This is a genomic window from Vibrio genomosp. F10 str. ZF-129, from assembly GCF_000287055.2.
In the GTDB taxonomy this organism is placed as follows: domain Bacteria; phylum Pseudomonadota; class Gammaproteobacteria; order Enterobacterales; family Vibrionaceae; genus Vibrio.
Genome location: NZ_AJYQ02000038.1, coordinates 57,672 through 115,342, shown reverse-complemented (window position 1 = coordinate 115,342; position 57,671 = coordinate 57,672). Strand labels below are relative to the sequence as shown.

49 protein-coding genes, 1 pseudogene and 1 riboswitch (2 of these 51 cut by a window edge) are annotated in these 57,671 nt (G+C 43.8%); of the genes and pseudogenes, 24 read left to right on the top strand and 26 right to left on the bottom strand.

Annotated elements, in window-relative coordinates; translation table 11 throughout:
• The 6 genes from A1QO_RS05450 to A1QO_RS05425 all read right to left on the bottom strand — a co-directional run.
• On the bottom strand, positions 1-1,793 hold the 5' portion of the coding sequence (locus tag A1QO_RS05450; protein ID WP_017040548.1) for a chemotaxis protein CheA. 394 nt of this gene lie to the left of the window's left edge; only the first 1,793 of its 2,187 coding nucleotides appear in the window; the start codon lies at positions 1,791-1,793; its stop codon lies beyond the left edge, outside the window.
• Positions 1,783-2,091 carry an STAS domain-containing protein gene (locus A1QO_RS05445; RefSeq protein ID WP_017033800.1) on the bottom strand — a complete coding sequence of 103 codons (309 nt, stop codon included), beginning with the start codon at positions 2,089-2,091 and terminating at the stop codon, positions 1,783-1,785. The genes A1QO_RS05450 and A1QO_RS05445 overlap by 11 nt, the downstream gene beginning before the upstream one ends.
• Before the next feature lie 11 nt (positions 2,092-2,102).
• Positions 2,103-2,471: a response regulator gene (locus tag A1QO_RS05440; protein ID WP_017039003.1), complete on the bottom strand. Its 369-nt coding sequence runs from the start codon at positions 2,469-2,471 to the stop codon at positions 2,103-2,105.
• Between the two features lie 16 nt (positions 2,472-2,487).
• Entirely contained in the window at positions 2,488-3,120 is a 633-nt protein-coding gene (locus A1QO_RS05435; RefSeq protein ID WP_017040549.1) for a hypothetical protein, read from the bottom strand.
• A 161-nt stretch (positions 3,121-3,281) separates the two neighbouring features.
• Positions 3,282-4,376 (bottom strand): 3-phosphoserine/phosphohydroxythreonine transaminase, encoded by a 1,095-nt coding sequence (serC, locus tag A1QO_RS05430; protein WP_017040550.1) that lies wholly within the window; start codon positions 4,374-4,376, stop codon positions 3,282-3,284.
• Between the two features lie 135 nt (positions 4,377-4,511).
• Positions 4,512-5,774, bottom strand: coding sequence for a DUF945 family protein (locus A1QO_RS05425; RefSeq protein ID WP_017040551.1), 1,263 nt, complete (start codon positions 5,772-5,774; stop codon positions 4,512-4,514).
• Positions 5,775-5,950: 176 nt separating this feature from the next.
• Here A1QO_RS05425 and A1QO_RS05420 point away from each other — a divergent pair, with 176 nt between their 5' ends.
• The 3 genes from A1QO_RS05420 (at position 5,951) to A1QO_RS05410 (ending at position 9,125) form a co-directional block, all read left to right on the top strand.
• On the top strand, positions 5,951-7,915 hold the full coding sequence (locus tag A1QO_RS05420) for an ATP-binding protein (protein WP_026026772.1): 1,965 nt from the start codon (positions 5,951-5,953) through the stop codon (positions 7,913-7,915).
• A gap of 2 nt (positions 7,916-7,917) precedes the next feature.
• Entirely contained in the window at positions 7,918-8,415 is a 498-nt protein-coding gene (locus A1QO_RS05415) for a response regulator (RefSeq protein ID WP_017040552.1), read from the top strand.
• A 170-nt stretch (positions 8,416-8,585) separates the two neighbouring features.
• Entirely contained in the window at positions 8,586-9,125 is a 540-nt protein-coding gene (locus A1QO_RS05410) for a hypothetical protein (protein WP_017040553.1), read from the top strand.
• Between the two features lie 156 nt (positions 9,126-9,281).
• Here A1QO_RS05410 and A1QO_RS05405 read toward each other — a convergent pair whose 3' ends face one another.
• Positions 9,282-9,869 carry a TfoX/Sxy family DNA transformation protein gene (locus tag A1QO_RS05405; RefSeq protein WP_017033792.1) on the bottom strand — a complete coding sequence of 196 codons (588 nt, stop codon included), beginning with the start codon at positions 9,867-9,869 and terminating at the stop codon, positions 9,282-9,284.
• A gap of 346 nt (positions 9,870-10,215) precedes the next feature.
• On the opposite strand from A1QO_RS05405, the gene A1QO_RS05400 reads away from it, so the two are divergent.
• The 5 genes from A1QO_RS05400 (at position 10,216) to A1QO_RS05380 (ending at position 15,642) form a co-directional block, all read left to right on the top strand.
• On the top strand, positions 10,216-11,139 hold the full coding sequence (locus tag A1QO_RS05400; protein WP_017039010.1) for an HDOD domain-containing protein: 924 nt from the start codon (positions 10,216-10,218) through the stop codon (positions 11,137-11,139).
• 64 nt (positions 11,140-11,203) lie between these two features.
• Complete coding sequence (locus A1QO_RS05395) at positions 11,204-12,109, top strand: lysine exporter LysO family protein (protein ID WP_017033790.1); 906 nt, start codon at positions 11,204-11,206, stop codon at positions 12,107-12,109.
• A gap of 87 nt (positions 12,110-12,196) precedes the next feature.
• Positions 12,197-12,709: a hypothetical protein gene (locus A1QO_RS05390; protein ID WP_017040554.1), complete on the top strand. Its 513-nt coding sequence runs from the start codon at positions 12,197-12,199 to the stop codon at positions 12,707-12,709.
• Between the two features lie 131 nt (positions 12,710-12,840).
• Entirely contained in the window at positions 12,841-14,505 is a 1,665-nt protein-coding gene (gene panP / locus A1QO_RS05385; RefSeq protein ID WP_017040555.1) for a pyridoxal-dependent aspartate 1-decarboxylase PanP, read from the top strand.
• Positions 14,506-14,787: 282 nt separating this feature from the next.
• Positions 14,788-15,642: a MurR/RpiR family transcriptional regulator gene (locus tag A1QO_RS05380; RefSeq protein ID WP_017033787.1), complete on the top strand. Its 855-nt coding sequence runs from the start codon at positions 14,788-14,790 to the stop codon at positions 15,640-15,642.
• 98 nt (positions 15,643-15,740) lie between these two features.
• Here the strand turns inward: A1QO_RS05380 and A1QO_RS05375 are convergent, their stop codons facing one another.
• Entirely contained in the window at positions 15,741-16,973 is a 1,233-nt protein-coding gene (locus A1QO_RS05375) for an iron-containing alcohol dehydrogenase (protein ID WP_017040556.1), read from the bottom strand.
• A gap of 273 nt (positions 16,974-17,246) precedes the next feature.
• On the opposite strand from A1QO_RS05375, the gene A1QO_RS05370 reads away from it, so the two are divergent.
• Together A1QO_RS05370 and A1QO_RS05365 are read left to right on the top strand one after the other, a co-directional pair.
• Positions 17,247-17,510, top strand: coding sequence for a GrxA family glutaredoxin (locus A1QO_RS05370; RefSeq protein WP_017033784.1), 264 nt, complete (start codon positions 17,247-17,249; stop codon positions 17,508-17,510).
• A gap of 188 nt (positions 17,511-17,698) precedes the next feature.
• Complete coding sequence (locus A1QO_RS05365) at positions 17,699-19,381, top strand: aspartate:alanine antiporter (RefSeq protein WP_017039013.1); 1,683 nt, start codon at positions 17,699-17,701, stop codon at positions 19,379-19,381.
• A gap of 202 nt (positions 19,382-19,583) precedes the next feature.
• On the opposite strand, the gene fabV is transcribed toward A1QO_RS05365, so the two are convergent.
• From fabV to A1QO_RS05350, 3 genes are all read right to left on the bottom strand, one after another.
• The gene (gene fabV, locus A1QO_RS05360; RefSeq protein ID WP_017033782.1) at positions 19,584-20,786 is read right to left on the bottom strand and encodes an enoyl-ACP reductase FabV; all 1,203 of its coding nucleotides are present in this window, start codon (positions 20,784-20,786) and stop codon (positions 19,584-19,586) included.
• A 277-nt stretch (positions 20,787-21,063) separates the two neighbouring features.
• Positions 21,064-23,346, bottom strand: a complete 2,283-nt coding sequence (locus A1QO_RS05355; protein WP_017041154.1) for an acyl-CoA dehydrogenase — start codon at positions 23,344-23,346, stop codon at positions 21,064-21,066.
• Between the two features lie 98 nt (positions 23,347-23,444).
• Positions 23,445-24,071, bottom strand: a complete 627-nt coding sequence (locus A1QO_RS05350; RefSeq protein WP_017033780.1) for a TetR/AcrR family transcriptional regulator — start codon at positions 24,069-24,071, stop codon at positions 23,445-23,447.
• Positions 24,072-24,512: 441 nt separating this feature from the next.
• Here A1QO_RS05350 and A1QO_RS05345 point away from each other — a divergent pair, with 441 nt between their 5' ends.
• Both A1QO_RS05345 and A1QO_RS05340 read left to right on the top strand, forming a co-directional pair.
• Entirely contained in the window at positions 24,513-25,412 is a 900-nt protein-coding gene (locus A1QO_RS05345) for a 1-aminocyclopropane-1-carboxylate deaminase/D-cysteine desulfhydrase (RefSeq protein ID WP_017041153.1), read from the top strand.
• A gap of 24 nt (positions 25,413-25,436) precedes the next feature.
• Entirely contained in the window at positions 25,437-25,730 is a 294-nt protein-coding gene (locus A1QO_RS05340; RefSeq protein ID WP_017041152.1) for a DUF1496 domain-containing protein, read from the top strand.
• Positions 25,731-25,853: 123 nt separating this feature from the next.
• Here the strand turns inward: A1QO_RS05340 and fruA are convergent, their stop codons facing one another.
• From fruA to fruB, 4 genes and pseudogenes are all read right to left on the bottom strand, one after another.
• A complete protein-coding gene (gene fruA / locus A1QO_RS05335) occupies positions 25,854-27,356 on the bottom strand; it encodes a PTS fructose transporter subunit IIBC (RefSeq protein WP_426621162.1) in 1,503 nt (500 codons plus the stop codon).
• Positions 27,335-27,623 (bottom strand): annotated as a pseudogene (locus tag A1QO_RS20760) (PTS fructose transporter subunit IIB); the annotation flags it as partial. The gene fruA and the pseudogene A1QO_RS20760, both read right to left, overlap by 22 nt.
• A 39-nt stretch (positions 27,624-27,662) precedes the next feature.
• Positions 27,663-28,613, bottom strand: coding sequence for a 1-phosphofructokinase (gene pfkB / locus A1QO_RS05330; RefSeq protein WP_017033776.1), 951 nt, complete (start codon positions 28,611-28,613; stop codon positions 27,663-27,665).
• Between the two features lie 14 nt (positions 28,614-28,627).
• Positions 28,628-29,815 carry a fused PTS fructose transporter subunit IIA/HPr protein gene (gene fruB, locus A1QO_RS05325; protein ID WP_017041151.1) on the bottom strand — a complete coding sequence of 396 codons (1,188 nt, stop codon included), beginning with the start codon at positions 29,813-29,815 and terminating at the stop codon, positions 28,628-28,630.
• A gap of 248 nt (positions 29,816-30,063) precedes the next feature.
• Between fruB and cra the strand changes: the two genes are divergently transcribed.
• Positions 30,064-31,044: a catabolite repressor/activator gene (gene cra / locus A1QO_RS05320; protein WP_017033774.1), complete on the top strand. Its 981-nt coding sequence runs from the start codon at positions 30,064-30,066 to the stop codon at positions 31,042-31,044.
• Between the two features lie 251 nt (positions 31,045-31,295).
• Here cra and ruvB read toward each other — a convergent pair whose 3' ends face one another.
• The 4 genes from ruvB to aspS form a co-directional block, all read right to left on the bottom strand.
• Entirely contained in the window at positions 31,296-32,300 is a 1,005-nt protein-coding gene (gene ruvB, locus A1QO_RS05315; RefSeq protein WP_017033773.1) for a Holliday junction branch migration DNA helicase RuvB, read from the bottom strand.
• A gap of 26 nt (positions 32,301-32,326) precedes the next feature.
• A complete protein-coding gene (gene ruvA / locus A1QO_RS05310; RefSeq protein ID WP_017039020.1) occupies positions 32,327-32,944 on the bottom strand; it encodes a Holliday junction branch migration protein RuvA in 618 nt (205 codons plus the stop codon).
• A gap of 84 nt (positions 32,945-33,028) precedes the next feature.
• Positions 33,029-33,550: a crossover junction endodeoxyribonuclease RuvC gene (gene ruvC / locus A1QO_RS05305; RefSeq protein ID WP_017033771.1), complete on the bottom strand. Its 522-nt coding sequence runs from the start codon at positions 33,548-33,550 to the stop codon at positions 33,029-33,031.
• A 76-nt stretch (positions 33,551-33,626) separates the two neighbouring features.
• Positions 33,627-35,402: an aspartate--tRNA ligase gene (gene aspS, locus A1QO_RS05300; RefSeq protein WP_017039022.1), complete on the bottom strand. Its 1,776-nt coding sequence runs from the start codon at positions 35,400-35,402 to the stop codon at positions 33,627-33,629.
• A 287-nt stretch (positions 35,403-35,689) separates the two neighbouring features.
• Here aspS and A1QO_RS05295 point away from each other — a divergent pair, with 287 nt between their 5' ends.
• The 6 genes from A1QO_RS05295 to A1QO_RS05270 all read left to right on the top strand — a co-directional run bounded on the left by A1QO_RS05295 (position 35,690) and on the right by A1QO_RS05270 (position 42,018).
• Positions 35,690-36,556: a DUF72 domain-containing protein gene (locus A1QO_RS05295; RefSeq protein ID WP_017041150.1), complete on the top strand. Its 867-nt coding sequence runs from the start codon at positions 35,690-35,692 to the stop codon at positions 36,554-36,556.
• A 165-nt stretch (positions 36,557-36,721) separates the two neighbouring features.
• The gene (cmoA, locus tag A1QO_RS05290; RefSeq protein WP_017033768.1) at positions 36,722-37,462 is read left to right on the top strand and encodes a carboxy-S-adenosyl-L-methionine synthase CmoA; all 741 of its coding nucleotides are present in this window, start codon (positions 36,722-36,724) and stop codon (positions 37,460-37,462) included.
• 206 nt (positions 37,463-37,668) lie between these two features.
• On the top strand, positions 37,669-38,640 hold the full coding sequence (gene cmoB / locus A1QO_RS05285; RefSeq protein ID WP_017041149.1) for a tRNA 5-methoxyuridine(34)/uridine 5-oxyacetic acid(34) synthase CmoB: 972 nt from the start codon (positions 37,669-37,671) through the stop codon (positions 38,638-38,640).
• Positions 38,641-38,772: 132 nt separating this feature from the next.
• The gene (locus A1QO_RS05280) at positions 38,773-39,522 is read left to right on the top strand and encodes an ATP-dependent zinc protease family protein (RefSeq protein WP_017033766.1); all 750 of its coding nucleotides are present in this window, start codon (positions 38,773-38,775) and stop codon (positions 39,520-39,522) included.
• A gap of 10 nt (positions 39,523-39,532) precedes the next feature.
• Positions 39,533-41,038, top strand: a complete 1,506-nt coding sequence (locus A1QO_RS05275) for an inactive transglutaminase family protein (protein WP_017033765.1) — start codon at positions 39,533-39,535, stop codon at positions 41,036-41,038.
• Positions 41,039-41,040: 2 nt separating this feature from the next.
• Positions 41,041-42,018: an alpha-L-glutamate ligase-like protein gene (locus A1QO_RS05270; RefSeq protein WP_017033764.1), complete on the top strand. Its 978-nt coding sequence runs from the start codon at positions 41,041-41,043 to the stop codon at positions 42,016-42,018.
• 206 nt (positions 42,019-42,224) lie between these two features.
• Here the strand turns inward: A1QO_RS05270 and mukB are convergent, their stop codons facing one another.
• Genes mukB through mukF form a run of 3 tightly spaced genes read right to left on the bottom strand, consistent with a single transcriptional unit; the run spans position 42,225 to position 48,815 of the window.
• Positions 42,225-46,754, bottom strand: coding sequence for a chromosome partition protein MukB (gene mukB / locus A1QO_RS05265; RefSeq protein ID WP_017040184.1), 4,530 nt, complete (start codon positions 46,752-46,754; stop codon positions 42,225-42,227).
• Positions 46,751-47,497, bottom strand: a complete 747-nt coding sequence (gene mukE, locus A1QO_RS05260; RefSeq protein ID WP_017040185.1) for a chromosome partition protein MukE — start codon at positions 47,495-47,497, stop codon at positions 46,751-46,753. The genes mukB and mukE overlap by 4 nt, the downstream gene beginning before the upstream one ends.
• Positions 47,478-48,815: a chromosome partition protein MukF gene (gene mukF, locus A1QO_RS05255; RefSeq protein WP_017040186.1), complete on the bottom strand. Its 1,338-nt coding sequence runs from the start codon at positions 48,813-48,815 to the stop codon at positions 47,478-47,480. Before mukF ends, mukE begins: the two co-directional genes overlap by 20 nt.
• Positions 48,816-49,312: 497 nt before the next feature.
• On the opposite strand from mukF, the gene elyC reads away from it, so the two are divergent.
• Positions 49,313-50,116, top strand: coding sequence for an envelope biogenesis factor ElyC (elyC, locus tag A1QO_RS05250; protein ID WP_017033759.1), 804 nt, complete (start codon positions 49,313-49,315; stop codon positions 50,114-50,116).
• A 149-nt stretch (positions 50,117-50,265) separates the two neighbouring features.
• Here elyC and torR read toward each other — a convergent pair whose 3' ends face one another.
• The gene (torR, locus tag A1QO_RS05245) at positions 50,266-50,979 is read right to left on the bottom strand and encodes a two-component system response regulator TorR (RefSeq protein WP_017040187.1); all 714 of its coding nucleotides are present in this window, start codon (positions 50,977-50,979) and stop codon (positions 50,266-50,268) included.
• Between the two features lie 242 nt (positions 50,980-51,221).
• Here torR and torD point away from each other — a divergent pair, with 242 nt between their 5' ends.
• The 4 genes from torD to A1QO_RS05225 all read left to right on the top strand — a co-directional run bounded on the left by torD (position 51,222) and on the right by A1QO_RS05225 (position 54,913).
• Positions 51,222-51,869 carry a molecular chaperone TorD gene (gene torD / locus A1QO_RS05240; protein WP_017040188.1) on the top strand — a complete coding sequence of 216 codons (648 nt, stop codon included), beginning with the start codon at positions 51,222-51,224 and terminating at the stop codon, positions 51,867-51,869.
• A 248-nt stretch (positions 51,870-52,117) separates the two neighbouring features.
• A complete protein-coding gene (gene purR, locus A1QO_RS05235; RefSeq protein WP_017033756.1) occupies positions 52,118-53,125 on the top strand; it encodes an HTH-type transcriptional repressor PurR in 1,008 nt (335 codons plus the stop codon).
• 142 nt (positions 53,126-53,267) lie between these two features.
• A riboswitch (cyclic di-GMP riboswitch) is annotated at positions 53,268-53,370 on the top strand.
• A 113-nt stretch (positions 53,371-53,483) separates the two neighbouring features.
• A complete protein-coding gene (locus A1QO_RS05230; protein ID WP_017033755.1) occupies positions 53,484-54,074 on the top strand; it encodes a TfoX/Sxy family DNA transformation protein in 591 nt (196 codons plus the stop codon).
• 146 nt (positions 54,075-54,220) lie between these two features.
• Positions 54,221-54,913, top strand: coding sequence for a TVP38/TMEM64 family protein (locus A1QO_RS05225; protein WP_017033754.1), 693 nt, complete (start codon positions 54,221-54,223; stop codon positions 54,911-54,913).
• A gap of 100 nt (positions 54,914-55,013) precedes the next feature.
• On the opposite strand, the gene A1QO_RS05220 is transcribed toward A1QO_RS05225, so the two are convergent.
• From A1QO_RS05220 to glgC, 3 genes are all read right to left on the bottom strand, one after another.
• Entirely contained in the window at positions 55,014-55,811 is a 798-nt protein-coding gene (locus tag A1QO_RS05220) for an alpha/beta fold hydrolase (RefSeq protein WP_017033753.1), read from the bottom strand.
• Between the two features lie 229 nt (positions 55,812-56,040).
• Positions 56,041-57,495, bottom strand: a complete 1,455-nt coding sequence (gene glgA / locus A1QO_RS05215; protein WP_017040189.1) for a glycogen synthase GlgA — start codon at positions 57,493-57,495, stop codon at positions 56,041-56,043.
• On the bottom strand, positions 57,485-57,671 hold the end of the coding sequence (gene glgC / locus A1QO_RS05210; RefSeq protein WP_017033751.1) for a glucose-1-phosphate adenylyltransferase. It continues 1,031 nt past the right edge of the window; the window shows 187 of its 1,218 coding nt (coding positions 1,032-1,218); the start codon falls outside the window, past its right edge; its stop codon occupies positions 57,485-57,487. Before glgC ends, glgA begins: the two co-directional genes overlap by 11 nt.

Sequence of the window (57,671 nt, the reverse complement as noted above, 5' to 3'; positions counted from 1 at the left end):
AGTGGAATAACATAATTACCGCCCGACACCTGAAACATAAACCCGTCTATGATTGACAGCGTTAAAGGAAGCCTAATGATGAATCGAGTACCAACACCTGCTTCGCTTTCTAACTCGATGGTGCCTCGTAGTGATTCAATGTTCTGCTTAACGACATCCATACCGACACCACGACCAGAAAGGTCACTGACTTCACTTTTCGTAGAGAAGCCAGGTTCAAAAATAAGCCTTTGTAGTTCTTGAACATTCAGTTCGTGAATCGAATCAATAAGACCTTTTTGAAGTGCAATAGACGCGATGTTTTTATCGTTCAACCCTTGCCCATCATCTGACACCTCGATCACTATTGAGCCGGAATCATGGAAGGCATTTAATCGAATCACTCCTTTGCGAGACTTACCTAGAGCTTCTCTCTCATCAGAGGATTCAATACCATGGTCAATCGCATTTCGAATAAGATGAGTCAGAGGGTCACTGAGCTTCTCGACGAAGGTTTTATCGAGTTCCGTTTCCGCGCCAGTAATGATGAGTTCAACGTCTTTTCCAAGATCCGAAGCGCTGTCGCGAATAATTCGCTTGTATTTTTTGAACGTATCACCGATTTGCACCATTCTCAGCTGTAACGAACTGTCTCGAATATTTTCAACCAATCGCTCGAGTTGAGCCATTGCTTCAATCAGCATTTCATTGCCCGTTTCATGAGCGAGTAGATTCGTTCTTGCCCCGGTTATTACCATTTCTCCCACTAAGTCAATAAGCTGATCCAGTTTAGCGGCCTCTACTCTTAAGGTTTTTGCTACGCTGATATTGGGCCGCTGCTTCTTGACTGCCGCCATGATGACTTCTGAAGGGACATTTTGGCGTTGAGTCAAGATGCTACCGAGTAACGGAGCCGGTTGATGAGAAGTTTTGTGGTTATGCTGGATGTTAAGGCTATCGTTGAGTTGTTCTTGGGTTAAAGCGTCGACTTCCACTAAAATTTCACCCAACTTCTTAGATGACTCAGGCAATTTATTGATCAAGTCAATATACGAATCAACTTGACTGTCTGGTGGAATAATAATTAAGTCAGCATCATTAAGGATAAATTCAAATGCATCTAGAATAGCGCGACGCGTTGTTGAGGCTTGAAACCGAATTTCAAAACCTAAATAACACTTGCTAGGCTGATACTCTTTGCCTGTATCCAAATCCTCGTCAATGAGATGGACAGACACCAGTTCACCTTGAGTCGATAAGTAGCGAATAAAAGAGATGGGATCTAAGCCATCTTGAAAAACATTAGGTTGCGGGCGAAACGAAATGTGCCAAATGCCATTCATTTCAGAATTATCTGCAGAATCGCTATCCGTTATATCGGCTTTTTCTGATACTGGACGCTGCTCGGAGATGAATGACTTAGGTAGATAATCGGCTATTTTTTTAGCGAGACGGTTTGATTTCACGGCAAGTTCATCAGATTGGCCGACACCTATACTTGCAATATGGATTTTTATCACATCGGTTGATTCGATCACCAATGCCATGATTTGAGCATCGATATCAAGGGATTGACTTCTTAATCGTTCAAGCAATGATTCGAGCAGGTGGCTAAAGTTGACCAATTCATCAAGACCAAACAACCCCGCACTGCCTTTAATCGTATGCACACCACGAAATACTTCGTGCAACCAATCAATATTGCGCCATTGCGTTGCATTTTCGTTATCTAATAAGAGCTGTTCAATATCGTTGATGAGCTCTTCAGCTTCTGCAATGAAGGTAATAAGTGCCTTGTTAACATCAATACTCATAGGCACTACTTACGCTTTCTTGCCCGATGAGCAACCTTTGGTTTTGAACATTAAGCGTTCTAACATACTCTAAAACAACGTGACCTGAACGGCATAGAGGAGGTATCGAATTGACCTCTTGTGAGTACTTAGAGAACCAAATTAACAACTGAAAACCAGCGGTATCTAACTCTTCAACTTGTGAGGCATCCAGTTGTATGAGTTCATTAGTTTCAATGAGATCAAGCAGGTCTTGGTGAACCTCATTCACCTCATAAATCGTTAACTCTTGGGGTAGTAAATAAACTTTTATGTCCATCCATCACCTCTTTACACTGACAATAATTTCGAGACGGCTTGTAACATTTGGTCCGGCTTAAAGGGTTTCACCATCCAAGCCTTTGCACCTGCTTTTCGACTTTCCTCTTTGAGATATTCTTGGTTTTCGGTGGTTAGCATGATAATTGGAGTGAATTTATACTTATCCAACGTTTTAACTTGCTTAACGAAGTCTATTCCATTCATGTTTGGCATATTGACATCGCTAATAATCAGATGTACCCGCACGCCATCAAGCTTATTCAGCCCATCCACTCCGTCTTTCGCTTCCAAAACATCAAAGCCAGCGCCCTCTAATGCAATACTCACGACTTGTCGAAGCGATTCGGAATCATCAACAATCAGTATTTTTTTCTTCATCCTTTGATGTCTCCTTTCAAAAATAGGTCACGCCTTCATCAGATTCATTACGACTTATCTCTTTCGCAATAGCTAATTCGGTCCGATCGATGATTCTATTGAGTTGATTGTTCAGTAAGGTTTCATCCCATCCCTGTCCTTCATCATCAATGGCTTGTAATTCCTCTACGAGTAGAGCCAACAACTCCATGACACCTGCTTGCCTCTGCAGGTTCCTGTCTCCGTGCTGAAGAAGTTCCATGAGTTCACTGTAGGCTACGTTCATCTCTTTTTCTAATTGCTGCTTCTCGTGTCCTGCTGTCTCGTCACTACTTTGAGCAGCCAAACACAAGTCAATCTCGTTCCTTTTTTTCACCAATTGGCTTAATGTAACGAATCGTAACGTTATTTGATTTATCGATTGATGAGCATCTTTGTAAGAGATTTCCAGCTGCTTATTGAGCTTGGGGAGAAAATGACTATGCATTGAGTGGACAATGGTTTGGTGAGGTGTATGAGATGATGATTGGGGCTGTCGTTGATTAAACCAGGCTGTAAAAAAACTGATAATCAAAGTAGCAATTAACGTTTTCCAGCTCAGATCAAATATCAACGCGAGCGTAAAGAATACGCCTAACACCACTTTAATGTTAATCCGAACATTGCCCACTCAATCCGTCCCTTTTATTTACAATCTAGTAAATAGCCTAGTTCAGTTTTGACGGTTTGCAGTGAAATGGTGAGATAAAATTGGAAAAAGGCTTAATCATTCGTTTTGATTAAGCCTTTTTGTTTTAGGTCATAAGGTTAGTTGTTGCTTCAAAGAGAGGTTTACGCAAATTCCGCTTCAAATTCTTTCATCAGCTCTACTAGCGCTTGAACACCTTCGATAGGCATGGCGTTATAAAGAGACGCCCTCATACCACCCACCGCTCTGTGACCTTTAAGAGCGACTAAACCACGCTTTTCAGCACGTTCTAGAAATACTTCATCCAATTCAGGTTTGCTTAACTGAAAAGGTACATTCATTAATGACCGATTCTCAGGATGTACGTTGTTTTTATAAAAACTTGATTCATCAATACAGCGGTACAACAACGCCGCCTTTTCGCGGTTAACACTCTCAAGTGCTTTAACCCCACCTTGTTGTTTTAACCACTTGAAGACGAGCCCTGATAAATACCATGCAAAAGTTGGCGGTGTGTTAAACATCGACTCTTTTTCTGCCAGTACTTTATAGTTCAAAATGCTAGGCAATACATCGGTTGCCAAGTCTAAGAGGTCATTGCGAACAATCACGATACATAGGCCAGCTGGGCCAATGTTTTTTTGAGCACCGGCGTAAATCACACCATATTTTGAAACATCAATCTCACGCGACAGTATCGTTGATGACATATCTGCGACGATGGGTTTATCCGTTACGGGTAAATCATTGATTTCTATGCCATCAATAGTTTCGTTAGGGCAGAAGTGAACATACGCTGCATCAGCATGGATCTGCCACTCTGTCGCATCCACAACCGCGACTTTATCGTCTCGCACCGTTTTCGCAACAAAGACATCAGGTTCGCAATATTTTTTCGCTTCCGCAATGGCACTTTCTGCCCAGTATCCGGCATCAATATAAGTGGCGGTTGATTGGCTGCCCAGTAAGTTCATAGGGATTGCAGCAAACTGAGCACGCGCTCCACCTTGGCAAAACAGAACTTTATAATTAGACGGTATGGATAAAAGATCTCGCAAATCTTGCTCGGCATCTTCAGCCACTTTAATAAAGGGTTTGCTGCGATGGCTGATTTCCATCACTGACGTGCCTAAGTTATTCCAATTGATGAACTCAGCTTGAGCTTGAGCCATCACGGCTTTAGGTAAAGCGGCTGGGCCAGCACTAAAATTAAAAATGTTATCCGTGTTGGGCTGCATGAGTGTCCTTGCTCCTAATTTCAAAATGCTTTGTAGATACTAACTGTGATTAATAGCACGTTTTTTTAAGGATAAAAAGTGACAAAAGAGCTCTTTCAAGCTCTTTTGTTATTCTAGTACTCGTTATCGACTCATTTATTGCATTAGCATTGGCAGTAATAGCGACATTAAAGGAATTTCCTGCCCACTTTCAAAGACCACATTGGCCTCTTTAAGTTCTGCTGTAATCCGGTAACCCTGTTCGGTTTGTTGAATAATTTCCATCACGACGGCTTCATCGATCCCTTGCTTAATGAATGGAAAATCCATAACCAGTTGGTTAGAAAAATAGGTGCTGATATTCCCCGTTAGAGCGGGTAATATTTTACTCGGATCCTGTGAAACTTGGTCTGTACCCTGTGGCACCGAGAGCTTCCACATAGACTCAAATTCACCTTCGCCTACTTTCAAGGACATCTTATTCATTGCTAAATAAAAACCTTGGGAGAAAAGAGATTCAACATAAGGAATCGCCTCTGCTATGTCTTCTTCTGTCATTATTGGATTACTTTGATACAGAGACATTAATCGTTCAAAAGCGACGCTATCAATGTCACCCATCGAAAAGTCGAGGCTAAAATCATCGACTGAACCATCTGGTGTAAATAGGCTGCCCATCGTCACCTTATGATTACTGGTCAATCGATTTTGTTCATTATTAAGCTCAGACGTAAACTGATACTGACCTTTCTCTATTTCAAAGGATGTCTGCATGGCAGTGGAATCGGAAATCGTAAACTTCTCAATCGACATCGATTGATTGCCTAACCAAAATCCACTTTCATTTTTGCCCTCGCCTTGACCTACGACATCCGTCAATATCAACTTTTCACCCGTTGAAAAGTCCAGCTCGATTGAAGGCATATTCAGTTGGTAAGCAAGTTGTCCCAGCACTGTAATGTTACCGGTGATGGTAGAAGGAGATACCGAGATGGCCAATTCATCTACACCTTGAGTTCGGTAATACCAGTTTGCCAAATTCACCGTATAATCAGTATTCCCGTTTAACTGAGTAACGGTATTCACCGTCAACGGAAATTCGCTCCCTTCGAGTGACGAATGCGCATCTAAACTGAGTAAGCCATGTTTGACCACACTATTAACAACCACCTCTGTCGGCAGACCATCGGCTTCAAACTGAGCGATCATGTCAACATCATTCAGCGCATATCGAGTTTGAACGGTTGAATTTAAATAGCCACGATCATAATCGATGATTTCTGCGCTAACCAAGTCATTACTTAAATGCGTAACCCCATCAGTAATAACCCTTTGGCCTATTTGACCAACAGCAAGTGGCCAGCACAATGCAACTAGCACAGCACCACTAATCGCGCCGATTTTTTTTAATTGTTTCATAGATTGTTGGGGTTCCATTAGTTATTTGGGCCGTTTTTTATACATTAGAAATGTTTGAGTTAAATCAGAGTATTGCTTTTATTTTTGTTAAGAGCAAATTTCTAAAACCTAGCTCTCAAACCGATAGATTGATAATTGATACAGTTTTCATAGTTCCGTTTACCTGTGAGAAATTCGTGAATTCATTTGCGCTCTTGTATCTTGATAACAACCCTATAAGCGTAGAACAACTACGTACTGAGCTTAGCCACTTTGCGACACGATTCGATATCCATGCAGTAGATAGCATTGAAGACGCTCACTGCACCTTAGAGTTTTGTAAGCAGCAAGAGCAAACGGTCGCGCTTGTCATCGCTAGCCACCATTCTGAATTTAATGGCGCTGAATTTTTAATTCAACTGGATAAATCTGCCCATACCAAAAGCGCACGAAAAATTCTCTTAAGTTGCGGGCAAGACATTCAGGCGATTTTGTCTGCGGTTAATGAAGGTCGTTTGGATCACTGTTTAACCAAACCGCTGCAAGACAACTTAGTCTATAAAACCGTCAAAAAAGAACTCACGACTTTTGTCATCGAACAAGATACCGATAACCTCCTTTCCTATAGCCTTATTTTAGATCAGCAACACTTACTTCGCGCGCATATCGACGCGAAGATGAAAAGCTACCAAGAAGGTTTTATTTCAGATCACCACAGGCTATCCGATGCCGAACTGGCAGAACAGGTGATCTCAGCTTTAGAACTGTTCTTTCTTCAAGAAGACGATAGTCATGCCTGTCGGACCTATTCCGCGGATCACCTCTTAACCAAAGAAGGAGAGGAAAATCGCTTCTTATGGTTTATCACTGAAGGGAAAGTTGCACTGTATAAAAAAGATGAGCTCGGCCAACAGCGAGAAGTGGTTCGTCATGATAAGGGGAATATTGTTGGGGGTATGTCATTTGTCACGGGTGAGTTGTCCTTTTCCACCGCAATTACCCTCACCAGAACAAAGGTTATCAAGTTGGATCGCGATATTTTCACCAAGGTGATGCATTCCAACACACATCTATTACCACTGTTTACCAACTTATTACTTCGCCACTTCAACCGCCGCTTACAACGAAGTATTAACACAAAACTTGAACTGCAAAAAACCTTAGAATCACTCGAAACTGCGCACCAGCAACTGATCGAAAAAGAGAAAATGGCCATGTTAGGTCAACTCGTTGCTGGGGTGGCCCATGAACTCAATAACCCTATTGCAGCGATTTTGCGAGGGACAGAAACACTGACGAGTAAGCTTGATCAATTACTGGAACTTGGTTCAAAAAATCTGTCTAATGAGCTAACGACGCCGAACGAGAAAGGCAAGACTATTTTGGACCAAGCGTTGATATCAACACCCACCTCGACGTCTGAAGATCGTGCCAAATCTAAGCTTTTAGATAATGAGATCAAGCACCGCTTACTGGCAAAAAAATTGGTTAAGCTCCGTTTAGAAAATGATCAGGAACTCGTCTCTCTCGCCAAACATAACCCTGAGCATGCGCTTGAGCTGGTGAATCAATACGACCTTTACCACTTAACCGGCACGACACTTCGCTCTATTGGAGTTTGTGCACATAGAATTGCAGACATGGTCAAAAGTCTTAAAGGATACGCCCGACCTGATGATGAATGTTTCCATTCGGCGAACATCTATGAAGGGATTGAAGATACGTTGGTGATCTTTGAAAATAAGCTAAAACACCATACGGTTGTCAAAGAGTATTGCGAGCTCCCGAAACTTTATTGTCAGCCGATTGCTTTACAGCAAGTCTGGACAAATCTCATATCCAATGCCATTGACGCTCTCCCAATACCTGGAGAACTCAAAATTCACACATCAATCGAATCAATCGAAGATCAACACTGGGTTGTTATTTGTTTTGAAGATAACGGGACGGGTATTACCCCTGAGCTACAAGAACAAATTTTTACTTTAAATTTTACCACCAAGAAAGAAGGCAATTTTGGACTGGGTATTGGATTATCTGTTTGCCACCAGATAATCAATCAACACAATGGCAGAATTGAGGTTGAATCCGTTCCAAATGAATTTACTCGAATGGCGGTCTGGCTTCCTATTCACTGCACCCTACACAGAGACAAGGAGTAACCATGAATAAATATCTCATTCTATGTGTTGATGATGAACGCGATGTTTTAGACAGCGTCATTCAAGATTTAGACTGTTTTGAGGAGCACTTTATCGTTGAAGCGGCAGAGTCCGTCGCGGAAGCGAAGCACATTCTGTCAGACTGTGCTTCGGAGCAGACGACACTCGCGCTGATACTTTGCGACCACATTATGCCAGAACAAACCGGCATTAGTTTTTTGATTGAACTGAACGGTGATGATCAAACCAGTGCCAGTAAAAAAGTGTTGCTGACAGGCCAGGCAGGGCTCGATGACACGGTGGAAGCCGTTAATCACTCTAGCCTTGATTACTTTGTTGCGAAACCTTGGAGTGGAGACGAACTGAGAAAAGTGCTTATCGCTCAACTCACTGCATTTATGATAGAGAATGAACCCGAACTAATGCCATGGGCCTCGGTTTTAGATACAGAGAAAATCTTCAATGCTATCGCTAAGAATCGTATTAGCTTTGGAGAATAGTGCGTTTTTAGGCACTCAAATTGCTTAGTTTTTGGTTAAACGACAAAAGAATGACATTTTTTGTTAGTGCCATTAAGCAAGGATGCATTATCATGTCGTGATATATCATAGTCATAGCGGTTACACTGCTTAGGACAACGGAAATAACTAGAAATAGGTTCATCGTAACTATGCATAAAAAAATCATTGCAACAGCTTTATTGCTCGCATCAGGTCAGGCCTTTTCAGAAACTGACCCTAATAGCCCTTCAGTAATGAGTAACTTCAGTTACGATTATTTTGAAGCTCGTATTGGCGCAAGCCCCGTGACTTTCGGCGCTGCCGTCAGCAAAACCATTCATCCAAACGCCCACTTTATTGGACGTATCGACTCTGAATTTGAAGGCGACTATGACGCTGCTGCTGGTTTTGGATTTCACGCACCAGTCAATAACTGGGCTGACTTTACCGGTGAGATGTTGTTCCGCATGCAAGATTTGGGTAGCACAGATACTGGAATCGAAGTCAACCTGGGTATTCGCCAATGGTTAGGTCCTCAACTTGAGGTCGGTGGTAAAGCAGGTTACGTTTCAATCGACAAAAAAGAAGACTGGCTAGGCTCTGCTCACATTCGTTTCCATTCAACAGAGCTTTTTTCTGTCGGAGCAGAGATCCGTATCAATGATGCATACGGCGATCAAGCGATTTTGACCGCTAGATTCAAGTATTAAACCCAATAATATAGTGTCGAACCGCTTATTCTGAGCACTATTTAATAGTGCTCGGTGTTCACTTAGATTACATCGACATTTTCTTCAATATTATCCCCAATAAAAAAGCCGCCCTGGAATACCATGGCGGCTTTCTTTTTAATCGATAGAAAATAACTACTGGCAGCTTTCCAACAATTGACGTTTACGAGGCTCTTGAATTAATTTCCAATGGATACCTTCCACTGCACCTGCAAACTTCCACAACAATTTAACATCAACGTCAGTTCCGTACGCGGTTCTCACTTTAGAAAACACCGCCGAAGCACCTAATTTCATAAATGTCTCTACGTCTTCGATGCCAGCCTTTTTGACCATGCGTTCTAGTGTCAATTGCATGTTAGGCAAGTCTCTCAGGCGTCGACTCGCAGACGATTTTTGGAACTTACGCTGATCAACAGACAATTTAATCGACTCACTTACGATCTCGTATATAGCGTCACCTTTGTCGGCGAAAATTTGAGTTATATCGTAGTAGTTTACTGTTGCTGTCGTTTGCTTTTTCACATGACGGTATTTCTCACAACCAAGTTCATTAAGCCTTGAATCGAGTTGATCTCCACCACGAATGAAAATTCTACCGCTACTGAGTAGAGCAAACATCGCCTCATTTTTAAATAAGCCTATGCCACCAAACATTGAACGTTTCTGAAAAGAACCGAAATCGCCCACATAATCCATAAATAGTTGTTCTGTCATATCCATTGATCCTTCTAATCATGTGTTACCCCGATTATGTGTGATCACCAGATAGCAGCGTTTTAGCGAAATTTTTTTGCTCTAAGGCTGATATTATAATTAAATTTGAGTTCGCCTTAGTTAGTAAGGAAATGATAGTTAACGACGAAAAATAAGTCTGTTCAAACTTCACATCATTTCAATAAAAAAGTCGATTTTGTGAGAAGGAAATCACACTTACAGTCTTTTATATTCAACATGACACACATTGTTCATACTAACGCTAATGCAGACAGACTCTAATTATGTAAGTTGTTGCTAATCTACTCAGCATTTAGTTACACTGTAAGCCGTATTTCTTTGGTGACTGGCTATGAATCATTTATCTTTTTATTGGCTTCCCGACAATAAGGAGGCTCTCGTTAAAAGTATAGAGAGCGAATTTTCCGAACTTATTGCTCATTCAGTAAGCACTGGCAAAATAACTTTACCCCCTATTCCAGAAGTCGTTTTACGCATTCAGTCCCTTTGTACTCAAGAAACAACGGAGATTATTGATATTGCAGACTGTCTCCTCGAAGACCCTGGGCTTGCTGCCGTAGTGATTCGTGTTGCAAATTCGGTTATTTTTAACCGACGAAACATTACCTGTACCGATCTTTTTACTGCGGTATCTCGTTTGGGTATCTTGCGTGTGCGAGACATCGTCACAGCGCAAGCGATTGAGCAATTAAAGCATACCGTCAGCTTAAGTACGCAATGTAATAAAATTCTAGTGAAGAGCGCAGCAACTTCTAGGGAACTCGCGGCGACCATGGTTATGGTTGCTAAAGCATTTAAAGAAGCTCAGCCCAAAATTTATAATTATGTTGAGGTAGAAAAAGCACTTTTGTCCGGTTTACTTGCTGATATCGGTCTTTTTTGTATGGTTAATGAGTACCATCAGTATCTAGAGAATGGCAACTACCTCGATATAGATATCGCACTGCAAATCTTTGACTCACAATGTGCGGCTTCAAGTCAACTGGTACTATCAAGCTGGGGGTTTGACCAAGATTTCATCAGCGTTTCTAGTAACCTAGATCACACCCCTAATGTAGAAAGTCCACTGAGCTATCTAGACATCGCCCGAATTGCTCACCATACTCTCCTGTTCCGTAGAAAAGATGACGAACTGGATGAGCATTTTGTTGAAATTGATACAACAGGCGCCGATGTGTTGTACAAATTAACCAACCTAAGCGATTTTGACTTTAACAATCAGATAAGCGAAGTCATTGTAGCAAGTGGTCTGTAGCCTTAACACCGCATAGCATTTAACGATACATTCGCTATACAACCGAGTCACAACAGGATTTTTAATGTTCTCAGGGATGATCTTTATCTTTGCCCCACTGGTGGTGGGGTATCTAATTTCGATATCGAAAGAAAACACCTTACACCTATTAAATAAAATGACTTCGTATCTTATCTACGTCATTTTATTCTTAATGGGGCTGAGCTTAGCTGCTCTTGATAATCTAGGCGAAAACCTACAGCTCATCATCAAGTTCACCGCGACGTTTTTTCTATGCATTGGTTTTTGTAATCTAGCCACATTACCCATTATCGACCGGCTATTTCCAATTAATGCCAGTAACACTTCGTCAAATCTACCGCTGGCTCTTATGGCTCTCGAATCAGCCAAGTTGATCCTGGTGGTTGGCGGTGGACTCATTATAGGTTTGTTGGGTGCAATGAGTCTTGATTGGGTTGATACCGCAAGTGAATGGATACTATTTTTATTACTCTTTTTTATTGGTATTCAGCTTAGAAACAGCGGTCTAACCCTGAGACAAATCCTCATCAATAAACAAGGGATGCTCATCGCACTCATCATTGTGATCAGCTCGCTCATTGGCGGTGTGTTATCAGCGTTTATTTTGGATATCGATGTTTACAAAGGATTAGCCATGGCTTCAGGATTTGGTTGGTACTCTTTGGCCGGCATTCTCATGGGCGACGCATTCGGCCCCGTCTACGGTGGTGCATCGTTTATGCTAGAACTATTAAGAGAGCTGGTTGCATTGATAATGATCCCAGTATTAATCAGAGTAAAACCTTGTACTGCCATTGGTTATGCTGGTGCAACGGCGATGGATTTTACGTTACCTGTTATTCAAGCCACGGGTGGTGTAAAGTGTGTGCCTATCGCCATCGTTAGCGGATTTATTCTTAGCTTACTGGTTCCAATACTCATGCTGTTCTTTGTGTCATTAGCTGCGTAAAATCAAACTGATAACTCATCATGCCAACTAACGGCAACGATAAAGAAAGCCCAATAAGAACAAAAAGTGTGTAAAAAAGGACGTATTATGAAACACATAGTGATTGCTGCATTATTAACTCTTTCATCAAGCTCTGTCTTTGCTAACAACACCCAGTGTTTAAGCGACAAGTATGATGCCTATATCGATGCCTCTCTAGCTTGGTACCAAGACCTTTCAGATCTCACTTCTGAACGCTACCCTGAACTAGAGGAAGCAAGTAAATGGTTCTTAGAAGGGCGAAAAAACCATTTTGAGCTTAACCGAGCTGCTGTACATTATTATTTAGACAATGATGCGGCTAAACTTTCAACGGCACAGTCTATCGAAAGCTGGCTTCAGCTTGATCAAGCTGACATTAAAGCACTTACACAGCGAGATGATGCATTAGGCGAAGCCGCTCAGCTTACATTTGCCGACCGTCAGAGTGAACCTCATGAGAAAAACTATCAACTTCGTTCCGCTTTCGCTGACCTATTAAGTCATCCAAAGCAAATTGATAATGTTTTACAGAAATACAATCGTTCTATAGCAAAACTTGAAGAAATGGATTGTAAATAGCCTTACTTAGACATCATTCCAGCCATTTTTGATGGAAAAACACGCACTCTAAATTAAGACGGGACATTGGTTTCGTTTTGGTTTAGATTGTGCCGTTCGCAATGTAAACTAGATTAAATAAACGAAGTTGTATGGGATCAGAACAGAAAACTGTTGATGTAAACTTTGATAGTTTACTTCGTATTTTTACTGTGCCAGAAGGGCCAGATTCAACGTTAACGAAAATTGAAGAGGGCCTTTCCAGGAACCTCAACCAATTTTTGCGAGAGCATATCGTTGCCGAAGAGAAACCTTTAAGAGACATCGAAAAGGACTTTTCTAATCCTGCTATTCCTGAACAACCAGAATTCGTTTCCGATCATACTCAGCACTTGCTCGATACGTTAGTCGCGCAATCGGTTCATACTTCTGCACCCAGCTTCATCGGACACATGACATCAGCGCTTCCCTACTTTCTGATGCCTCTGTCGAAAATCATGATCGCGCTTAATCAAAACCTAGTTAAAATTGAAACCTCTAAAGCATTTACCCCTCTTGAGCGTCAAGTGTTGGGTATGCTGCATCGCCTCATATACAACCAAGATGACACTTTTTACTCTCGTTGGATGCACAGTGCGGGGCACTCTCTTGGTGCATTTTGCTCTGGAGGGACTATAGCCAATATTACTGCACTTTGGGTGGCTCGAAATAATGCCTTAAAAGCGCAAGGCGACTTTGAAGGAGTAGAAAAAGAAGGCTTGTTTAACGCAATGAAACACTATGGCTACGAAGGGCTCGCAATACTCGTCTCTGACCGTGGTCATTACTCTCTAAAAAAAGCAGCCGACACACTGGGTGTAGGGCGCCAAAGTATCGTTTCAGTAAAAACAGACGAGAATAATCGCTTGTGCACCCGCGATTTAAAAGACAAGTTTGCTCAACTTAAACAACAGAATATTAAGCCTTTCGCGGTCGTCGGTGTTGCAGGCACGACAGAAACAGGCAATGTCGACCCTCTCAAAGCGATTGCCAAAATTTGTCAGCAAGAGCAGTGCCATTTTCACGTTGATGCGGCATGGGGTGGCGCGACGTTAATGTCGAATAATTACCGCCAATTGCTCGACGGGATTGAACTCGCCGATTCAGTGACCATTGATGCTCACAAGCAGCTGTATATCCCTATGGGCGCAGGTATGGTTCTGTTTAAAAATCCAGATGCGATGCGATCGATTGAACATCACGCGCAGTACATTCTACGAAAAGGCTCGAAAGATTTAGGTACACACACACTTGAGGGATCTCGCTCAGGTATGGCTATGCTGGTTTATGCCAGTATGCATATCATCAGCAGACCAGGGTACGAACTGCTTATCGACCAAAGTATCGAAAAAGCCAAGTATTTTGCCGACCTTATTGATGCTCAGCCTGATTTTCAACTTATTTCAAAACCAGAGCTGTGTCTTCTTACCTATCGCTATGTACCTGAGTTCGTAAAACAGGCATTAGAAATTGCAAATCAAGAACCGGCTAATCATGAGCAGGTAGAGCAGCTTAATTCGCTGCTGAATGAGTTAACTAAGTTCATTCAGAAAAGGCAGCGGGAAACCGGTAAGTCGTTCGTATCTCGAACTCAGTTAAACCCAAAAGAGCTAAATAACCTAGACACTATTGTTTTTCGTGTTGTGTTGGCTAATCCATTAACTACGTATGACATTTTGAACGCCATTCTCTTTGAGCAAAGAGAAATCGCGAAGAAAGCGCCTTTTTTAATGAATGAAATCAAACTATTGGCCAAGCAAATATGTCAAACTGCCTAGTAGCTTGTTTGAAAAGTGAAAATTTCTTTCTACTTAATGTAATTACAGTATCAAAATGAATTGTGTTAAAGCACAAAATTTCAATTTTCGCTCAAATTTCCTTTAAGAATTGAAATTTAGTTTGAGGTTTGTCATATTCTCACCAATTGTCCGCAGGTAAACCTTTTGCTTAGGTTTATACTCGCCCTATGGCGCTGATCTATTATTTTGGTTGTGAACGTTACAATTCGACCTTTAATAGCAAGATGATCAGCGAGTTGTTCTCTAGCCCTCGTGAACACTATGAACACATTAGAAAAAATTCAAAAAAACTTAGAAAATTTTAGCAAATCTGAGCGTAAAGTGGCCGAAGTGATCATGGCTTCCCCGCAAATAGCGATCCACTCTAGTATTGCTACGCTTGCAAAAATGGCGGATGTTAGTGAACCAACCGTTAACCGCTTTTGTCGTCGACTAGACACGAAAGGTTTTCCTGACTTTAAGCTGCATTTAGCTCAAAGCCTCGCTAACGGTACACCTTACGTCAATCGTAACGTCGAAGAAGATGATGGGCCAGACGCTTATACCCATAAGATTTTCGAGTCTACGATGGCTTGCCTTGACGTTGCGAAGAACAGCCTTGATGCGATGCAAATTAATCGCGCGGTTGACCTTTTAACTCAAGCTAAACGCATCTCTTTCTTTGGTTTAGGTGCTTCCTCAGCCGTTGCAAAAGACGCGCAAAACAAGTTTATTCGTTTTAATATCCCGATTACGTGTTTTGAAGATATCGTTATGCAACGTATGAGTTGCATCAATAGCTCAGACAATGACGTGATTGTCCTTATTTCACATACTGGACGTACTAAAAGTCAGGTTGAAATTGCTCACTTAGCCCGTGAGAACGGTGCAACCGTCATCTCAATTACGGCGAAAGACTCCCCTCTTGATAAAGCTAGCTCTCTATCAATTACACTGGATGTACCTGAAGACACTGATGTGTATATGCCAATGGCAAGCCGAGTCGTACAAATGACGGTGATTGATGTACTCGCAACCGGATTCACGCTTCGTCGTGGGACAGGGTTTAGAGAAAACCTCAAGCGCGTAAAAGACGCGTTAAAAGATTCTCGTTTTGATAAGATGAATCAGTACTAAAATAAACGGAGCTTTCTTTAAGCTCCGTTTTTTCTTTTCTGTGCCCCTCACATTTCAAGAGTAATAAGAAGGTCAGCTAAATTGAGGATTCGATTCAATTAGGTCAGCTTTTCTTCCACAGAATTCGTTAAGATTTCTACCTTACTGGTTCGCTCTGTTTGTTCACCGTGACAATCACCAGAGCAATGGCACACCTGATCCAGTATATAGACCAGGCGTTCTTTCGTTAATGGCAATGGATTTCCTTTAATTGCAACCGACATCAGAGCATCCTCAGCAACCTTATCGAATGAGGTTGAACAAACGCCATAATCACTCAACACAGGCAACTCCAACTTATCAAGCATCATCTGAACCCACAGCACGCCATCTTCTACATGTACGTTGGTTCTCCCGGTGACCAATTGCGCTAGCCTGATATAGCGTTTCAAAACATCTTTTCGACCCGCGCCTTTCGCCGCTTCAATATTCTCTTTCATAACATAAGGAGCAAGACGACTGGTGATCACACTGTGTGGCGCATTCAGTTTGCCCCCCAAAGCCGCAGCAAGCCCATGAGCAGCCCCCAGTTTCGCGTTAGTCATTGCCATGCCACCTAACATCGCAGCAAACGACAGGTCAGCTCTGGCCGAATAATCATCCCTTCGGCACGCCGCGATAACCGAATGAGACAACTTGCGTAACCCTTCCTCACACACCATATCCGTTAACGGATTTGGGTCGCCACAGACATAAGCTTCCATTAAGTGAGTGAACGCATCCATGGCGCCTCGAGCAGAGGTATGGACATCGGTGCCATAGGTAAGGGTCGGGTCAACAATGGCCACATCAGCGAGCATATCGGGGCTGCGTAAACTGACTTTGACTTTATCTTGTCCTGAGCGAAGCACCGCGTTACGGGTGACTTCCGAACCACTGCTCGCCGTAGTAGGGATGGCAATAAAAGGAATAGGCTTGGTTTTCAAAGGGACACTCCGACCGACGACTTCAACGTAATCGTACACATCCCCTTGATTAGGGATGATAGCGGCTAGAGCTTTGCCCATGTCAATGACACTCCCTCCGCCCATGCTGACGACCATATCCGGTTTGAACTTTCGCCCGACCACTGACGTTTCTTCAACCATAGTGATATTAGGCTCCCCCGATATACTCACATGCTGATAGCGCATGTTTTGTGCCTTTAGATACGAGATCAGAATATCTGAACGAGACTGATCTTTTCCTGTCACCAGTAGAACGCTATAGCCGTATTGATTCAGTACTGATAGTGAGGATTGTAGAGCGCCTTCTCCGAAGATAATTCGAGTCGATGTCATGAACTGAAACATACTGCATCCCTCTCTCAAGATTAAATTTATCTCTTTTTAGCTTGCACTCATCAACGAATAATTTGTTTGACCGAGTGCAACTTGCTGGATAATGCCTCAACCAAAAGTAGGTATTTTTGCGACACATCACGCTGAATGCTCACCGACGTCATTTCTTTCATCTCCTAAACGAGATCAATAGGTAATCCCTATCGTAGCAAGAGGTAATTGCTTCTTTATTTCCAGAATAGATTGGGGCATAGTTGCACCTATCAGAATAAAGGAGAAAAAGTTATGTTCGTTGTTATTTTTGGCCGCCCAGCATGCCCATATTGTGTTCGTGCTAAAGAACACGCAGAGACGCTTAAAGCGAATCGCGATGACTTTAATTATCGCTATGTTGATATTCATGCTGAAGGTATCAGCAAAGCGGATCTAGAAAAGACTGTCGGTAAGCCAGTTGAAACGGTTCCACAAATCTTTGTAGACCAAGACCACATCGGTGGTTGTGATGACTTCGAAGCATACGCAAAAGAGCATTTAGGCCTATTTAGCTAAACCGCTTAACCCTTTGTAAAACGGCTTGCCCCCTTGCAAATGATAAACCTGCCCACAGTGGCAGGTTTTGTTTTACTTGCCCTATGTGAAGTAATTGCAAATTATAAAAAAACTCACTTATCTTTTGGGCGTAATCCGCTACAATCCCCCCACTTAAACAACCCCAGTTCTTGCAACAAGAGCCAATCGTGAATATTGACGTTATACAATTACTAGAGCAAAACCCCATCCTACTTATTTTCGTCGCCTTAGCATCGGGCTTGGCGTTCGGAAAAATCCGTTTCGGCAGTTTTCAGCTTGGCAATTCAATCGGTGTACTCATTACGTCATTGATTATGGGCCACTTAGGCTTTTCATTTAGCCCAGAAGCCCTCGCAATCGGTTTTATGCTCTTTATCTACTGTGTTGGTATTGAAGCCGGACCGAATTTTTTTGGTATTTTCTTCCGCGATGGAAAGCATTATTTCATCCTGAGTTTAGTGGTACTGTCTACCGCTCTGTCAATTACTCACTTTGCCTCTCGTTTGTTTGGGCTCGATTATGGCATGGCCGCAGGAATGATGGCTGGAGCCCTAACGGCAACCCCCGTTCTCGTTGGTGCGCAAGATGCCATAACCACGGGGTTAGCAACGATGCCAAGAAACATGGATCTTACTCTGGTCATGGAAAACCTATCCGTGGGTTATGCGATGGCCTACCTGGTGGGTTTGATCAGCATGATCACTTTTGCCAAGCTATTGCCCAAATTACAGAAGCAAAACCTATCTGACTCCGCGCAGCAAATCGCACAAGAACGAGGCATTGGAAGCTCTAGTCAGCGCAAGGTCTATTTACCGATCATTCGTGCTTACCGAGCCGGCTCTGAGCTCATTGCATGGACAGACGGCAAGAACCTACGTGAACTGGGTATCTATCGTCAGACAGGCTGTTATATCGAACGTATTCGTCGCAATGGCATTCTCGCCCACCCAGATGGTGACGCGATATTACAAGAAGGTGATGAAATCGCTCTGGTTGGTTTTCCAGACAGTCATGCGCGTCTGGACCCTAGCTTTCGCAACGGCAAAGAGGTATTCGACCGAGACTTACTTGACCTAAGAATTGTTGAGGAAGAGATTGTTGTAAAGAGTGACAGTATGGTTGGGAAAAGACTCTCAGAACTCAATCTTTCTGAATTTGGCTGTTTCCTAAACCGAGTGGTGCGTGCTCAAATTGAAATGCCTATGGACTTAGACATCGTTCTTGCTAAAGGTGATGTATTACAGGTCAGTGGTGAAAAAAGCCGAGTTCTAGGTCTTGCTGAACAAATCGGTTTTATCTCTATTCATAGCCAAATCGCCGATTTGCTGGCGTTCTGTAGCTTCTTCATTCTTGGTTTAATGTTTGGCTTAATCACCATGACATTTGGCCAGGTTTCGTTTGGGCTAGGAAACGCGGTAGGGCTGCTTCTTTCAGGGATTACCCTTGGATTTCTGCGTGCCAACCACCCTACTTTTGGTTATGTTCCACAAGGCGCATTAAATATGGTCAAAGACTTAGGGCTTATGATTTTCATGGTGGGTATTGGGTTAAGTGCAGGGGGCAAGATTTTCGAACACCTATCTCAAGTAGGCCCGCAGATAATAGGCTTGGCATTTCTTGTCAGTGTTGTCCCTGTGGTTATCGCCTACTTAGTCGGTGCTTATATCCTTAAGATGAACAGAGCTCTGCTATTCGGCGCCATCATAGGCGCACGGACGTGTGCTCCCGCAATGGATATTGTAAACGACTATGCTAAATCAACCATCCCGGCTCTCGGGTATGCAGGGACCTATGCCATCGCCAATATTCTTATGACGCTTGCCGGAACCGTTCTGATTATTATTAGTTGATGGTCGCTTCTTAAAAAAAGAAAGATGAAAGTGAAGCGCTGTAAAAAAGCTAGAAAGCAAAATACCGAACAGAAATATAGAGAACAGCGAAGTCATTGCAACAAGACAAAAAAAGGCGCTCAGTGAGCGCCTTTTTAGTCTCTAAATAAACTCGATCAATCCTATTTGGGTGGATTGACGGTCACTTAGCTTTAGCTAGATATTAGATAGCAATAATATCAGATTCAACCGCAGGGTTAACATCAGCGTCGTAATCAACACCTTCAACGCCAAAGCCAAACAGTTTCAAGAATTCTTCTTTGTACTCTACGTAGTCAGTAAGATCTTTAAGATTTTCAGACGTCACCTGTGGCCATAATTCACGGCAATGCTTTTGAATGTCTTCACGCAGTTCCCAGTCGTCAAGACGTAGACGGTTCGCTTCATCTACTTCTGGGGCGCTGCCATCTTCTTTATATAAACGCTGGCTAAACATGCGATAGATTTGTTCCATACAACCTTCATGGACACCTTCTTCACGCATTTTCTTAAACACCATCGCGATATAAAGAGGCATAACTGGAATCGCAGAACTTGCTTGTGTGACTACAGATTTAAGAACGGCAACGTTCGCACTACCACCGGTCACAGAAAGCTTCTCGTTCAGCTCTGTGGCTGCACGGTCTAGGTCCATTTTCGCTTTGCCTAGTGCGCCTTCCCAGTAGATCGGCCAAGTAAGCTCAGTACCAATGTAGCTGTACGCTACGGTTTTACAGCCTTCTGCTAATACACCTGCATCAGACAGCGCATTGATCCACAGTTCCCAGTCTTCGCCACCCATTACAGTAACGGTGTCTTTGATCTCTTCTTCTGTTGCCGGCTCTACTGACGCTTCAATAATCAAATCTTTGTTGGTATCAACAGCCGTTGCTGTATATGTTTCACCAATAGGCTTCAGCGATGAACGGATCAGCTCACCGGTTTCAGGCAATTTACGTACTGGTGATGCTAGCGAGTAAACCACCATGTCAATCTGACCTAGGTCTTCTTTGATAAGGTCAATCGCTTTTTGCTTCGCTTCGTTTGAGAACGCATCGCCGTTCAAGCTTTTAGAATACAAGCCTTCTTCACGAGCAAGCTTGTCAAATGCCGCCGCATTGTAAAAACCAGCGGTACCAGTTTTACGCTCAGTCCCTTCTTTTTCAAAGAAAACACCGATAGTAGAAGCACCGCCGCCAAATGCAGCCGCAATGCGAGAAGATAGACCGTAGCCACTAGAAGAACCAACCACCAATACACGTTTTGGTGCATTTTGAATTGGACCTTGCGCTTTAGTGTAGGCAATTTGTTCTTTTACGTTTGCTTCACAGCCCACAGGGTGTGTTGTGGTACAGATAAATCCACGAATTCGAGGTTTGATGATCATATTCAACTTCCTTAAAAAATCATCGCTAGAATAAAAGGTTCACGACCAAATCGCATCAAGTTTCTGCAAAAACAGGGTAAATAGACAAGTGGTTGGATCACTCAAGCGAGACTCTGATTCAATTTGTGCTCTTATCATCACTTTAACGATTAGATTTAGCTGTTCGATCTGGCTATTCGATTTCACTAACTGATACGAATGATTCCAACAATGAAAAAGGACCTCTGATTCAGAGGCCCCTTACGATTTACTGGTCGTTCATGATAACAACCAAAAACTAGGCAACACTGTTGAGCTTAGGTTGACTGTTTTTGTGTGTTCTCACTTCACTGTAATCATGGCTAAAGTCATCGACTTGAATCGCTTTGTAGCGAAGTCTATCCGCCGCGACAATCGTATCGACTTCTTCCTGCGTAAGCACTTCAACCGCCAACGCTTGTGCTAATTTTTCCGTTAATGGCGCTTTGCGAACCACTTTACCAGCCTTAACGGCCTTATTGAGCTTTCTCTCTAGGCTCTTAATGTCGTACATGGCTAGGAACGCTTTTTCCATTAGGCCGACGCTGTCATCTTCACTGTCACCGACATAACATAAGTGAGTCAATCGATCTCGGCATGCGCCTGGAGTCATCACACTTTCAGCAAGCTTGACCGCTAACTCGTCACTGGGTTTGCCGAAGTGATTCCCCAATGGGAATACAAGCAGCTTGAGTAAACGCCCGACCATTTTTTGTGGGAAATTTCGATACGCTTCTTGCAACGCCTCAGCACCTTTATGGAAACAGTGTTGAATGGCGTAATGCACATAGTCTAAATCTTGCTGCTGACGGCCTTCGTCTTCGTACTTTTTCAATACAGCCGACGCCATGTAGAGATAGCTCAGCCCATCGCCCAAGCGGGCTGAAATCATCTCTTTACGTTTCAAATCGCCACCGAGTGTCAACATGGCAAAATCTGCACTGACCGCGAGTGCACGACTAAGGCGAGTCAAATCTTTGTAATAAACCTGAGTTGGTCCACTCATTTCAGCTTTAATAAAGCGCGATCCGGTTAAACCGGCACCAAAAGCGCCGAGGGTATTTTTGGTCGCATGCCCAATATGTTTAAACAGCAACTTATCAAACGCTTTTGCCCCTTCTTTTTCATCAGGGTTCGCCGCCGCTTCCATTTCTTTAAGTACGTAAGGGTGACAACGTGTCGCACCTTGACCAAAGATCATCAAGTTACGCGTAAGAATGTTCGCGCCCTCTACCGTAATCGCAACTGGCACACCAAGATAAGCTGACGTCAGATAGTTCATCGGTCCTTCTTGAATTGCACGACCAGAATGAATATCCATGGAGTCATTCATAATGGTTCTTGCGATTTCTGTCATATGGTATTTAGCAATCGCGGTAACAATGCCAGGCTTTTCTTTCATGTCTAAAGACGTGGTTGTTAACGTTCGTGTCGCCTCTAGAAGGTAAGTCATCCCGCCGATACGCCCTAGCGATTCTGCCACACCTTCAAACTTACCAATCGACATACCAAATTGTTTACGCACATACGCATAAGCCCCCGTAGTACGAGAGGTGAGGTGGCCAAGTGCCGTGCCCAAAGCTGGTAACGAAATACCACGCCCCGCTGACAGACATTCCACCAACATTCTCCAGCCCTTACCTGCGTATTCAGAGCCGCCAATAAGCCACTCAATGGGAATGAACACATCTTTGCCACGAGTTGGGCCATTCATGAACGCCAACCCAATAGGGTCATGGCGTTCACCCACCTCTACCCCCTCATGAGAAGTCGGAATAAGTGCACAAGTGATGCCTAGCTCTTCTTTGTCGCCCAGTAAATGGTCTGGATCGTTCAGTTTAAAAGCCAAACCAAGTACGGTAGAAACAGGCGCTAACGTAATGTAACGCTTGTTCCAGTTCAAGCGAATACCAAGCACTTCTTTACCTTCATGAGTGCCGTAGCATACGGTGCCTTGATCTGGAATGCTCCCGGCATCCGAACCGGCTTCCGGGCCCGTTAATGCAAAACATGGGATATCGGTACCGTCGGCTAAGCGTGGCAACCAGTAGTCTTTTTGTTCTTGCGTACCGTAATGAGAAAGTAACTCACCAGGCCCAAGAGAGTTCGGCACCATAACGGTGACCGCGGCGCTGATGCTGCGAGTTGCAATACGAGAAACAATGGTTGAATTGGCAAGCGCTGAAAATTCACGACCACCATATTGCTTAGAAATGATGAGGGAAAAGAACCGTTCTTTGCGTAAGTAATCCCAGACATCTTTAGGAAGATCGCGGTCCTTTTTGACAATTTGATAGTCATCAAGCATCGCCAACAGAGTTTCTAGCTCATTATCCATGAAAGCTTGCTCTTCATCAGTCAAGCTTGGCGCTGGATACTGATGAAGCTTCGAAAAATCAGGGTTACCAGAGAACAGCTCCCCATCCCACCAGACACTTCCGGCTTCCATCGCTTCTTTTTCCGTATTGGATAATGGTGGTAGAACTTTCTTAAAAAATTTAAAAGCGGGATCACTGACCCATTTTCTTCGTAGAGAGCACATATTCATATCCTTTTGTTCACGTGTTGGTGTGTTTTTATATTTATTAGGTTTTTTAGTTTTATTAGTTTTGTGTTTCAGTTGAGTTAACTGGCGTTTAATTAATTGGCTGCAACCCCTGCTGACAAGTAAGGAATGAGCCGATCAACCACCGCTTTAGAATCTACTTTGGTACCAAAATCGTTCTCGGCTATCTCAGCCAGCGCCTGGCTAGATGCCATGGTAAATACGCAAGTGCCAAGCGTGAAATGAAGACGCCAGAACAGAGTTTCTTGAGTTAAATTAGGGTTCGCCTTAAGCACAGATTGAGTGAACAGAGACAGAACGCCTTGATAACGCGTGGTGATGAACCAGCGCAAATGCCCCTGAACGTCGGTGTATCCACGACCAATAAGCAGCATAAATCGACTTGTTCCGTCTGGTCTCACACTGTTTAGTGCCCTTAACGGCTGACGTAACGATTCGAATACATCAGCCACTTCAAAATCATTGCGTTCATTAAGCGACTCCAACGACTGCTCAAGTGCTGGCATAAACGCTTCTAAGTATCGATCGATGACGGCTCTGACTAAGGTTTTCTTATCGCCAAAGTGATAGTTAACCGACGCCAAATTCACGCCTGCTTTGCTCGTGATCGTTCTTAATGACGTGTCATTAAACCCTTGCTCCGAGAACAACACTTCCGCCACATCTAGAATTTTATTTTTGGTATCGTTTTTGGCTGCCATTTCAATCGCTCGTATTAAACATCTGTTTGAAATATACAGATCGAAAACATGATTAACAAGCCATTAACATCACATTTATGATCTTTGGTCCGACCAGAATAGTACGTAACGTTTTAATTTATTGAAAATAAAAGAGTTAAAAAAACTTCGATTTTTATTAAAAAAAGATGGAACTGTATTGGAAAAGGCGGGTCATATTAGGTGTAGTGAGCAGAGTTTTAAGAGTTTCACTGGCCGTCAGACTTGTTTTTATACTGCCACTACCGTTTAAACTGCTTTTTCATATTAACTCCTATGTTTGTATCTGCCCAGAACCTGATTGTTCTGGGCTTTTTTTATTCTGTTTTTTATTCTGATGTAGCGGTTTGTGGTCACGGTGTAATAGGTAAAATGGCGTCAGGATTGATATACTTCCCCCAAACCACATTCTTGAGCCTTTCCATGATCTTAAATAATTCTCCCGTCACTCAACATCGCTTTCAAGATATTGAGTTTTTCCTCAAGAGAGACGATAAGCTTCACAGCCAGTTTAGCGGTAATAAAGCTCGAAAATTCAGATGGCTACTCAATAACAATGACGAAACGATAACCACAATTATTGGCTATGGTTCTGCTCAAGCTAACTCGCTGTATTCCCTCGCTGCCCTTGCAAGCATTAAAGGGTGGCAACTTGAATTTTATGTTGATCATATTCCCCATTGGCTCAAAAAAACGCCTATCGGTAATTATCGAGGTGCACTGGATTTAGGGGCTAAAGTCATTGTGGTAAAAGAGGCGATTTCGACGCCTCTTCACCCTGCGGATTTTATTGCACAGGTTCGTCAGCCAGACGAGTGCTGCATTGTTGTCCCAGAAGGTGGGCGTTCAACTTCAGCCGCATTAGGCGTTACCGAGCTTGCTGAGGAACTTTTACAATGGGCGAGATACGATAGCAGCCAACGTTGTGTTGTGGCTCTACCATCAGGAACAGGCACCACATCACTCTATCTAAGCCAGTATTTAAAGCCACATGGGATTGAGGTATTGACCTGCCCTTGTGTCGGTGGGCGCGATTATTTAATACAACAGTTTCATCAGTTAGAGCCTCACAACCACCCTGAAATCCTGACATTAGACAGCAAACATCATTTTGGACAGCTCGATCATGAAGACTACTTAATTTGGCAGCAGTTACTCGAAGATACTTATGTCGAATTTGATTTGCTCTATGATCCGATGATGTGGCGCTGTTTACTCAAACATAGACAATACTTAGAAGACAAAACGCTGATCTATGTTCATCAAGGTGGGATCTTAGGCAACGAGAGTATGCTACCTCGATATCAAAGGCAGTGGGATTAAATGACACCAGTAAGGAAGATTTGAATGATAAAATATCAACTGATAACGCTCACTTCTATCGTTTCAATGACTTCTATCGTTGCAATGATAGCGCTCCCATTGAATGCGAAAGTGATTTCAACACCGGGGAAAAGTATTATTGCCGTTGATGGTTCAAGCGCAGCAAAACGGGTTTGCTATTACCAAGACCAAGCCTACTCATTAGGGGCAATTCTTCAGGTTGGCGAGCATTACATGATCTGTAAGGAAGCGAATGACTTTGAAACCAATGGTGCCTTAAAATGGGTTCAACTGAAATCTTCATCACAAGATAACTAAAAAAGCGCTACCAAAGTAGCGCTGTGATGCTTGATTCTAGTGGGGGAAAGCATCGAAATTAAACGGTGCAGTTGAATCTGAGATCTTTCATGTTACTGAAATATCTTATGCTCCTGCCATCTCTTACGCGACGGCTGCCTCTTTGCTCGATTCTCTTTGCTTTAAGAACGCATAACCAAACCCGGTCACTGCAGTACCTGCCGCTATTGCCACTAAATACATCAGTATTGGTGAAATTGCACCAGGGATAAGCAACACAAATAAACCACCGTGCGGTGCCATCAGTTGAGCGCCAAACAGCATCGAAAGTGCACCCGTTAATGCTCCGCCTGCCATACACGCTGGAATAACACGCATCGGATCTTTTGCTGCAAATGGAATCGCACCTTCAGAAATGAAGCACAGTCCAAGAACAAATGAGGCTTTACCCGCTTCTCGTTCACTCGCCTCAAACTTATCTTTCGCTAACCAAGTCGCAAGGCCCATGCCTAGAGCAGGAACCATACCCGCAGCCATAATCGCAGCCATTGGCGCGTACGTTTGTGATGCCAATAGACCCACACCAAATGTATAAGCCGCCTTATTGATTGGGCCACCTAAGTCAAAGCACATCATTGAACCAAGAATAACACCGAGAAGTACCGCGTTCGCTGACCCCATGTTATTTAGGAACTCGGTCATGGCTGACATAATGCCAGACACCGGACCGCCTACGATGTAGATCATCACAAGACCGGTAAACAAACTCGCCACAAATGGGATAATCAGTATCGGTTTCAACGCTTCCATGGATTGAGGAAGCGAGACTTTGTCAGCGATGAGTTTCGCGGAATAACCAGCAATAAAACCCGCAGCAATACCACCAAGAAAACCGGCACCGGTTGAACTGGCCAACATACCGCCAATCAAACCAGGAGCAAGACCCGGACGATCAGCAATTGAAAAAGCAATGAACCCAGCGAGTACTGGAATCATCAAAGCAAAGGCAGAGCCACCACCAATAGTCATCAATGCCGCGGCTAATGTCCCCTCTTCTTTAAAGGCTTCAATACCAAAAACAAACGAAAGCGCGATGATCAAACCACCCGCCACCACGACAGGTAGCATGTGAGATACCCCAGTCATAAGATGCTTATAAGCGCCTTTTTTCTCTTCACCGGCGGTTGACGGATTAGCACCACCACTGTGTTGGTATGGTGTGGCATCTGAAAACGCTTTGTTGATCTCTTGCTCAGTTTTTTTAAGGGCAAGACTTGTGCTGGTTTTATACAGGGCCTTACCATTGAATCGATCTAGTGGTACTTCAATATCGGCCGCAATGATAACCAAATCGGCTTGTTCAATATCTTGAGCTGTTAACTGATTCTTTGCACCGACAGAGCCGCGAGTTTCCACTTTAATACTGTGGCCTAGTCGAGCACTCTCTTTTTCCAGCGCTTCGGCCGCCATGAAAGTGTGCGCCACTCCGGTTGGACAAGCGGTTATCGCGACAATGTTTTTCGCTACTTTTTCCGCTACTGGGGTTGCTACTGCGACACCTGATTCAGGCTCTAAACGATTAACTTGACTAGATTGATTCGATCGAAGTTCGCTCGCATCAGAAATGGCAGAGGTTAAGAACGCCACCGTATCGGCAGTACAATCTGAAATCGTCGCTTGGTAAACGCGCTTTCCAATGAAGCGTGCCGTATCAACCGGCGTGTTGGCAGCGATAACGACAATATCAGCATCCGCGATTTGTTGCGATGTTAATGGCGCATTATCGATAACGCTTGAGTGACATTCCGTCACGGTATCATGGCCTAATGTTTCTGCTGCCTTTTGCAATAAACCAGCGGCAATAACACTGTTGGCAACACCACTTGGGCAAGCGGTAATGATGGCAATTTTCATAATGTTGACCCTTTTCCTTGTTGGCCTAATAGCCGTTAGCTATTGGCTTATGATGTCTATCTGAGTTTGCGTCTGTAGAGTGTGTAGTTGTTCTTTTGAGGGTATTCCAACGCCAATCTGTGTGACTGCTAAGGCAGACAAAGCGGTGGAAAATTGAAGTAATTCGGTTTTTTTCATCTGTTGCATGTGGCCCCAACAGAGGCCCGCTACCAGCGTATCTCCGGCACCGACTGTGCTCACCACCTTCATTTTGGGTGGTTTTGCATGGAGCCACTCGCCTTGATTTAGCCACATAACGCCATCCGCTCCCATTGAGATAACAATGTTCTCTATGTGCTTTTCGGCCAGCGTTTCTGCGGCAGTTCGACATTCGTCAGGATTCGATGAAGAAAGTCCCATAACCTGTGACAGTTCTTCTTCATTAGGCTTTATCAACCACGGGCTCGCATCAATGCCTTGAGCTAGTGCATTTCGGCTGCTATCAAAAATGACTTTTTTTCCCAATGAACGCAGTTTTTTGATCCAACTTGCGCAAAGCTCAGGGGAAATACCAGGTGGCAAGCTTCCCGCTATCACGAAATAGTCATGATCTTCAGCTAAATCCAACAATGTTTTTTCAAACTCAAGTACAGCTTGAGGAGTCACTTCTACGCCCGGGAAATTGATGTCACTGACACTGCCCGATTGCTCAACCAGCTTGACGTTAATACGAGTTGAACCAGGAACCCGAACGAACTTGTCGGTTGCGCCAAGCTGTTCAAACAGCTGACAAAACATCTCTTGGTTATCAGTCCCTAAGAATCCGGTGACCGTGACCTCAGCCCCAAGCTCTGATAGCACCTTGGCCACATTAACGCCTTTACCGGCCGGGTGAAGTGAACCTTCATCGACCAGGCTTACCCCACCGGTATGGATAAACGGTAAGTGCCCGGTAAGATCAAGCGCAGGATTCAAAGTGACCGTTACGACTTTGCTCGTTTTCGTTTTCATTGTCATCACTCTCTCTACCCTTCACCCAGACCAGATTGAATCGCTTTACCGATCGCTTCAATGGCTTGTTTTGAATCTTCCCCATCGGCGGTAAATTTGAGCGTGCAACCATGCTTAACCCCCAGTGAAATGACCTTCATGAGACTCTTCGCATTGACTTCCTCTTTGTCACCATTAAGGTTGGCGACTTTGATCGTCGACTCAAATTTTTTCGCTTCAGCGACGAGCATAGCGCCTGGTCTCGCGTGTAGACCGTGGGCATTTCGAATCGTAAATTCACCACTATTAACGAGTTCGCTATTCATTGGGTTCGACTCTAAGACCGCGTCACCTGACATATCTTCAGTTCGATTATCATCACGTACGAACAGCGCCACCAGCTGATCTTCTGACAGGGCAAACAGTGATTTTTGCTGCTTTGAAAAAACAAGTTCTGTTAATTGTTCAAGAACGGGTTGATGGAGATGATTACAAGATGAAATAACCAGTAGGGCTTTCACTGGCTGATTGTTCATTTCAAATGGCTGTGCCGCTGAAACAAAAGCCATTCCTGTTTGATTCACCGAACAATCACTACTGACTAACCACAAACCATCGCCCAGAGAGGTTGGCGCTTTATTAATAACATCGGAAATAAATTCAGCGTCGACGCAGCCTTGATTACGCAGTAACCCACTGGCAACAGCACTCATCTGAATCATATCGGTCGCGGGAAACTCACGTTGAACAAGAGAAGCAGAAAATGAAAAACGGCTTTGGGCTTTGTCGCTTTGCACATCGCCATTCAAAATAGCGATCAATTGATCTTTGGTACTGGCTTGCTTGAGCAACAACTCAACATTTTCATTCGATAAAACATGGGTCAGCTGCTTCAATATGCCAAGGTGCTCATCAGATTGAGCAGCAATACCAATAGCAACATAAACGATATTTCCATCACCCCAGCTAATTCCCTGAGGAAAATGATGCAGTGACACCCCTGTTTGTTGTACCAAACCACGTGTTTGAGTCGTGCCATGAGGGATCGCGATTCCATTCCCCAGGTAAGTGGAATGTTGAGCTTCGCGCTCCAGCATTCCTTCAACATAGCCATCTTCAACATAGCCCTTGCTAGATAAATCTGACGCTATGGCTTGGATAGCCTCAATCTTGTCATTAAAAGACTGGTTTAAAATGATGTCATCTATTGTCAATTCGAGCATGGTGGCTGCCTCAGGGTTATTCTATTTCGCTAGAAGCTGAATCGATTCAGCAATAATCTAAAAAAAACTAACAAAGAAATTCACATTATTTTCAATGTTAGCAAGAAACAGCACAGCTCTAAAAATGTAAGATTTGCAACTCTGCTGAATCCTTTCAGCTTTCATACTGAATCGATTCAGCGTATAATGCAACTCTTGCTTAACGTAAGGTCGTATTTTTATGATCAATGGCACAAAAAGGATCCATAATGACGTTAGATGAAATCGCAAAATTAGCAGGGGTATCCAAGACGACGGCGAGTTATGTCATTAATGGTAAGGCCCAGAAATACCGAATTTCTCAAAAAACTCAGCAAAAAGTCATTGCCGTTGTTCAAGAGCATAACTACCGCCCTGACCACGCTGCATCATCGCTACGCGCAGGAAACAGCCGTTCATTTGGCCTAATTATCCCTGACTTGGAAAACACAAGTTACGCGCGCATTGCTAAAATCTTAGAGCAAAACTCTCGCAAAGCTGGCTACCAGATATTAATTGGTTGTTCTGATGACGATCCTGACACTGAAAAAAATGTCACCGAGGCACTCATATCAAGGCGCATCGATGCGCTTTTTGTCGCCAGCGCCCTTCCTGACGCCAATGATTTCTACTTAGCCATTCAACAAGCTGGTACTCCAGTCATAGCAATTGACCGACCATTAGATGACGAACACTTCGCTTGTATTGTCAGTGAAGACTATGATGCAGCGTTTGAATTAACCCAGTCGGTTATTGATTCCAACACAAAAAAGGTCGGACTTATTGGGGCGTTACCCGCTCTTAACATATCGAAAGAGCGCCAACTAGGGTTTGAATCCGCAGCGAAAGAAAGGAATGTCCAGACACTGTTTGGGTATGGTGAACACTTCAACCGACAAGACGGCTATGCTCAACTGAAACAATGGATTAAATCGGCTCAAATGCCCGATGCCATTGTAACGACTTCTTATACGTTGCTAGAGGGTGTGCTTGACGTGTTTTCAGAAAAGCCGGAGTTAATGACAAGAATAAAGTTAGCCACCTTTGGTGATAATCGTTTACTCGACTTTTTGCCTTTCAAGATAAACTCTTTGCCCCAGCAGTTTGATTTGATCTGTGACAGTGCATTAGAACAAGCACTCAACGCCTCACAAAAACGGTATAACCCCGGCGTTGAGCTTATTCCAAGAAAGATTGTAGTTCGTCGTTGATTGAGTAGTGAAGGCGCGTTTCACCTCATGAGTCAGTAACCCGTCGCTCAATATTACAACAAACACGAGAAAGACAAAGATCATACCGATGGCATAAACCGAGATGAAATTCATCACGTTCAGGGCTTGAGAAACATCCATAAAAAATCCAAATGCATAAAAACATTTGGATTTTTACATCCATAGAGGATCGTTCAACCGATCACTTTAACGCAAGGGCGTGTTGATCGGTATTAAGCCCTAAGCTCTGTTTATTTATCGATTCCGAAATGCAGGTAAGCTCTGTCAGTTGCAATACGCCCTCTTGGAGTACGTTGCAAATAACCTTGTTGGATAAGGTAAGGTTCCAATACATCTTCAATGGTGTCTTTCTCTTCACCGATAGCCGCGGCCATGTTATCTAACCCTACCGGACCGCCACCAAATTTTTCCATAATGGCTAACAGAAGCTTTCTATCCATGTAGTCAAACCCTTGTGCATCCACATCAAGCATGTTCAACGCTTTGTCAGAAATCGCTTCACTGATATGGCCATCCCCTTTCACTTCCGCGTAATCGCGAACTCGACGCAACAGACGGTTTGCAATACGAGGAGTCCCTCTAGCTCGGCGAGCAATTTCCAAAGCACCTTCTGGCTCCATAGAGAGATTCAAGCAATTCGCACTGCGCTCAACGATATACTGTAAGTCGGGGACTTTATAATATTCTAGGCGCTGAGTAATGCCGAAACGATCTCGTAGCGGGGAGGTCAAAGAGCCTGCTCGCGTTGTCGCGCCAATCAGGGTAAATGGAGGCAAGTCGATTTTAATTGAGCGAGCAGCAGGGCCTTCACCAATCATGATATCGAGCTGGTAATCTTCCATCGCTGGATACAACACTTCTTCGACCATTGGGCTGAGTCGATGAATTTCATCAATAAAAAGAACGTCATTCTCTTCTAGGTTCGTCAACAAAGCCGCCAAGTCCCCTGCTTTTTCCAATACAGGTCCAGAGGTGGTTCGAATGTTCACTTCCATCTCATTGGCTACAATATTAGCCAGTGTTGTTTTTCCTAAACCAGGTGGGCCAAAAATAAGCAGATGATCAAGAGGCTCATGTCTTAACTGGGCCGCTTTGATAAAGATTTCCATTTGATCTTTAACGTGATCCTGCCCTCTATAATCAGCGAGTTTTTTAGGCCGTATTGCCCTATCAATAAGTTCTTCTTCTTTAAAAACTGGGCTGTCAGGGGCAATCAAACGATCGGCTTCAATCATAACGTGTAGAATTCCTATAATGTGCCTTAAACCATAGATTTAAGTGCATCACGGATAAGTTGTTCACTGGTCATATCATCACGGGCAATCTGTGAAATCACTTTAGACGCTTGTACGGGTTTATAACCCAGTGCCAATAATGCACTCACGGCTTCATCTTGTGCACTTTGAGCGCGATGAACAGGTCCTGATTCCGAAGGCGCGGCATCCGTCGCTGGAGTAAATAGATCACCAGCGCCCCATCCTTTCAAACGGTCTTTCATTTCTACAACCAAACGTTCAGCGGTTTTCTTACCAACGCCGGGAAGCTTCACTAATGTGGAAATATCTTCTCTTTCAACCGATGAAACAAACTGGCTTGCTGACATGCCTGATAGAATACCTAGCCCCAATTTCGGGCCGACACCATTGGCTTTAATGACTTCTCTAAAAAGGGCGCGCTCTTTCACTGTATTAAAACCATACAAAAGTTGGGCATCTTCCCGCACAACAAAATGAGTATAGATAATGGCTTCTTCACCCAGCTCAGGAAGTTCATAAAAACAGCTCATTGGCATTTGAACTTCGTAGCCAATACCGTTGACTTCAATTAATAACTCTGGAGGCTGTTTTTCTATCAGTAAGCCGCGAAGACGTCCAATCACACTCGATTCCTTTAAGACAATATTATCTAGCGATGATAATAAATAACTGGATGGATAGCCAGTAAAAGATAGGGGGCTAAAATGTTAACGATAACGACCTTTTTTAGCACTCGTCGCTTTGCCAGCCAATGCAGCCAACGTTTTATTGGTATTGGCATGACAGATTGCTACGCCCAGCGCATCCGCTGCGTCGGCTTGAGGTCTTGCTGGTAGTTTCAGCATGTGTTTTACCATGTGCTGCACTTGTTCTTTATCGGCCCCACCTGTACCCACCACCGCCTGTTTTATTGAACGCGCTGAATACTCGAACACAGGTAAATCTGCGTTCACCGCAGCGACAATGGCACTGCCTCTGGCCTGTCCTAGTTTAAGCGCTGAATCTGGGTTTTTCGCCATGAACACTTGCTCGATAGCAAACACCTCTGGCTGAAACTGAGTGATAATCTCTGAAACGCCTGCATAAATCTGCTTTAGTCGACCTGGAAGCTCTTTTTCTGAGGTACGGATACAGCCACTGCCTAAATAGTGAAGGTGGCGACCTTGCTGAGAAATAACCCCATACCCAGTAATTCGTGAGCCAGGATCAATCCCTAAAATAATTGTCATTAATGGTTACCTACCAACAAAAAATGCCCACTGATTAGGGGCATTTTTATTTCATTCACTTACAGAACGCAAGTTGTTATTCAGCGTCTTTCTTCGCTGCGGTCACAGTCACGGCTAGCTCTTCAAGAGATGCAGGGTTTGCAACACTTGGGGCATTAGTCAGTAGACAGGCTGCGGCGGTTGTTTTAGGGAAAGCGATAACATCACGGATGTTCTCTGTTCCACAAAGTAGCATCGCCAAACGGTCAAGACCGAATGCCAAACCAGCATGAGGTGGCGTACCGTACTTAAGCGCGTCAAGTAGGAAGCCAAACTTCTCTTGCTGCTCTTGCTCTTCAATGCCAAGAATACCGAATACCGCGGTCTGCATGTCTGCGTTGTGAATACGTACAGAACCGCCGCCCACTTCGTAGCCGTTGATTACCATGTCGTAGGCATCAGAGTTGGCTGCTGCAGGATTCGCTTTAAGCTCTTCCGCGTTCACACCTAGTGGTGATGTGAATGGGTGGTGCATCGCATGCAAGTTACCTTCGCCATCTTCTTCGAACATTGGGAAGTCGATAACCCAAAGAGGAGCCCACGCTTTTTTGTCAGTTAGCTCTAAATCGTCACCCAGTTTGATACGAAGTGCGCCCATTGCTTCAGCAACAATGCCCGCTTTGTCTGCGCCAAATAAAATGATATCGCCGGATTCAGCTTGAGTGCGATCTAGAATACCGTTGATTACGTCTTCGCTTAGGAACTTAGCCACTGGAGATTGAATACCTTCCATGCCTGCAGCACGGTCGTTCACCTTCATCCAAGCTAGGCCTTTCGCGCCGTAGATGTTGACGTGCTCAGCGTAACCGTCGATTTGCTTACGAGTTAGCTTAGCACCACCAGGAACACGGATAACCGCTACGCGACCTTTTTCGTCGTTAGCTGGGCCAGAGAATACTTTGAACTCTACATCTTTAACCAAGTCAGCAACGTCTACTAGCTCTAGTGGGTTACGTAGATCGGGCTTATCAGAACCGAAACGACGAATCGCTTCAGAGAAAGGCATGACTGGAAATTGGCCCAGTTCAACGTCTAAAAGCTCTTTCCACATATCGTGAACTAGCTTCTCAGTGATGTTACGCACTTCTTGAGAAGACATGAACGATGTTTCGATATCGATTTGAGTAAATTCAGGCTGACGGTCAGCTCGTAAATCTTCATCACGGAAACATTTAACGATTTGGTAGTAACGGTCAAAACCAGACATCATCAACAGTTGCTTGAACAGCTGAGGAGATTGAGGAAGTGCGTAGAAGCTACCTTTATGAACGCGGCTTGGTACTAGGTAATCACGAGCACCTTCTGGCGTCGCTTTTGTCAGTACTGGTGTTTCGATGTCTAGGAATAGGTTCTCATCTAGGAAACGACGAACGAAGCTAGAAGCGCGTGCACGAAGCTTAATGCGGTCGCTCATTTCTGGACGGCGAAGATCGATATAACGGTACTTAAGACGCTGCTCTTCCGAGTTCGTTTGGTTGAAGTCGAGTGGAAGCGCATCAGAACGGTTGATGATCTCAAGACCCGTCGCGTACAGTTCAACTTCACCAGTAGCCATGTCTTTATTTACTTGGCTGTCTGGACGAACACGGACTTCACCCGTGAACTTGATACAGAATTCATTACGCAGTTGGTTGGCGATTGGAAAGATATCTTTCATATCTGGATCAACAACAACCTGAACGATGCCTTCACGGTCTCGCATATCGATAAAGATAAGACCGCCTAAATCACGGCGACGGTTTACCCAGCCGCACAGTTCTACAGTTTGTCCCGCCAGGGACTTGTTCAGGTTACCACAGTAATGGGTACGCATAATGAATTTCCCAATCTCTTAATTATTTACTAGTTTCCAAGCTGTCGGCGGTAATATCCACCCAACAGAGCAAAGGAATATTTATACGCGGAAACTCGCTTAAAATCGACCTTCCACACGTGAATTTGTTGTGTTTTATCTTGCTTTGCTGCTTTTTAACTCGCCAAACGTGCAAATATTCAGCAAAAGCAAAAAAATGGCGTTAATTATATCTCGAAAGTACCTTAATCAGCAAAAGTCTCGTACAGTAGTTTTTGGTTTTAACCCAAAATAATGATGTGGTGACTATGGCAACTTTACCTTTAAGGCTTGGACTCACGATGTGGTCTCATTCTGAGTGGCAAAGTCCGTTCTATGGAAAAGGGACCAAACCTGCAGAGCGCCTAGAAAAGTACAGTCAAGTTTTTCATACGGTTGAAGGGAATACGACGTTTTACGCTACACCGAGCATACCCACAGTCCTAAACTGGAAAGCCGCGACTCACCAGAATTTTCGCTTTACGTTTAAACTGCCCAAATACATTACTCACCAACAGCAACTCCGGCAATGTCAGGCAGAGTTGAGAGAATTTTTGACCACCATGTCTCCACTACACGACCGGATAGGGCAATGGACAATTCAACTACCGCACAGCTTTGAACCCAGCATGCTCCCTACCCTACAAAAGTTTTGCACGTATTTCCCGAAAGACATGCAGCTCGGCGTCGAAGTTCGCCACCTTGGTTTTTTTAACAAAAAGAATGAAGAAAAGCACTTTAATCAATGGCTCGTTGAAGAAGGCATCAATCGCACGATTATGGATAGCCGTCCAGTCTTTTCTGCACCGCCAACGACAGAAGCGGTCATCGATGCGCATCAAAAGAAACCACGCGTTCCTGTTCATGCTATAGCCACCGCAGAAAACCCAGTGATTCGATTCATAGGCCACCCCGAACAAGACGCCAACGTTGCTTTCTTTGAACCCTGGCTTAAAAAATTGCCAATATGGATAGCTGAGGGAAAACAACCTTACGTGATGATACATACGCCCGATAATGTCGAAGCCCCGCAACTTGCGACACGGCTATACGACAAGTTAGCTGAGGAAGTTTCGCTTCCTCCTCTCGCTGATTTTCCCGCAATGAAAGGCGATCACCAAATGTCGATGTTCTAGGGCGTGTTTAGAATGGATTCCCATAGGTTTAACTTCTTATTGTCCGCCCTTACTGAAGTTGTACTGTCGTGATTTCGTGACATGGGACGAATTATTGCGTAAAATACGCCCCCTTTTATTGGGGATGTTGTACCCCTCTATTGCTGACAACCACGAGAGAACACCATGAGCAACAAAGCGAGTAATAAAGACGCTATCTTTTCCGCTCCCATTGATAAGATCGGTGACTTCACCTTTGATGAACGCGTTGCGGAAGTTTTTCCAGACATGATTCAACGCTCAGTTCCAGGTTACAGCAACATCATTTCGGCCATTGGCATGTTGGCCGAACGCTTTGTCAAACCGCATTCTAATATCTATGATTTAGGCTGCTCGTTAGGCGCGGCTACCCTGTCAATGCGTCGCCATATCCAGCAAGAGGGTTGTACGATTTTTGCTGTTGATAATTCGGCGGCAATGATTGAACGCTGTAAGCTTCACGTGAACGCTTATCGCTCAGATACACCGGTTCAAGTGATTGAAGCCGATATACGGGAAGTTGCCATTGAAGATGCCTCTATTGTGGTCTTAAATTTTACGTTGCAGTTTCTTTCGCCAGAAGACCGCTATGCATTGCTCAAAAAAATTCATACGGGTCTGCGCCCCGGTGGAATTCTAATTTTGTCTGAAAAATACGTTTTTGACGACGACAGTGCCAATGAACTGTTGATCGACTTACACCACGATTTCAAACGTGCAAATGGGTATAGCGAGCTTGAAGTTAGCCAGAAGCGCAGTGCCATTGAAAATGTCATGCGCCCTGACTCCATCGACACGCATAAAGAACGCTTTAATACCATTGGTTTCTCAAGCAGTGAAGTGTGGTTCCAATGCTTTAACTTCGGCTCAATGTTTGCCATAAAATAACGTTCGGTTTTAATTCAGCGTACTTAGTTTTAATTCGGTGCAATTTAATTCAGCACACTTGTTAATTGAAGACACACAGAGAGTGAACACTCAAAGTGTGCCTAACTTTGTTCAGTCATTTTCTTTTTGCATCCAGCTTTAAAAAAAATAAGCGATGCTTTGATCATGACGACTAGAACATTCGATCTCTTTACAGGAACACAACCATGTTCGATTTTGCAAATATCTATCAACTCATCGCGAATGATGACCGCCTTCAACCTTGGCTCAACACTCTCCCACAGCAGCTAACGGATTGGCAAAACGCAGAACATGGCGACTTTGAACGCTGGTTAAGAGCGCTTAAGAAGATCCAATCGGGTAAGCCCGATAATATCGATCTGAAAGAATTGGTGTCTTTAAGCAACCAAACTCCCCTGTCACAAGGGGAAACTAAGAAACTAGAAAACTTACTTAAGACTTTTCACCCTTGGCGTAAAGGCCCATACACTGTACATGATATTCATATTGATACCGAGTGGCGAAGCGACTGGAAATGGGATCGCGTCCTGCCTCATATTTCACCTCTTAAAAATCGATCTGTACTCGATGTTGGCTGTGGCAATGGGTACCACATGTGGCGAATGCTTGGCGAGCAAGCCCGTCTCTGTATTGGCATTGACCCTTCTCACCTTTTTTTGGTTCAGTTCGAAGCGATTAGAAAATTGATGGGGGGTGACCAACGCACCCACCTATTGCCTTTAGGTATTGAGCAGTTACCAAAACTTGAAGCATTTGACACCGTGTTTAGCATGGGGGTGCTTTACCATCGCCGGTCACCCCTTGATCATCTTATCCAATTGAAAGATCAGTTAGTAAAGGGGGGAGAGTTGGTGCTAGAAACCTTGGTCATTGAAGGGGATGAAAACACGGTGCTTGTGCCCGTCGACCGCTATGCGCAAATGCGAAACGTCTATTTCTTCCCATCAGCCCGTGCGTTAAAAGTTTGGCTAGAACAAGTTGGCTTTGTTAACGTTCGCATCGTGGATGAGAACACAACCACCATCGGAGAGCAGAGAACGACGGAGTGGATGACTCATAACTCACTACCCGATTATCTCGACCCAAATGACGCCAGCAAAACCCGCGAAGGGCACCCTGCGCCACGCCGTGCAATTTTGATCGCGAATAAGCCATAATTGACAATATTCTAACCTGCATTTTAGCGGATAAGATATTCTCCTGCTGCTATTAAGAAGGGAAACCCAACCCTCCCTTCTTTGCAGGAAAATACACGAATAATTACGTTTAATGGCCCTTTAAGGTTTCCAATGTTGAAAAGATTAGCTCCCGTCCTCGCCCTTGGCTTATTGTCTGGTTGTGTTCAAACCAATAGCGAACAATTTCATAACGACACTATCTCTGCTATTCAAGAATCAAACGCTCTCCTTACGAATAAATTGACTAACATCGAATTGGCGGTGAGTAATCAGACCGATTATGTTGACAGTTTAGAAGCTGAAATCCTGTCTCTTCAAGAGAAACTGCAGCACGCGACGATAACTTTAGTTCCCGCGCCTGGCTCCGAGGGAGCGGACAAAGAAAGCACGCCAACTCACGTCGTGTTTACCCCAACCTCTTCAACACAAAAAGTTGTATTGGGTGAGATAGAGCACGTCACCATCGACGCGATAAATCAGCCTTTTGACGCCCGGATTGATACTGGTGCGGCGACGTCGTCACTCAATGCTATCGACATTGAAGAATTCGAGCGTAACGGAAAAAACTGGGTACGATTTCATCTGTCTGATGGCATTACCGAACTCAGCGATGAAAACTGGATAGAATTGCCAGTTCTGCGCTTTGTCAAAATTAGACAGTCGACCAGCGAATCCGTTGAGCGTCGTGCGGTGGTTGAACTTTGGGTCAAAGTGGGCAAAATTCACGAAAAAGCACAATTTACCTTGGCAGACCGCTCTCAAATGAGTCATCCTATTTTACTCGGGCGAGAGTTCATTCGCGATATCGCGCTCGTAGATATAAGTCGCCAGTATATACATACGGAAATCAAACAAAAATAATAGGTAAGTTATGACGTCAAAAGTACCATTTTATCTGTCAGTTGTTCTGCTGATCATCGCAGGGATTGCACTGAGTGTGCTAAGGCATCAGACCTATGGTGTTCCTTGGATACCAGGTGAAACACGCCAAGTCTGGGATATCGAAGCACGAATAGAGTTCACGGCTCAGAATAAACCGGTGAAAGCTTCACTCGCCGCCCCTCATACTCAAGCCGGATACACTCTCGTCAACGAGTCGGCGTCTTCACCTGGCTACGGTGTCTCTTATATCAATACCGATTCCGGTCGACGTGCTGAATGGTCTATTCGTGAAGCAGACGGCGATCAAACTATCTATTATAAAACGCAATTCTTAGTCGACCCACAAGCAAAAGTGAGCCCGATCAAACCAAGTGGTGAGATTGTGAAGCCAACGTTTGATGGACCAGTGGAAGCGGCGGCAAACGCGCTCATTGAACGCGCAAATCAACGTTCGGCCGATGATGTCACTTTCACGCGCGAGCTCATTAAAACGCTCAACGACAGTGAAAGCCAAAATTCAGCGCTTATATTAAATACTCTCTCCAAAGTCGAAGCCGTAGACAAACTTCTCGCCTATGCGCAAATACCGAGTAAAGTCGTCGGTGTTATTGAATTGGAAGATGGGCGTCGACGTCAAAGCATACAACAAATGAATCAGGTGTGGGATGGCAACAAATGGGAGCTATTTAATCCGACCTTAGGCACTCCTGAGACTCAAGATAACCTGCTTATTTGGGACGAATCTAACGTATCCTTGCTCGATCTGGTCGGTGGTAAAAATAGCCAGGTGCATTTCTCTATGATTGCTCAAGAGGTGTCACCTAAGCAAGCAACCAATGGAAAAGTTGAGGCTGATGGGCTACTCAACATTTCTATCCATAGTTTGCCACTCGAAGAGCAAGCGATGTTTAAAACCATTATGTTGATCCCTATCGGTGCGCTTCTGGTTGTATTCCTTCGTGTCATTGTTGGGCTAAAAACATCTGGCACCTTCATGCCTGTTCTTATCGCAGTAGCCTTTGTACAGACTCAACTGATTACCGGCATTGTGGGTTTCTTACTCATCGTCGGCACAGGCTTAGTGATTCGTAGCTACCTTTCTAAGCTCAACCTATTGCTTGTTTCGCGAATATCCGCCGTCATTATTACCGTAATAATGATCATCTCGGCCTTTACCGTCATCGCCTTCAATATTGGTCTCACGGAAGGGCTTTCGATTACCTTCTTCCCTATGATTATCCTTTCATGGACCATCGAACGTATGTCGATTCTGTGGGAAGAGGAAGGGCCTAAGGAAGTGGTACTGCAAGGCGGTGGTTCATTGCTAACAGCAGTTCTTGTCTATTTAGCGATGACCAACAGCTACATTCAGCATTTGACCTTTAACTTTATTGGTCTTCAACTGATTGTATTGGCCGCTATTTTGTTGCTTGGTACCTACACTGGTTATCGTTTAACTGAGCTGCGCCGCTTCAAACCACTCGCGGAGGACTAACTATGTTTTCACAGTTTACCTCTCCAAGTAAATTGAAGCACAAAGGTATCATGGGAATGAATCAGCGTAACCACAGCTATATCGCTCGTTACAATGATCGTTCTAAGTATCCTTTGGTCGATGACAAACTGAAAACCAAAATTATTGCCGAGCAAGCTGGGTGTACTACTCCCGCATTGATCGGGGTTATTAGCCATCAAGCGGAAGTAAAAACCATCCATAAAATGGTGCTTAAATGGCCCGGCTTTGTTATCAAACCTGCTCAAGGCAGTGGTGGTAAAGGGATCTTAGTGATCGTCTCCCATAAGGATGGTGTGTATACCAAGCCTTCTGGAGATACGGTTGGCAAAGAAGATGTAGAACGTCATATTAGTAATGCACTGGCGGGGCTGTTTTCTCTTGGTGGTAAAAATGATGTCGCCGTTGTAGAAAACCTGATCAAATTCGATGAGTGTTTCAATGGCTACAGCTTTGAGGGCGTACCTGACGTGCGTATCATCGTGTTTAAGGGCTACCCAGTCATGGCGATGATGAGATGTTCAACCGCCGCCTCTGATGGTAAAGCCAACCTGCACCAAGGTGCGGTCGGTATTGGTATTGATATCGCCACTGGGCGAGCGGTTCGAGCGGTCCAGTTCGATAAACCCATCACTCACCATCCCGATACGGAGCAAGAACTTAGCCAATTACAAGTCCCCCATTGGGAGAAGCTTTTAACATTGGCAGCAAGCGCTTGGGAAATGACAGGGCTGGGTTATATGGGGACCGATATGGTGCTCGACCAAGAAGAGGGGCCAATGGTTCTAGAGCTGAATGCTCGACCTGGTCTTGCTATTCAAATTGCGAATGGGGCCGGACTCATACCTAGATTGCAGCATATAGAAAACTTAGGGACGCCTGCTGAATACCCGAAACCGGCTGAGCGCGTTGCCTACGCCGCTAAGCAGTTTGGTATTTTCAGTAAGTCGATTTCGGATTAGTTGAACAATATCCTTTCTTGTCAGCACCACAATCGCTAGCGTCTAGCGTTCGACAATCAAAATGCTTTCACGCATAAAAATGCCTTCCATATGGAAGGCATTTTTTGTTTATGGGTATATCGAACAGGAATAATGGGGGCAGTGGCTCAATCACATAGCTCATTTACATAGCCAAATTCACCACTAACCTGCATTACGAGCCTGAGCTACGATCCTTCAACCAATTCTGCGTTTAACGCTTCGCCTTGTTCTTCACTTGGCTCATTATTGAATGATTCACTGCGAGTCGCCTCAAGTGAATCCATTGCGGGTGACGACTTTGCTGCCTGACCAAAACCTCGCAGACCAACAACATGCACATGTTCATGATCTTTAAAGATTTTACGTACTAATTTATACGTTGTTCCTTTTTCTGGGCTAATGTTCTCTGGGGCGGCGATCAATAGCTGCATATCCAGACGATCACAAAGCTCAAACAGGGTCGAGATTGATTTGGTATCCAAACGCGCGGCTTCATCCAAGAATAGCAAACGACATGGAATGACATCCTTACTTCGTAAACGACGGGACTCCTCTTCCCAACTTTGGATAACCATCAGCAAAATTGACTGACCTGTACCAATCGCCTCACCCGTTGATAATGCGCCTGATTCAGCTTGAAGCCAGCCATCAGAACCGCGGCTTACTTCAACACTGAGTTCTAGGTAATTTCGATAATCAAGTAACTCTTCCCCAAGCACCTGAGGAGAACGCTGGCCCATGTCAATATGCGGGTTAACGCGCTGGAACAGTTTTGCCATCGCTTCAGAGAAGGTAAAGCGCGTACTTTCAAACAAGTCTTTATGCTGAGACTGTTGATCAGAAAGCCCATTTAACAAAATCTCATGGCTTTCTCTGACTTTAACGTTGAGACGAACCCCTTTAACCTGACCAAATCCAATGTTGGACAATCCTTGGTTCAACATACGAATGCGATTTTGCTCTCGTAAAATCGTCTTCTTAATGATGCTCGCTACCGAGTCTGAACTGATCGCTAAGCGATTTTCACGCAACGTTAACTCTTCCGTTAATCGGGCGAGTTCGACTTCCATCTCTTCGATCGCTTCAACTGGATCATCGGTGCGAATAATATCCTGACGAATACGTTCGCGCAGATGCTGGTACACCGCAATGTAGAACAGAACTTTACGTTCAGGGTGGGCATTGTCTTCTGACAGGCGAAGTGCATCGCGTAAGTCATCATTATTCGCGACCGCTAAACGGAGGGCACCTAATGATTTATCCGACATAGAGCGTAATTCGCCCGCAGACAAGTACGCCAGTTCACGTTTGTGCAAACGACGCTCAACGTCATTTTCACGAGCTAACCTCAGCACCGAACACCAGCCGGCTTTCGCCGCAACAACGAACGTTCGCAGTTCAATGTATTCCTTCTGAACTTTTCTTAGTCGCTTAGCCAACCCTTTAATTTCAAGCTCAGTCGACGTAATGGTTCTATCGCACTCACTCTTTCGATGTCGAGTAGTGTGTAATAGTTCATGCAATTCGTCTTTACGGCGTTGTGCTCGTTCTACCGCGCTTTCATCCGTGGTTACCCCGTACTCTTTCAGCTCTTGCTTAAATTCTTGTACCGTTTCTTGCTTGGCTTGATGTGAACTTTTTAGTGACGCTAAAACTTGCTGGTATTGGTTCATCTGCCCTTGAACTTGCTTATAGTCTTCGCGATAACGACTGCGTGCGCGTTCAGCATCCACCAACTTCGATTTCAACTGCTCGCTCAGTTCGCTGCTTTGGTTCAATAGATCGACAGAATCGGAATAGCTAAAATACTGTTTACGCTCAACCAGATCCGCCACCGCAAAGATTTCTGCTTTTAGCGACTGGAGTTTTTGGTCTGCATTCTGATATTCAAGTGTTAAGGCTTCATACTGCTCAGGATCACTGTCTAGCGCATTGACGATTTGCGACAAAGCGTCGACTTGTTTGCCATGATGAGATAGAAAAGCTTTTGCTTCTGTTAACGAAGCCATCTTACTCTCTAATTCATCATAGCGAGCACCGAGTTCAGTGTCCTCAATGAGCGCCATCATCGGTGCCAATTTATCTAACACCGTTAGTGCTTGCTTACTTGCTTGACGTTGGCTGTTAAGCTGCTGCTCGTTAGACTCTAGGTCTGATAGTAAACGTGCCCCTTGAGTATGAATCTCTCTCTGATTGGCAAGTGCTTGCTCTGGATCGTGTTCAAAAGCAACTTGAATATGGCTCGCGACAAAGCGGTTGAAGCTTTGGTACAAACGAGACAGTTTTTGCGAATCAAAAGCCGCCTTGGCATGATGTTCTAATACTTCTTCACGTTCCTCTCGCAATAGCTCTAAACGCTGTTCACGTGCCGCTCGGCCAAACAGCGGGATCTCTGGAAAACGCGAGTAACGCATTTGACGGTCGTTAAGCAGAACACAAACCGCCCCTTCAAGCTCATCGGCATTAAATGAACTGTCATCAAAAGCGTCGATATCCCCTTCAATGATGTAAAGGTCTTCTGGGCAATCATCAAGATCCACCAGCTTCTCTTTAATATCAGTAAGATCGGAAACCACAATCGCGTTACGTGCCGGGCCGTACATTGCACTGAAATAAGGCGCATCACCGAGAGTAATGTCATCGTAGATTTCAGAAAGCAGGACACCGCCTAAGGTATCGGCCAACCCTTTCAAGCGAGGATCATTTGAACCACCTGGCGATGCTAGGCGTTCAATTTCTGCATCTAATCCTGTTCGTTTTAGAGCTAAGCGATCTTTCTCAATTGACAAGGTTTTTTCTTGCTCTAAGACTTGCTGCATGGTGTGCATAACCGAGTGGCTATCAGGCAGCTCAGAACCACTCTGCTCTCTTAACCCATTTAACGCATCATTCGCCGCAATCCATGTCGGGGCTATCCCTTCTAGCCTCTTAATTTCACCACTCACAGTCTGAAGCTGGTTGCGCTGCTCACTGCGCTTTTCACGCAGCTCTTCTAGGGCAAACTCTAGGCTGTCTATTTGCTCGGAGTGGCGCTCTCGCTCTTGCTCCAAACTGACTTCATCAACCAAATTGACGTGATATTGTTTTTGATAGTGAGCGACCGAGTCCAAGAGCTGCTTCTGCTGCTCTAATTGACGCTCGACTTCTCGGAACTGTGCTTTCCATTGCTGCTCATTTTGAGTGATTTGCTCAGCATGACGACGGTTATTGAGTATCTCTTTCGCCACACTAGGAGCATCAACACGTTCAACTGGGCCTGCGATCGATTTCACCAGTGCCAGTGCCGTTTCAAATTGCTCAGCGGCGGCCGATGAAACATCAAGCTTATGCTTCAGTGCCAGTAATAACGTTGTCTGTTGTGTCTCTTCGCGCTTTAACTCGCTTAATACTGACGAAGCAGAATCGGCGGTTAGGTCATCATTAGCAAGTAAGGTTTTGGCTTTAGTCAACGCCTGTACAGCTTGTTGATATTGCAAAGCTCGAGTTTGCTGAACATCTAATGCTTGTTGATAATCTGCCAACTGAGTTTTTAGGCTGTCCACTTCTTCTTCAGCAATATGCGCTTGCTGCTCAACCGTCATAAGTTGCTCTTGAGCTTCTTCAACCACCATCAGCTGTTCTTCAAGGCGCTCATTCAGCTCTTCCAAATCCCCTTCATAGCGTTCCACTTTTTCTTGTTGCCTTAACGCAGTAAGCACTAATTGGAGATGATCGGAAGCACCTTGATGATCTTGTTCCAGTGCCGACTCTTTATCTACTATCGCTTCAAGTTCTTGCTGCACATTGGTCAATAGATCGTGTTGCTCAATGAGAGTGCTTCGTGAGCTAAACAGCTCGGAACGAAGCGCCAAGGTATTATCTAACTTAGCCTTGCGCTCATTTGCATGACGCATGTAATCGGCTGCAACGTAGTGTGTTGATTCGGTAATTAGGTGTTTGAACAGATCACGATCCGCTTGGGTCGTTTTGATCGCCTCTAGAGTCATGCGGTTTTCACGCAATGCCGATTCCATGTCTTGGAACGCTTTTTTAACGCCACCATTTTGTGGTAACAGATAATCACGTAATGAACGCGTAATCGCGCTCGAGATACCCCCGTATAAAGACGCTTCAATCAGGCGGTAGAATTTAGAGCGATCGCCGCTGTTACGCAGTTTTTTGGGCACCACACCATATTCGAACATCTGCCCGTGGTAATCGACTATCGAGCTAAATGCTTTAAAATAAGCCCCTTCATATTGAGCGGTGACGTCTTTCACTTCGTTCAGTTGACGAACGCGAGCGTGGCTGTCTGAAACGCTTTCAATCAGAATATCCGTTGGCTTGATATGGCTCGGTAAACCTTGAATGACAAACGGTTTAATATCGACTTTTTTGTCTCGACCGGCCACCTGCTGAAGCTTCACGGCAAACAGTAAACGTTGTTTTTTCGAGTTCACAACGTCAAGAGCTGCGTAACATGCGCCAGGCTGCAACTTCCCGTAAAGCCCTTTATCACGTGAGGCTTGTGAGCTCCCCGCTTCTGTTGTATTTCTAAAGTGAAGTAAGCTTTGGTCTGGAATAAGCGCCGTAATAAAAGCGGCCATAGTGGTCGACTTACCCGCACCGTTCCCACCCGACAAGGTGGTAACTAAATCATCAATATCAAAGGTTCGCGCAAAGAAACCGTTCCAGTTGATCATCGTGAGTGATTGATACTTTCCTCTTTCAATCATGCGTTACCTTCCATATCTATTTCGTCTGCTTCGCTATATTGAGCGTCATCATTGTCTTCAGAGTCGTCGCTATCTTGTAACAATTCCCCTTGGCTTGGTTGTTGCGTATGAACCACCGCTTCACCATCTCGAATCAAACGCAGCTGCGCGTCTCTAACATCATCACCAATACGAACATCGGCACCAAAACGGAAAACCGACTCGCTTATCTGAAATTTACCGGTTTCACCCACATTAATTACCATGCCTAATCGGCGTAATCGACGCAGTGAAGTCCGTACTTTTTCAAACAGTTTTTCTCTATCTAAATCTGATCCGCTTGCCCTGTTTGTCACTAACTTCATAAGTTTCTTTTCATCAGCGAGGTTCAGTAGCTCTTCATACAGCTCTTGATTGGTAAAAATGCCTTCATGGGCAAGTCTCTCTGGGCTTAGGTACAGGAAACACAGAACTTTACCCACCAGCATATCGAGCTCAGTTAATACACTGCGGTTGATAAGCGAAGTTGAACGTGGACGAAGATAGAAAAAGCCTTCCGGTGCTTTCACCAACTCAACGTTATAGCGTTGATAGAAAAGGGCCAATTCCGTTTCAAAATCACTGAGTAAAGCGTGTTTATCCAGATCGTCACTCGATACATGACGCCCCATGCGCAATAGGCTGTCGAGTTCTGGGAACAGTGGGTTTGATATTGCTTTTGCCAGGTTTTCTGGCATGTATTCATTAATATCGGTCGATGACATTTGCTTGTACCTTTGCACCAAAATCATTAATTGCTTGCCAATTAGGTTGAATCGCTCGGTAGTCTGATTCCGAATACCCTAATCGAACGGCTTGATCAATAATCATTCTGGCTAAATCAAAATGATGAGTCTGTGGATGAGTGAATAGATAGTCGCGCAGCACCTGACTTAGATCGATATGGCTGCCCTGTTCTTTATGCTGCTTGAGCATCGAACTGATTTTGGTTGATAACTCTGTATTCACTCGTTGAATTTCTTCATACTCAACGTCAAGTGGAACTTGCCCTGTGACTTCATCATCACGAAGAACAAGGGCTTCATCTCGTAAGTCACTTAATCGTTCCGCATCGGCATAAGTCAGATACCATGGAGAATCAAAATAATCGGTAACCGATTGACGTAGGCGTTGACTGAACGCACGGTTTTGATCCATGTCTATCGCAGTACGAATGAATTTGTGCACATGGCGATCGTACCCTATCCAAAGGTCGATAGCCTGCTGACCCCAGCTGATGATTCGATCTAATTTAGTTTGTAAACTGAACAAGGCTTCTTCAATTTCTTCAAAGGTAGGATCACCATAAACCAACCCTTGAATATCGAGAATTTGGGTTTGCAGTTCATCACCAGCGGCTTGCAAGGTATCTTGCAGTTCTTTTAATGTCGACGACGTTTCTGACAGTAAAGATTCGCAATTATTAATGGCTTCTCGCCAGTCTTTATTCAATAGCTCTGCTATTTGAAGCTTTACGTTCTGCTGCTGTTCATCCATCACTCGTTGATTGAGATCGATTTGGTCAAATATTTCACCCACCGAGTATTTCAAAACGCCATACACTCGCTTTTTCCAGTGCGTCGCATCGCCACCTTGGTGGGCTGACTTAGACGCTTTCGCCATTTCATCAGCAGCCATAGAAAGCTGAATCGATAGTTTCAACTTAGAAAATTCTCGGTGACGCAGGTAGTAATCGGTGATGCCGATAGCAAGCGATGATAATCGGTATATACTCGCCCCATCCGTCACTTCACTGGTGAAACGGCTGATTAAACGTTGCTTGACCAATTCATTGATCGCGTTATTCGCGCGAAACGCGGAGGCTTCTCCGGTACTTTCAAACATCCGAGTGACGATGGTAAAAGCATCATGCAACTCACCTTCACCCAGTTCTTCATCAAACCTATTATCACTTAAAACCGCTAACGCTATTAAAAATGCGAGCCGTTCATTTGAGAGGTTTAATGAGAAATCGTGCTGCTTTACCCAACCAACCAATTCATCCACTGGCTGTTCAGCAACATTGAGAGTCATCTCACTCATGTCTATTCCTGATTTCTTTTTCTTTTTACCAACACATCAACACTTCAATGCATCGGCCTAATGGCAAGTACGGCTCTTATTCGACATGACTGTTTGTCTAGAATCAGTACTGCTTCTTATTATGGGTTGTTCCCTATCCTCGCTATACTCTATTCACCTTTAAGTGAATAAATGTCTAACGAGTGTCGTAGTATTTTCTCCTAACGAGCCCGTTTTAATAGAGTCGCTAAGTGCTTTCTGTAACAAAGACCCATGTTCAAACCGTGTAAAAATAACCGAAGGTCTTCCCAAACAATGACTTGGCGTGCCTAGGCTTTACTCAAACCATCCATGTTTTTTACAAATTTGTGGGCGATATCGTCGAAATCACGGCGTTCGCTTACAACAGTTGGGTTATGATAAAGAATTGTCCCGCTATTCTGTCATAGGAATGGTAGGAATAGAGAAGGATTCTCCTATTTTTATTATCAAGTGGTGTTTTTTCGGACTATTTTTGTATGTTTGAGCTGAAAAAGATTGTTTCTTCATTGTTGATGCCTTTACCTGCAATGCTCATTGTTGGTTTTTTAGGCTTGATGCTTATTATGTTTACCGCTAAACGAAAGACAGGATGTTTTGTCGTATTGTTTTCTCTTTGCGGTATTTTCCTCATTGCTTTCCAACCTATCTCTACGCGCCTTCTAATGCCAATGGAGCGGACTTACTCTGCCTTTTTACCCATCGATGAATCTATCGATTACGTGATGGTTCTAGGCAGTGGGCATGTGGTCGATGATCAAATCCCACCCACCTCTGAACTCAGTCGCACTGCGTTGATGAGACTGAGTGAAGGGATTCGAATCTCTCGTATGTACCCGGGTTCTAAACTGATTCTCTCAGGTTACGCTGGAGGTTCTGAATTTAGTAACGCGCGAATGATGGCGAAAGTTGCACTCGCGTTAGGGGTGTCCAAGTCTGATATTATCTTGCTGGAAACAGCCAAAGATACGTGGGAAGAAGCGCGACAAGCCGCGGCGTTTGTCGGTCAGAAAAAACTGATACTCGTTACATCGGCAAGTCATATGCAGCGCTCACTAAACGAGTTTCACTCCGCTGGAATTAAACCAGTTCCTGCGCCAACTAACTACTTGGCCCACCAAAATATTAATCAGCCTTGGGAAAAATACACACCAAGAGCACGCTACCTAGAGCAAACAGAACGATATTGGCACGAAACCTTAGGGATGATCTGGCAAACATTACGTGATAAAGCCGCCAATTACGAAGAGAACGTTTTGGAAGTAGAAGACAATACGCTTTAGGCGTCATCTCTAAAACGGTTAAATTTATGAATCTCCGAGATAGATCGCTCCCATATTAAAAGCCCGAAGTCATAAACTTCGGGCTTTTTTGTCTATCCTATGAATAAATACCGTGATTGTGGGAACACAATCTTTTACGAATGCTAGGTTTAGTCTCCGGCAAACATATACCCCTCGCCATGGACAGTGACAAAAATTTGCGGGTTCTTTGCGTCGTATTCCATTTTCGCTCTCATGCGTCTGATCAACACATCAATAGTACGATCGTTTGGCGCATCAACGCGGTGACTGATCATGTTGAGTATACGTTCTCGACTTAGCACTTGGTTAGGGTACGATGATAACGCAACAAGCAATTCGTATTCGGCTTTGGTCAGTTTAACCGGAACACCATCACGGCTAAGTGCTCTGCGCTGAATATCAAACGTCCAATCACTAAAGTGAACCAATTTCTCGTTGGCGTCTTTTACCGTAGGGAGAGAAGAGGCATTCTTTGCTGTTGAGATCCGCCACAATAAATTTTTCACTCGAACCAGCAGTTCACGTAATTCAAAGGGTTTGGTGACGTAATCATCCGCGCCCATTTCTAAGCCAACAATCTTATCAATGCTGTCGGTTCGCCCGGTTACCAAAATAATACCCATGTCCGACTGACTTCGCAGTTCTCGTGTCAACATCAGGCCATCAGAGCCTGGAAGGTTAATGTCAAGCATGACCAAATCGACAGAGGACATGTTCAATATTTCATGCATCTGTTCACCGCTTTGAGCTTCACTCACCGTATAACCTTCATTCTGAAAGTAGCCGACCAGCTTACTGCGTGTGACAGCATCGTCTTCGACGACCAGTATATGATAAGTCATTTAACCCACTTATTTTTATTCATTGGAATGATTTTGCTAGAGCCATTCTATTCATAATTCATCACAATTCTAGCTCATCCGGTTAAGTTTGGACAAATCTTGCAAGTTTATTGATTCAAAACAAGATAGCTGAATCTGTTCATAATTCGACATAATTTCACAATTTTTATCATACTCTTAAGTAACCCTGTTCATTTTTATTCGTTAAACTAGAAAGATAATTTCTGTTAAGGCTAATGACAATGCAAGAAACAAAAGCATTCAACGAAAAACGTGCTGAAATCTACTGGTGGCTATCTAGTCTATTCGCCAAAGAACTCACAGAACCGGATATCGAACAGTACCAGTCGGCTCAGATTAGAGCTTTCCTTACTGGTTTGGGAGAGAACCCATCATTAAAGCCTGCGATTGATAAACTCGTTGATGCACTGAATCGACTGCAAGATAGAGAAGATGCACAACTTGAGTTATCTGCTGACTTTTGTGACCTATTTTTAAAGTCAGATAAAGATTCGGCTCTGCCATACGCGTCAATTTATATTGGCGAGGCTGGAATACTCAACGATACCCCTGCAAAGGAAATGGCGGATCTGATGGCGAAGCATAATGTGGCAGTGCATGAAACCCTCAATGAACCGGCTGATCATATCGCTATTGAGCTCGATTTTTTAGGTCACCTGATTATCCGTTCCAATGAAGTTGAAATAGAAAAGCACCTTGACCAAGCGCTGATTGAGCAAGAACAGTTTATCTCAACCTACTTGTTATCTTGGGTCCCGCAATTCACTCATAAATGTCAGCAATTGGATGATTTCGGTTTCTATGCTGCAGTATCTGAATTGATGCGTGCTTTTCTGGAACTCGATTGCCAGTACTTAACTGGCGAGTAAAAACTCGATATAAACACCATGATATTGTCTAATTGTCGTTTTAGATCACGCGAATATGACCGCTTTTCATTGCTTGTCCTTCACATGACGTCTAAAATTGAAATAATAACGACAAAAGAATGACTAACTAACCGCTATTATTGGCGGTTTTTGTGTTTTTACTCATAATAAGATGTTTTTGCTCATGTAAGCACTGAAACGCTTTGTTAGTGAATGGAATTGCAACTGCAATTAACAGGAAAAGAATTATGGCCACAATTAAAGATGTTGCTCGCTTAGCTGGCGTATCAACGACCACTGTTTCTCACGTTATCAATAAAACGCGATTCGTGGCAGAAACGACACAAGAAAAAGTGAATAAAGCCGTTGAAGAGCTCAACTACGCGCCAAGTGCCGTTGCCCGCAGCTTAAAATGCAACACAACACGAACTATTGGCATGCTGGTCACTCAGTCTACTAATCTTTTCTTTTCTGAAGTCATTGACGGTGTTGAAAGCTATTGTTATCGCCAAGGCTACACGCTGATTCTTTGTAACACCGGCGGTATCTATGAAAAACAGCGTGACTATATTCGCATGCTGGCCGAGAAACGAGTGGATGGCATTCTGGTCATGTGTTCTGACCTTACTGAAGAACTTCGAGAAATGCTTGATCGTCACTCAACCATTCCAAAGGTTGTCATGGATTGGGGCCCAGAAAGCTCCCAGGCTGATAAAATAATCGATAATTCAGAAGAAGGTGGTTATCTCGCCACAAAATACCTGATTGATAAAGGCCATAAAGATATTGCCTGTCTAAGCGGGCATTTTGAAAAAGCAGCATGCCAAGAGCGCATTTTAGGCTTTAAGCGAGCATTGACAGAAGCCAACCTAAAAATCGATGAAGATTGGATCTTAGAAGGTAACTTTGAGTGTGATACCGCAGTCTTAGCAGCAGACCAAATTGCGGCGATGGACAACAAACCAACGGCCATTTTCTGTTTCAACGACACGATGGCTCTCGGTTTAATCAGTCGCTTGGGGCAAAAAGGGATTAACGTTCCTAACGATATCTCTGTCATTGGTTATGACAATATTGAGCTTGCTGAGTACTTTTCTCCTCCACTAACGACCGTACACCAACCCAAACGTCGTGTAGGTAAAAATGCATTTGAAATTTTGCTTGAGAGAATCAAAGATAAAGATCACGAAAAGCGCATATTTGAGATGCACCCTGAAATCGTAGAACGAAACACCGTAAAGGATCTCAATAAGTAGTTTGCTTTGACCGGCTTTTCTTTACTTGCTAATTATATGTTATAGTTTAGACTCAATATTGAGATGAATTTGTTGGATGAACATCACACTAACCAGGCGGTTTTGTGATTCTCATTCAAATTGATCAAAGCTTTATTTTCAGTCACGCACAGGGCAAACCACTTGAAAAGGTGGGACGCAAAGCCTCCGGCCTAAACCAAACATTCTGTTTATCACAGGAGTTGGTAGGTAGCGGGGTTACCGATGGCAAGCAATGCAAACATAAAATTTACCCGTAAATGACACAGTTTCTGCATATTTTGCTAACCTCTCGGACCTGATTTGGTGGCGTATTTAACATACACCGAGAACATACAGCATGGATAAACCAATACTAAAAGACTCAATGAGGCTGTTTGAACAGCTTGGACGAGTAAAGTCTCGTTCAATGTTTGGCGGTTTCGGTATTTTTGTTGAAGACACAATGTTTGCACTTGTTGTAAATGACAAACTTCACATAAGAGCCGATAGCATTGCCGTTAAAAAGTTCAAGCAGCAAGGCTATATGCCATATGTCTATAAAAAGCGCGGACACCCTGTCGTAACAAAATATTATGCGTTACCTGATGATTGGATGTCAGATTCAGCAACCACTCTCGCTGAAGCGAAAAACTCATTAGAGATTGCAAAGAAAGAGAAAGAAAGCCAAGCATCTGCAAAACCGGATCGCCTTAAGGATTTACCAAATCTTAGGTTGGCAACGGAAAGAATGCTGAAAAAAGCGGGTATTGATTCTGTAGCAACGCTTGAGGAACAAGGCTCTGTAGCCGCTTATAAGGCCATTCAGCAATCTCACCCATCAGATGTGGGGCTGGAGCTTCTTTGGGCGCTAGAAGGCGCCATTAAGGGGACTCACTGGTCTGTTATTCCCCAAGAGAGACGGGAAGAACTCGCGAATCGATTAAGATAACTCAAAAAAGCCAACATTCATATGTTGGTTTTTTTATGCCTCGTTATCAGCATCAAAGCTTGAATCTTTTTATTCTATTGCTACTTGAAATTTTTTCACCCTAATACGGTTCTCTATAAACACATCAACTTACTGGTTCTCTAACTATGAATAAAAAAATACTCTTTGCCATTTTTCTGATAGGCACCATTTTGTTTCTAACGATAAACTACGGGCACCTTTTGACTTTAGAGAATGCAAAGTCACAGCAAGAATCATTGAGTAATATTATTGAATCCAACTTTGTAATCGCTGCGCTAAGTTACTTTGTGATTTATATCGTTGTGGTCGCATTTTCTATACCAGGTGCTGCGGTTGTTACTCTATTAGGTGCCGCGTTGTTTGGATTTTGGACCAGCTTAGTTCTAGTTTCTTTTGCCAGCTCAATAGGCGCAACGCTTGCCTTTCTTAGTAGTCGATTTTTGTTGAAGGAATGGGTTCAAAAGAAATTCGGTTCCAAACTCTCGACGATTAATGAAGGGGTAGAAAAAGATGGCGCGTTTTATCTTTTTTCACTGCGTCTTATCCCTGTTGTTCCATTCTTTTTGATCAACCTTTTAATGGGATTGACGCCAATATCAGCTTTAAGATTCTACCTCGTGAGCCAACTCGGTATGCTACCGGGTACCGCTGTCTATCTTAACGCGGGAACACAACTCGCCAACATAGAAAGCCTTTCAGGCATTGTCTCCTTGCCTGTAATTCTATCGTTTGTTTTGTTGGGGCTATTTCCAATCATCACCAAGAAAGCTATGACGATAATAAGAAAGAGTGACTCTGCGAAGCAAAATGAAGGGTAACGTATTCTTGAGGCAAAAAAGTCGTGGTGCTACGGAATAAGGCTCGTGTAGCACCTAATTGATCTTGCTTGGGTGGGATTCTTGCGTGAGTGGAATCTACCTATCGAGTGCAGTTTTTAATAAACTCTATAGAGTAACGATTAAATTCTTCCGGGCGCTCAACATTACATACATGGCCACAATTAGGTATTTCTAGCAGTTTGCTATCTTGATGAGCCGCAACCATTTCTTTTACCGGTTGGATAAACATATAGTCTTGCTCACCCATTAAATAGAGTGTCGGGATCGGTAACTCTCTATTTTTGAAGTACTTCATCAATGGGTTGACTTCCGCCGTCAAAATAAACCAACGTTTAAACTCTTTCTGACATAATTTTTTTGCCTCTCGTACAAACATATGACGAGACTCTTTCTGATTGCGCTGAGGCATAACAACATAAGCAAACAAACGATATAACCACATGTACGGGATGATGTGTTTACTCAAGTCACCAAGTTTTATTAATATTTGAGAACGAATATTAAGCCGTGTAACAGCGCCCCCTAAAACCATACTATGTACACGCTCTGACGCAATCTCTGCAATGTTCTGAACAATGATCGTCCCTAGAGACATGCCAACAAAGTGGGCAGAGCGAATTTTAACGTGATCCAGTACTTTCAAAATATCCAGGGTCACTTCTCTAAACGTATAACGATTCGCAATAAGATCTTTGATAAATAGATTTGATTTTCCATGCCCACGAAGATCAAGCAGCAAGATATTGAAATGCTCTTTGTATGCTTTAATCTGTTTGAACCATATCGACGAGCTTCCACCTGCCCCGTGCACAAAAACCACCCACTCATTACTTGAAGGGTGTTCGTATGTCTTATGAAAAAGTAGAGTTTGTGACATTATTCAATAAAACCTAAATACGCAATCTAATGAACCTAACATAGAAGCCTACCATATTTTATCGCAAATGCTATTTATCGGATAATAAACACCACTCAAATAGTATTCTAGTTGTTGCCTGACGCAACCATTCACATAGGGATACATTAATGTTACAAAATCTAAACCGCACAACCTTTATCGTTTAAGCAAAAAAAAAGCACCCGTAGGCGCTTGAATGTATAGAGTGTTATTGAGTACTTCGATACATAGCTAAATAGTGCTTAGCTGCATCATCCCAACAAAAATTCTTTTTCATTGCATCTAGCTGCAGTCGACGAATCTCTGGGGTATTTTGTGCATAAAGTAACAGTGAACGCATAAGCGTCAGCAAAAGAGCATTTGCCGTTGGCTCAGTAAAGACAAAACCTGTTGCTTGTTCAGGGTTCTCATCGTAATCCGTGACGCTGTCTTTTAAACCGCCCACTCCGCGTACTATCGGAAGTGTGCCGTAGGACATACTATAAATCTGATTCAAGCCACACGGCTCAAACTCAGACGGCATCAAAAAGAAATCCGAACCAGCTTCGACCCAATGAGCCAGCTTATTGCTATACGCTTCGACAAATGCGAATTTTTCTCCGTGTTGAGCCGCAATGTCTTTCAATTGACTCGCCAGTACTGGATCTCCGGTACCGACAATGACGATTTGTACATCATGCTTAAGAAACTCATGCAAAATAGGTAACAAGTAGTGAACACCCTTTTGATGTGTCAAACGACAAACCATCCCATAAAGGGCGACATCTTTAACCGGCAAACCCACTTCTTCTTGTAAGGCTTGACGATTAGCTTTCTTACCGCGAACCATACTTTGCTTTGTCGCTTTGTAGGTTTTAGTCAGGTAGTCATCCGTTTCTGGATTCCACGATGAATAGTCACATCCATTGAGGATACCCACTAAATCATCTTTACGACGATTGAACTCATAAGACATGCCATGGCTTCCAAGCTCGGTCTTAAGCTCTTCCGCGTACGTCGGGCTAACGGCATTGATCTTGTCAGCACACATCACTCCAGCTTTCAGCATAGTGATATGTGTATCGCTTACCGCAGCTTCCGGCACATGTCTAGAGTGAAACTCAGGGACCGACTGCAATTCATCGTAACTGAACACACCTTTAAAAACGGCGTTATGAATTGAGATAACACTTCTCATGCCTTGATAAAAGGCGTCTGCTTGATGACGAACTTTCAGAAAGTATGGGACGAGGCCCGTGTGCCAATCATTCGCATGAACAATATTTGGTTGGAAGCCAAGCTTAGGGAGCATGTCTAAACTTGCCGCACTGAAAAAAGCGAACCGTTCTGCATTGTCTGTATAAGCTTGATTATTTTCCGCATACATTTCCTTGCGAGAAAAATATTTCTCACAACGAATCGCATAGACAGGAACACCTGATACTTCGGTACTCACGACTTGATATTCAGTATGTGGCCAACTATTCAACTGAGTATCAATCAACACCTCAGCATCTTCAATATTAGGGATTTGGCTGTAAGCTGGAATAGCTAGTTTCACCACTTGCTTCAATCTTTGCAAGGATTCAGGCAGTGCCTTGGCAACATCCGCCAAGCCACCACTTTTGATCAATCCTTCAACCTCAGAAGCAACAAATAAAATCGATAGCTTTTTAGTAGCCAATTTTCTCGCCCTTTCCTATCACAACAACACCATCTTCTGACACATGATAGTGCTTTTTATCTTCTTGTAAATTCACACCAATCTGAGTTCCTGGCGCAATATCGGCATTTTTGTCAACAATGACACGGCGCAATACACAGCCTTCACCAATCTTGACGTCTCCTAATAGAATGCTT

What these genes read in the sequence shown, in the direction of transcription:
- A1QO_RS05445 (WP_017033800.1), bottom strand. Translation starts at nt 2,091, where the DNA reads ATGGACATAAAAGTTTATTTACTACCCCAAGAGTTAACGATTTATGAG.
- A1QO_RS05295 (WP_017041150.1), top strand. Translation starts at nt 35,690, where the DNA reads ATGGCAACTTTACCTTTAAGGCTTGGACTCACGATGTGGTCTCATTCT.
- A1QO_RS05410 (WP_017040553.1), top strand. Translation starts at nt 8,586, where the DNA reads ATGCATAAAAAAATCATTGCAACAGCTTTATTGCTCGCATCAGGTCAG.
- mukB (WP_017040184.1), bottom strand. Translation starts at nt 46,754, where the DNA reads ATGATTGAAAGAGGAAAGTATCAATCACTCACGATGATCAACTGGAAC.
- A1QO_RS05275 (WP_017033765.1), top strand. Translation starts at nt 39,533, where the DNA reads ATGACGTCAAAAGTACCATTTTATCTGTCAGTTGTTCTGCTGATCATC.
- A1QO_RS05220 (WP_017033753.1), bottom strand. Translation starts at nt 55,811, where the DNA reads ATGTCACAAACTCTACTTTTTCATAAGACATACGAACACCCTTCAAGT.
- A1QO_RS05375 (WP_017040556.1), bottom strand. Translation starts at nt 16,973, where the DNA reads ATGTTTCAGTTCATGACATCGACTCGAATTATCTTCGGAGAAGGCGCT.
- ruvB (WP_017033773.1), bottom strand. Translation starts at nt 32,300, where the DNA reads ATGATTGAAGCCGATCGTTTGATTGCCCCTGACAGCCCAGTTTTTAAA.
- purR (WP_017033756.1), top strand. Translation starts at nt 52,118, where the DNA reads ATGGCCACAATTAAAGATGTTGCTCGCTTAGCTGGCGTATCAACGACC.
- A1QO_RS05405 (WP_017033792.1), bottom strand. Translation starts at nt 9,869, where the DNA reads ATGGATATGACAGAACAACTATTTATGGATTATGTGGGCGATTTCGGT.
- fruB (WP_017041151.1), bottom strand. Translation starts at nt 29,815, where the DNA reads ATGCTCGAATTGACAATAGATGACATCATTTTAAACCAGTCTTTTAAT.
- A1QO_RS05280 (WP_017033766.1), top strand. Translation starts at nt 38,773, where the DNA reads ATGTTGAAAAGATTAGCTCCCGTCCTCGCCCTTGGCTTATTGTCTGGT.
- elyC (WP_017033759.1), top strand. Translation starts at nt 49,313, where the DNA reads ATGTTTGAGCTGAAAAAGATTGTTTCTTCATTGTTGATGCCTTTACCT.
- mukF (WP_017040186.1), bottom strand. Translation starts at nt 48,815, where the DNA reads ATGAGTGAGATGACTCTCAATGTTGCTGAACAGCCAGTGGATGAATTG.
- aspS (WP_017039022.1), bottom strand. Translation starts at nt 35,402, where the DNA reads ATGCGTACCCATTACTGTGGTAACCTGAACAAGTCCCTGGCGGGACAA.
- ruvC (WP_017033771.1), bottom strand. Translation starts at nt 33,550, where the DNA reads ATGACAATTATTTTAGGGATTGATCCTGGCTCACGAATTACTGGGTAT.
- A1QO_RS05395 (WP_017033790.1), top strand. Translation starts at nt 11,204, where the DNA reads ATGTTCTCAGGGATGATCTTTATCTTTGCCCCACTGGTGGTGGGGTAT.
- A1QO_RS05400 (WP_017039010.1), top strand. Translation starts at nt 10,216, where the DNA reads ATGAATCATTTATCTTTTTATTGGCTTCCCGACAATAAGGAGGCTCTC.
- A1QO_RS05350 (WP_017033780.1), bottom strand. Translation starts at nt 24,071, where the DNA reads ATGGCAGCCAAAAACGATACCAAAAATAAAATTCTAGATGTGGCGGAA.
- A1QO_RS05370 (WP_017033784.1), top strand. Translation starts at nt 17,247, where the DNA reads ATGTTCGTTGTTATTTTTGGCCGCCCAGCATGCCCATATTGTGTTCGT.
- cra (WP_017033774.1), top strand. Translation starts at nt 30,064, where the DNA reads ATGACGTTAGATGAAATCGCAAAATTAGCAGGGGTATCCAAGACGACG.
- A1QO_RS05225 (WP_017033754.1), top strand. Translation starts at nt 54,221, where the DNA reads ATGAATAAAAAAATACTCTTTGCCATTTTTCTGATAGGCACCATTTTG.
- torD (WP_017040188.1), top strand. Translation starts at nt 51,222, where the DNA reads ATGCAAGAAACAAAAGCATTCAACGAAAAACGTGCTGAAATCTACTGG.
- A1QO_RS05380 (WP_017033787.1), top strand. Translation starts at nt 14,788, where the DNA reads ATGAACACATTAGAAAAAATTCAAAAAAACTTAGAAAATTTTAGCAAA.
- A1QO_RS05230 (WP_017033755.1), top strand. Translation starts at nt 53,484, where the DNA reads ATGGATAAACCAATACTAAAAGACTCAATGAGGCTGTTTGAACAGCTT.
- torR (WP_017040187.1), bottom strand. Translation starts at nt 50,979, where the DNA reads ATGACTTATCATATACTGGTCGTCGAAGACGATGCTGTCACACGCAGT.
- A1QO_RS05270 (WP_017033764.1), top strand. Translation starts at nt 41,041, where the DNA reads ATGTTTTCACAGTTTACCTCTCCAAGTAAATTGAAGCACAAAGGTATC.
- A1QO_RS05425 (WP_017040551.1), bottom strand. Translation starts at nt 5,774, where the DNA reads ATGAAACAATTAAAAAAAATCGGCGCGATTAGTGGTGCTGTGCTAGTT.
- A1QO_RS05355 (WP_017041154.1), bottom strand. Translation starts at nt 23,346, where the DNA reads ATGTGCTCTCTACGAAGAAAATGGGTCAGTGATCCCGCTTTTAAATTT.
- pfkB (WP_017033776.1), bottom strand. Translation starts at nt 28,613, where the DNA reads ATGAAAACGAAAACGAGCAAAGTCGTAACGGTCACTTTGAATCCTGCG.
- fabV (WP_017033782.1), bottom strand. Translation starts at nt 20,786, where the DNA reads ATGATCATCAAACCTCGAATTCGTGGATTTATCTGTACCACAACACAC.
- A1QO_RS05390 (WP_017040554.1), top strand. Translation starts at nt 12,197, where the DNA reads ATGAAACACATAGTGATTGCTGCATTATTAACTCTTTCATCAAGCTCT.
- A1QO_RS05345 (WP_017041153.1), top strand. Translation starts at nt 24,513, where the DNA reads ATGATCTTAAATAATTCTCCCGTCACTCAACATCGCTTTCAAGATATT.
- cmoB (WP_017041149.1), top strand. Translation starts at nt 37,669, where the DNA reads ATGTTCGATTTTGCAAATATCTATCAACTCATCGCGAATGATGACCGC.
- cmoA (WP_017033768.1), top strand. Translation starts at nt 36,722, where the DNA reads ATGAGCAACAAAGCGAGTAATAAAGACGCTATCTTTTCCGCTCCCATT.
- panP (WP_017040555.1), top strand. Translation starts at nt 12,841, where the DNA reads ATGGGATCAGAACAGAAAACTGTTGATGTAAACTTTGATAGTTTACTT.
- mukE (WP_017040185.1), bottom strand. Translation starts at nt 47,497, where the DNA reads ATGTCATCGACCGATATTAATGAATACATGCCAGAAAACCTGGCAAAA.
- serC (WP_017040550.1), bottom strand. Translation starts at nt 4,376, where the DNA reads ATGCAGCCCAACACGGATAACATTTTTAATTTTAGTGCTGGCCCAGCC.
- A1QO_RS05415 (WP_017040552.1), top strand. Translation starts at nt 7,918, where the DNA reads ATGAATAAATATCTCATTCTATGTGTTGATGATGAACGCGATGTTTTA.
- A1QO_RS05440 (WP_017039003.1), bottom strand. Translation starts at nt 2,471, where the DNA reads ATGAAGAAAAAAATACTGATTGTTGATGATTCCGAATCGCTTCGACAA.
- A1QO_RS05340 (WP_017041152.1), top strand. Translation starts at nt 25,437, where the DNA reads ATGATAAAATATCAACTGATAACGCTCACTTCTATCGTTTCAATGACT.